This window comes from Cedecea davisae DSM 4568 (assembly GCF_000412335.2).
In the GTDB taxonomy this organism is placed as follows: domain Bacteria; phylum Pseudomonadota; class Gammaproteobacteria; order Enterobacterales; family Enterobacteriaceae; genus Cedecea; species Cedecea davisae.
The window spans coordinates 3,577,363-3,632,915 of sequence record NZ_KE161030.1; the positions used below are offsets into that span (position 1 = coordinate 3,577,363).

The window sequence follows — 55,553 nt, forward strand, 5'->3', positions numbered from 1 at the left end:
GTATAAAATACAAAATAATTATCGAACGCTCACTTTCCAGGCAATGAGTATACATCCTGGCCAGGATCGGCCGTTTTACAAACAAAAACGAGCCCGAATGGGCTCGTTTTTTACTTTATGTGACTTACTGCACTGCCACAATGCAGTCGTTTTTCACTTCCAGCTGAATTGTTTTCCCAGGAATCAGCTCCCCGGAGAGGATTTGCTGAGCCAGCGGGTTCTCAATTTGCTGCTGGATAGCTCGTTTCAGCGGACGTGCACCGTATACAGGGTCATAACCGTTCTCGCTAAGCAGCTTCAGCGCTTCATCAGAAATATGCACGCCATAACCACGCTCTTCGAGACGTTTGTACAAACGCTGCAGCTGAATCTGCGCAATAGAAGCTATATGACGCTCACCCAGCGGATGGAACACAACGACTTCATCTATACGGTTAATGAATTCCGGACGGAAGCTTTGGCTTACCACACCGAGAACCAGATCTTTCATATGACCGTAATCCAGATCGCCAAAGCGCTCCTGAATTAAGTCCGAACCAAGGTTCGAGGTCATAATCACCACCGTATTGCGAAAATCGACGGTTCTGCCCTGCCCATCGGTCAGACGACCATCATCCAGCACCTGCAGCAGGATGTTAAATACATCCGGGTGCGCCTTCTCGACTTCATCCAGCAAAATCACCGAATAAGGACGGCGACGCACGGCTTCGGTCAGATAACCGCCTTCTTCATAACCGACATAGCCCGGAGGTGCCCCCACCAGACGGGATACGGAGTGTTTCTCCATAAACTCCGACATATCGATACGCACCATCGCATCGTCGCTGTCGAACATAAAGTTAGCCAGCGCTTTGCACAGTTCTGTTTTCCCTACCCCGGTTGGCCCGAGGAACAGGAACGAACCAATCGGACGGTTCGGATCGGACAGCCCCGCACGGCTACGGCGAATAGCATTTGATACGGCCTCCACGGCTTCGTCCTGACCAATCACTCGCTGATGAAGCTCTTTCTCCATACGCAGCAGTTTGTCACGCTCACCTTCCAGCATTCTCGCTACCGGTATCCCGGTCCAGCGCGCCAGCACTTCGGCAATTTCCGCATCCGTCACCTTATTACGCAGCAGACGCATAGTTTTGCCTTCGCTTTGGGTTGCCGCCGCAAGCTGTTTTTCCAGCTCGGGGATTTTCCCGTACTGCAGCTCGGACATCCGCCCCAGGTCGCCTACCCGGCGGGCCTGCTCGATAGCAATTTTCGCCTGCTCCAGCTCGGCCTTAATAGTTTGAGTCCCGGACAGCGAAGCTTTCTCTGCTTTCCACTCTTCTTCCAGCACTGAATAGTCGCGCTCTTTCTGCTCCAGCTCTTCGTTGAGCATGCTGAGGCGTTTTTGGCTGGCTTCATCCGACTCTTTCTTCAGCGCCTGCTGCTCCAGCTTCAGCTGGATGATGCGGCGGTCAAGGCGGTCAAGCTCTTCCGGCTTGGAGTCAATCTGCATACGGATACTGGATGCAGCTTCATCAATAAGGTCGATGGCTTTATCCGGCAGTTGACGGTCCGCAATATAGCGATGAGAAAGCGTAGCCGCCGCAACGATCGCCGGGTCAGTGATTTGCACATGGTGGTGCAGCTCATAGCGCTCTTTCAGCCCGCGCAGAATCGCAATGGTGTCTTCAACAGAAGGCTCGGCGACGAACACTTTCTGGAAACGGCGCTCCAGCGCGGCATCCTTCTCTATATATTGACGGTATTCGTCAAGCGTAGTCGCCCCTACGCAGTGCAGCTCGCCGCGGGCAAGTGCCGGTTTAAGCATGTTACCGGCGTCCATCGCGCCGTCTGCTTTACCTGCGCCAACCATAGTATGCAGCTCATCAATAAACAGGATGACGTTGCCTTCCTGTTTTGAGAGATCGTTCAACACCCCTTTCAGGCGTTCTTCGAACTCACCGCGATATTTCGCACCGGCCACCAGCGCCCCCATATCAAGGGCCAGCACCCGGCGACCTTTTAGTCCCTCCGGCACTTCACCATTGATAATGCGCTGAGCCAGTCCTTCAACAATGGCTGTTTTACCGACGCCGGGCTCACCGATAAGCACCGGGTTGTTTTTGGTACGACGTTGCAATACCTGAATAGTACGGCGAATTTCTTCGTCGCGGCCGATAACCGGGTCCAGTTTGCCCTGTTCGGCACGCTCGGTTAAATCGACGGTATATTTCTTCAATGCCTGACGTTGGTCTTCGGCACCCTGGTCATTCACGCTCTCACCTCCACGCATCTGCTCAATAGCGGCGGTAATATTTGCTGTCGTTGCGCCCGCCGATTTCAGCAAGTCCGTCAGCGTACCGCGCGACTCAAGCACGGCCAGAACAAAGAGTTCTGACGAGATAAAGTTATCGTTTCTTTTTTGTGCGAGCTTGTCACACAGGTTCAGCACGCGCACCAAATCCTGAGAAGGCTGGACGTCGCCGCCGGTACCTTCTACCTGCGGCAGGCGGCTGAGTGCCTGTTCGATTGCGGTACGCAGCTGGCCCGCATTAACCCCGGCAGAGGTCAGCAGCGGGCGCACGGAGCCACCTTCCTGATTGAGCAAGGCGCTCATCAGGTGAAGGGGTTCGATGAATTGATTGTCGTGCCCAAGTGCAAGAGATTGGGCATCGGCGAGAGCAAGCTGGAATTTATTGGTAAGACGATCCAGACGCATAACTCCTCCCATAAACAGGTCAAATTTGCTACTGGAGATTAAATGAGGTCATCCCTCAATTATTCAAGGTTAATGACCTGAAATATATGAAGCGTGAGCTACCCGCACTGGATCGTCTTGATTCAAGAGGTTATATCAGCCAAATGAAACTTGCCATACGCCCCGTGGTTCTGTCGCGACGATATGAGAAGAAATCGCCACTTTCGGTCCAGGTACAGCGATCGCCGCCATACACCTGCGTGACGCCCACATTGGCCAGCCGCTGGCGTGCCAGCAGGTAGATATCAGCATAATACTTTTCTCCGGCAGCGCGAAAAGCGGAGGCCGCTTTTTCGTCCTTTGCCATAAAGGCTTCGCGCACTTCCGGCCCGACTTCAAAGGCTTGTGGGCCGATAGCGGGCCCCAACCAGGCACGGATATTTTCCGGGTTATCCTGAAAACAGGCGACCGTCTCTTCAAGTACGCCGTCACACAGCCCACGCCAGCCAGCATGAGCTGCCGCCACTTCTGTCCCGGCAGCATTACAGAACAATACCGGCAGGCAATCCGCCGTCATCACCGCACAAACCGTTCCGGGCGTATTGCTATAAGAAGCATCCGCTCGTTTTGAGGCATACGGTTCGCCCGCCAGCTTCAATACCGCTTTGCCGTGTACCTGTTCAAGCCAGACCGGCTTCGACGGCAGACCGGCAGCGGCATAAAACAGCCGGCGATTCTCTTCAACGTGCTCTGGGTTATCACCGCAGTGGGCGCCCAGGTTGAGTGAATCATACGGCGCTACGCTTACGCCGCCGATGCGGGTTGAGCTGCAGGAAGCAACCCCCTGAGGCAGGGGCCACTGCGGGACAATCGTTTTGCTCATAGCCAGTCCATTTGATCCTTGTGGAGTTCGGTATCGGCACGCAGGGCTTCGATAAGGTCAACCATATCTTGCGGGATCGGCGCGCTCCACTCCATCAGAATCCCGCTGATTGGATGGTAAAGGCGCAGCATGGTGGCGTGCAGCGCCTGGCGATCGAACTTGCGCAGAATGCTGACAAACTCATCCGACGCGCCTTTTGGCGGACGCGGACGGCCACCGTACAGCTGATCGCCCACCAGCGGGTGGGTGATGTGCGCCATATGCACACGAATCTGGTGAGTACGGCCGGTTTCCAGACGCAGACGCAGACGGGTGTGTACACGGAAGTGTTCCATAATGCGGTAATGAGTCACCGCCGGTTTGCCCATCGGATGTACCGACATATGGGTACGCTTCGTCGGGTGACGGCTAATCGGCTCTTCCACCGTGCCGCCGCCGGTCATATGACCAATGGCAACAGCCTCATACTCACGGGTAATTTCACGCAGCTGCAGCGCTTCTACCAGGCGAGTTTGCGCCGGAACGGTTTTCGCCACCACCATCAGGCCAGTCGTGTCTTTATCGAGACGGTGAACGATCCCCGCACGCGGCACGTCAGCAATTGGCGGATAATAATGTAGTAATGCGTTAAGCACCGTGCCATCAGGATTACCTGCGCCCGGGTGAACCACCAGGTCGCGAGGCTTGTTGATAACCAGAATATCTTCATCTTCATAAACGATATTCAGCGGGATGTCCTGAGGCTCCCAGCGAACTTCTTCTTCGATTTCAGCATTGATAGCCACGCTTTCGCCGCCCAACACTTTTTCTTTCGGCTTGTCCCAGACAACGCCGTTGACCGTGACCCGCTGGTCAAGAATCCATTCTTTTATGCGCGAACGCGAATAATCCGGGAACAATTCGGCCAATGCCTGATCTAAGCGTTGACCCAGTTGTGAATCGGACACCGTTTCGGTGAGTTGTACTAGTTGTGCCATAGACAGCTTCTTTCGTTAACGTTGGGTTTTACGGCAATGCCGTTTAATATAATGTGCTATTGTAGCTGGTCTTTATCGGGAGCCGGAACACCGAACTCTCCCGGAAATAACATTACTTAGGAAAGTCAAACGTCATGACGCGCATGAAATATCTGGTGGCAGCAGCCACGTTGAGCCTGGCTTTGGCTGGTTGCTCCAGTTCCAAGGATGAGGTTCCTGATAATCCGCCTTCTGAGATCTATGCGACTGCCCAGCAAAAGCTGCAGGACGGTAACTTTAAAGCGGCGATAACGCAACTGGAAGCGCTGGATAACCGTTATCCGTTCGGCCCGTACTCTCAGCAAGTGCAGTTGGATCTGATTTACGCTTACTACAAGAATGCGGACTTACCGCTGGCTCAGGCGGCGATCGATCGCTTCATGCGTCTTAACCCGACTCATCCAAATATCGACTACGTGCTCTACATGCGCGGCCTGACCGACATGGCGCTGGACGATAGCGCACTGCAGGGCTTCTTCGGCGTCGATCGCTCCGACCGCGATCCGCAGCACGCGCGCGATGCATTCAACGACTTCTCGAAGCTGGTGCGCGGCTATCCAAACAGCCAGTACGTTACGGATGCGACCAAACGCCTGGTGTTCCTGAAGGATCGTCTGGCGAAGTATGAGCTTTCCGTGGCGCAATATTACACGAAACGCGGCGCATGGGTGGCAGTAGTTAATCGCGTTGAAGGTATGCTGCGCGATTACCCTGATACTCAGGCAACTCGCGACGGGCTGAAACTGATGGAAAAAGCCTACCGCGAAATGCAGATGCCGGGCCAAGCTGAGAAGGTAGCGAAGATTATCGCCGCCAACAGCAGCAACACCTGACAGGTCAAACGGTAAGAAAAACGGCAGCTTCGGCTGCCGTTTTTTTATCTGCCGACGCAAAAACTGAAACGGTTTAGCGTCAGGTCATCCTATCAAATATGGACGTGATTCCCGATTACTACAAGCGTTAAGAGCCGATATCCTGTCTTGCCTCACAAAAAGTCTTCGTTGACAAAAAGTGACAAAATAACGTGATCTTAATCACACATTTTGACATTAAGAACGGTATGCTGGAGTTACCAAGACGGCAAAGACAAGAGGTAAATTTATGACAATGAACATTACCAGCAAGCAAATGGAAATCACCCCAGCTATTCGCCAGCATGTCGCCGACCGTCTCAGCAAACTGGACAAGTGGCAAACTCATCTAATTAATCCACATATCATTTTGTCCAAAGAGCCTCAGGGTTTTGTGGCTGACGCCACGATTAACACACCGAATGGGCACCTTGTAGCCAGTGCCAGACATGAAGATATGTATACGGCTATCAACGAATTAATCAGCAAACTGGAGCGACAATTAAACAAAGTGCAGCACAAAGGTGAAGCACGTCGCACAACAGGTTCAGTGAAAGACGTGTCCTTCGCAGAAGCAGAAGCCGACGAAGAGTAGTCCGTTACTCTCCTTCCACTTACCCTAACGCGCCTCCGGGCGCGTTTTTTATTGATGTAGTACTATGAAATAAAAGGATTTTTTTCATACGACGTCCACAAATCGACCATATCAACCAAATAGCCTAATTATTCGAGGCTATTTTTTTTGCCTAAAAAGATGACCACAAGCCTCTCTCACAAATTATCGGATGGTATAATCGCCAGTGTATTCAAATTATTACCTATCGAATGCGCCCCACTGTTAATTATTATATAGATACTTGTTATCAAAATTAACACAACTAATCTGGCAAGGTTTAAGTACTATGAAAAAAATTATCAAATGGATTTTTTATATATTTATAGCTCTGATGGTTATTGGTTTCATTGTAGGAAAAGATAAAAAACAGACTGCCGCAGAAACAACAACTGAGCAGTCAGCTTCCTCTGTAGTAAAAGATAAACCTGTGCCAGCGGCGCCACAGCAGATGGTTCTCAGTACTACAGCAACCAAGCTATTCAATGCATATGAAGAAAACGAAGTGGCTGCAGATGAACAAATGAAAGGAAATCTAATTGAAGTTTCTGGAGTGGTTCAATCTATTGAAAAAGACTTTACTGATTCAATCATTATTCAGTTAAAAACTTCTAATGAATTTATGCCGGCAAGCATGACAATGGAAGATAGCGAAAAAAGTACAGCATTAACTTTGAGAAAAGGAAAAAAAGTAACAATCACATGTGAGAAAATGGCCAGGGTAATGGGTTCTCCATTTGGTCGCAGTTGTGTTTTCAATAAATAGTTATTTCTCATATTAAAATGGGCCTCGCTTTTGGCGGGGCTTTTTCATACCGATCAACCCTATTTCCCCCTCATCTATCAACCGTGATATCAAATGGTAACAAACATGATGCTCACCCTACCCCTTTTTTGAGTCGGTCATCGGAAAACCATCACAACCGTCACACTTCCTCAAAACACCCCATAACCACATGAAATAATTAACGAAAAGTTGTGACGGTAAAACCATCACAAACCGCAACAGAAACCGTCACAGAAAAAATAATTCTTAAAATTCATATAATTAAAAAATGCATATGTGATCATTATAAACCGTCACACCGTGATGGTTTTGTGATGCTTTTGTGATGGTTTTCATTTCTTAATTTATTTATATATATCATATAGATAATAATACTTTTTAAACCTTGTGACGTTTGTGACGGTTTTCCGATGCCCCCCCTCAAATTTTGAAAATTTCGCTTTTGGCTAGGTTTCACCCTGAATTGTTGGTTGTTTTGTATGTGTAGGTGTTGTGGGTTAGTTATGGTGATATCGGTGTGTGATGTACATGTGCAGCGCAAGGCTGACAGTGCAAGTCATTGCAATGGCGTAAAAGCTACCAAAAAGACGCAAACCCGCACCAGATAAGGCTTTGCCAAACTAAACCATGAGCGATCGCCAATAATATCCGGATGTCAGAAACTCACGAAAACCTCATAACTCATTGTTATTCTTTGTGTTGATTTTCATCCCCGCAATTTGGCCTGCCCGCTCAACTGAAATCCACTGAAATTCATTACATTCTGTGCAATTACCATTTCTCACGTAATCCCCAGCACTGGCGCGGTCTGCAGGGGTCAATTGCAAGAATCCCCAACTGAAAAAACTTTATGACGCAAAGAGCGCAGGCGGGTGCGGTGTAGCGCGGTTTCCGTGATGCGATTCGCTCCGTGGGTGGCTGCGGCTGCGTTTCTGCGGGCCGCTGCTGTGACGATCCTTTCGTGTCTATGCGTTGACGTGGTGGCGCTTTTGCGTGGCCTGTGGTGCGTTCTGGGGGCTGTATTTGAGGTACAAAAAAGCCCGCGCGCGGCGGGCTATCTCATGGTGCTGGCAGGTCAGGCAATGAAGCCTTTGTATTTATTCTTTGTTGCTGTTGCAGCCGTGGCCGCTGTCGTGAAGTCGGCGGCATTCGTCGGTGCGCCAGTGTTCTGATGCGTATGCGCAGCACAGAGCGTAGCCACCTGCTGCATCAGATCGATAGTTTCCAGCATCATCTGCAGGGTGTTCACTGATTCACTGCCTATATGAACCGTTGGCCCCATCACCTGCTGCCCGCCGGCGGCAACACTCTTACGCAATCCCGCTATCTTCTCAGTCAGCGCCGCACATTCTGTGGTGATGCTGCCGGTGACTTTGGCTGACTGATTGCCGCCGACTTCTGTCGTGGCGTTCTGCGCCACATGTGCGACGTAGTTTGCCTGGGTGCCGATGGCGTAATCACCGGTGCTGGCCTGTTGAATCGCACCGGCCATTAACCTTGCTGGCCCCATCACTTTGGTTGTATCACCGGCGTGGATAGTCGTATCACGCTGCGTGATGGTGCGGCTTTCCGTGTCGGCTTTAACCTCACGGTGCATGGATGATTCCGCAATCGTCTGGTCAGTGGTGCGCTGCATATGCCCTTCAACGGTGACGCGCGTTGCCACGCCTTCACGTTGCTGCTGCAGCTGCTCGCCGGGCTTCACATTCGGCAGGCTGGTGCCGTCCGGTAACGTCTGGCGAATAAAGGGCTTATCCGGGCGACCATCCATAAATGCCACTTCAACCAGTGTCCCGACCGGCGGGAACTGGAACATGCCGCTGTCATGGCCAGCCATCGGCACCGGCACCTGGACCGCTTTATAAACCGGTGTATCTGTTACCGGGTTGCCGTCTGCGTCCTGCAGCTGCAGATCCACGGCATAGCGTGGCCGAAACTCGTTAGCAATGTTGCCGCTGCTAACCGGCTCTGAATGCGCAATCACCCGCGCAACACGGGGAACATGCAGCCCGCCAGCAATCTCCGGACACACGGCCTCCAACTGGCGACGTATCAGGGGTTTGGTTAACGGGTTGCCGGCGGCATCAAGCGGCGTCCATGTCAGCATCATGTCATCGTTCATCAGCCCGACTTTCGTTACCCGCTGGCCATTCACCATCGCACCCGGGCGCAGTGTCGGCACCATCGGGATGGTCATCGTATCGCCGGCGGCTGATGCCTGGCTGAACTCATGCGGAATATCGACCGGCTTATTTGCCAGTAAGCTGTGCGCATAGCTGCCGGTGAACATGTCGCCATCAGGCAGCTGATACCAGACATAATCAGGAATACTGAAGGATTTTCCCAGAATGGCCAGCAGCTGCCAGCCAGTGCCGGCGTGGGTGAAATGGGCTATTGGTCTGTCGGTGTAGTCGGCGTTAGCGGGAAGCGTGAACGCCAAACCAGTATGGTTTCCCAGCCATTCGGTAACGATGCGTAAAGTAGGGTGCTGGAATGAGCAGGGAATTGGCTTATCAAGTTTACCCGCCAGCTCCCGCACAAACAGTTTTGCGCAGCCGTTCTCTGCCGGCTGCGACCGCTCAACATACCCGGTAAACCAGCGATACATCATATCCGGGTATCCAATATCAAGGCGCACCAGTTTGCCGGTGTAATCATCACTGGTCACGGCGGTAATAAAACCCCTACCACCGGATGACATTTCCAGTACCAGATTGACATCAGACAGGGGAATTTCGTCACCAGAAAGATAAAGACGTTTAATTGGACGCATTAATCCACCACCTTACCAAGCGCATTATTGACGGGGTTCAATACCTTGCTTTCAAACCACGTCAGCTTCTGATCGCTTTCTTTCGCGGCGCTGCTGCTTGCGTCATCGCCGCCAGCTGATTGTTTTGCCGCTGCAGTACCATTTCGGGAATCGTTTCGAGCCTGACGTTTTTCCGGCACGCTGTGTTTTTCACGCAGCGTAAACTGCACACCCCAGGCCATTTTTCCATCCTGTTCCTGCGCCTCCAGCTTGCCCGCAAAATTGACCTGGCGAATGCCTACCGTGTTTGCTGTCAGGTTAGCCACACGGTAAAGCGCCAGCTCTCCACCGGCTGTCGTCGCGCTGGCCAGTGCAAAAAGACGCTTCAACGTTTTTTCTTCAGAGAATGGGATCACTCCACTTACCTGCAGCTCCTTAGCTTTAATACCCTGCTCTGCTCGGGCCGTGCTCGATGTCTGCCCGGACTGGTCTTTATCCTGATACTGCATCCCAAGCGTGACGCGCAGATTTTTCATAATGATGGCCTCGCCATCGAGAGCCAGAATGATGTTAGCCAATCATTGCCTCCAGTGCGCTCAAATCACTTCCTGTGAAAAGAATGGCTGCAGTGTGTACCGCATCCGGATGGGGCAGGTTTTTTACCAGTTCCACCGCTGTTGTCAGCGCCGGCCCCTTCATATTGAAAAACCACGCTTTCGCCGTTTTCCCCTGCAGTTCCGTCATTGCGCTTGCGATGTCTGCCAGTGCTGCGGTGCGCTCCTGAAGAAAACCCGCCAGCCCCGTGGTTATCGAACTCACACTGGCATCTGCGGCCGCTTCCAGTTTTGCGGCCTCAATGCGTGCGGCATTCAGTGCCTGCCGTGTCGTTTCAGTTGCGACGGTAACAGGAGCCGGTAACACGGAAAGCACATCAGGTAACTGCATTTTCACCTGTTCAAGCTCACCAAATGACTGCGCCAGCCGGCGCACCTGTTTCAGCTCCGGCATGGGCAGCACTGAAGCGACAGAATCAAGGGATGAAAGCAAATCGCTGTGCGTGTTTTCACACAGCATCATGATGATGTTGTGTGAGCCGGCCCCCTTCTCCAGCAGACGTTTACCCAGATAAGAGACAGCATTTAGCGGGCTGAGATATCCCCCTGACTGGGTATGCTGCCCCAGCTCAGGTACCCAGGGGTGCGCAGGAATAACACTGCAGGATAAAGCGGATAACTGAGAGGGAATGCGCAACGTAGCCTGTGACCATGACATTACGGGCGCTCCGGCCAGGCAACATCTGGTGCGTGAGTGACATCAAGCTGGCGCAAATTACTGCGGTATTCTCTCAGTTTTGCCAATTGAATTTCTTCATCTGGTGTAATGTCACCATCCTGCTGAGAATCCACCAAAGCATTTATACCTGATGATGCCCATGCCATTTCACTGTCACGTTGAGCACTGGCAAGTGAGACATAATCTATTGCTTTTCGGGTCACTGAACCGTTACTGAATATCCAATTGCCATCAGCTTTGATTTCAGATGAAAAGCTTTCTTTGTCAATTTCGATGACAGAACAATTTAAGGGAAATAATTTGCTGACATCACTATCCATAGCAACAATGACACCTTCATTATCATACTGAATTTTCACTGTTTCAGTGTTAAATGAAAGCTGCCTTATATACCAGTCAACACCATTTTCATCATGCAAGAACAGGATATTATGAAGCCTTGAAAGCTCGTCTTGCTCAGGCGTGAGAGATAAAGTTAATTCAAAGCCTTTAAAGTGTTCCATTGTTATGCCCCTACGACCATCCATGAACCATTTATATTGATTTGCAGTGTCCGGCGATATGCGGTATCGACAGATTCATTTCCATCATTTTCAACGCCCGTAATGACATAACCCACCTGATCGCGATAACCAGTGCCCCTCCAGATCGGAGCCGACTCTACGGCACCAAACCTTACGCCCTGGACAAAGTAGCTGCTAACCCATGCCGATGTAGCATAAGAGCTTAAATCCTGCCTCGGTGGAGGATTGTTGGAAGAATAAACGCGAACCTGCCCGCCTGACTCAAACACTCCGTTTGTCGCCACCACATTACCAGTTGCGGCTATATTCCCTGATGGATCAATGCTCATGATAGTGCGCCCATTCAGCGCAACGATAAATCCAGCCGCCCCGTAACCTGCATCACGTGCAATGCCGAGATTAATTTGGTTTCCATACCAGTGAAATTCCGCACCTGAAACAATAGAGCCGGCGGCACCCTGAGCGCCGTAAAGTGCAGCCATATTGGATTCAAGGGGAATTATTTCAACACGGCCAAATTTGTACGTTTTATTATAATCCCCGCCCTGTATAGATACCGCCCCTACATCAGCGGGTGCAATCACAATATCTGCTGTGCCATCAAACAAATGGCCAGCAATCTTTCTTGCCTGGCTGAGTTTTGTGGCAGATACAGCGTTACCCTTTTCAGGTAATGCACCGACTTCCTCCGGTTTGGGTTTATGTGCGGTATTATATGTCGTCACCCACTCCCCCCAGCCCCCCACCCAGCGCTGCCTCGTTGCCATCTCTCCTCTGTGCGTTAAATAGATTTGTGTCAGAGCAAGCGTATCGACAAAAACGAGAAGACAACCATATGAGTACAAAGGAGTGCCGTCAGGGTAAGTCGGATAATTAGTAAATCCAGATGCATCCGCAGCAGCAATGTCATAAAACCCAGTCCTGTTTATGGTGTTTAAATCAGTGCCGGCGGGAACATTCATCACGGCTGTGGATAACATCACATTTTCAGACAGTGGAATGGCTCCTGAAGCAATCCCCACATCACGTAAAGCCGCACTTTTTAATTCCAGATTTTGACGGGCTTCAGCCACGTTCACCACATCTGATAAATTATTTTCCTGTTTCAGAAATGCGATATTTTTTCGCAGATCCGTAACAGAACCATCAGCATTAATCTGAGCAATGGCGAACACGTAATGTTTTACGTCATCTTTCACATAATCAGCCAGAGCATCTACCACTGAAAATGCAGTGGTCACCTGCCAGACACTGGTCAACGTACCTTTCCAGCACACATCTACCCAGACTTTTACCGGTTTTGTCGCCACGGTCAGCGCCTGATCGGCTAGCAATTCACTGCGCAAGCCACCGACATATCCGACGCCTGCCGAAACGCTGTAATTATTCCCGCTACGCTTAACCAGAAAGCCATCACGGATAAATGCCCCCAGCCCGTATATATCAACATTCTCAATTCGCTGACGCTCATCCATCCCGGCAAGGCGAGCAGTAAAATCAATCTGCCAGGTTCCTGCCGGCGTGGTGATTTCAGTTTGTTTTTTGGCCCCGTCATATTCCATCAAAAACGAGCGCGTCAGCACGTTCCCCTGTGTACCAGCGGCGTTTTTAACTTTCTGCTGCACGGGGGCATGCACAATCATGGCCAGCGTATTGCTGGTTTTATCTCTAAGTCCTACCCAGTTAAAATCAAAATCACCGACATCCGCGCCCAGCGTGACGGAATACACCACGCCATTAGCATTCACTACTCCCGTTTTCGACACAGCAGTACGATGCACAATCTGCGCCGTTGTGGGCATTGCTTCAGCCGGATCGATAGGGTCTGTAATGTTCAGATTAGGGACATTGGCAAACACAAATTCATCCAGTACCACAGGGGTATTGGCAGCGGCCTGCTGCGCTTTCAGCGCTTCAAATGCCGTGGTGATAACGGTCTGTGACATATTTTCTTCCCTGAAGTCTTATTTTGATGCGGTATAAACCACGTAATCACCGGTGAACCATCCGGCACGAACATCCAGTTCGTTAATGGTGATCACCTCATATTCATAGCGACGACACGTGCGGCCATATTGCCGGATAATTTCCATCAGCAACGCACCATTAGCCGCAATCTGGCCATCGCTGACCCGGATGGTGATAACGTCCCATTCCTTATCTGCCTGGCGTTCCTGCAGTTCCACATAGCCGATACCCAGCCGATGGAAAATTTCGATGAACCCCTCAACGCTGCCAGCATCACGCGCATTTATCCAGGCATAAGCCACGCGCTTCCGGAACAAATCCAGCGGCTCACCACTGAAACGGGTGATGTCACGTTCCCATGCCAGCAGATTCAAAATGGCTTCCGGACATGTCAGGGGATCAAATTGTTTTGATGGCCATGACAGCCAGTCATACAACCATTGCCAGAATTTTTTGCAGGCGGCCAGCAACTTTGCCAGCTCGCCTTTGTCCATCCAGAACGGTAATTTCAGCTTAGAAAAATCAGGCATCTTTGAGTTCCACCGTTAGCGTCGTGAGGCGTGGCACTTCCAGCTGGCTGGTGATGTCCTTTATCGAAAACTCCACTGAATCAATACCTGTAAGCAGTTCGTGTAACTCACTCCCCAGCTGCGAGAATGAAAAACGGGAATACGGCCATGTTTTCACAACATCCCAGGCGGTATTTTCCCGAAACGCGCAGCGGATGAGGCTTTCAACGTCGCTTTTCAGCTGCACCTGTCCTTCGGTACCAAGATTTGTCAGATTCACGACATACACCGTTGCCGTCAGATCACGATGAGTTTCTGGCATGGCCATACACTGCATATCATCACCGTGACCGTGATGGCCCTGCGTATTGATAAAGTCATTAACAGCGTCAATAAAAGGCTGCGAGGCCTGACCGCTGTCGAGCAGCAAATACGCGTTTGCCGTTCCTGGCCCACGCGGTGCGTCATGTTTAAAGAAAATGCGATCCACAGACAAACCGGCCTTCGCCGCAATCATGCTGCGGTAAATGGCATCAGTATGGTAATTCCCTACCAGATTGAACTGATTGCGGCAGCGCTCGCGCAGCTCGTCATCTGATTCATCATTGCCGCCAGGCTGCGTTAACCAGTCATCCTCTGTCACCGCACTGGCGATACCTGACACGGCCACCGGCAAAATACGGAAATAACCCGGTGCAAGATTCCATGCAGCACCCGCGCCGGTCGCCTGAACGGGTATCAGTGCTGAAGTCACATTTGCCGGAATGACAGTATTGGTCATCACCGCCAGCTGATAGATAACGCCATTGATGCGCTCAGTCTGGACAATGGTACCGGCGGGAACCGTAACGGCCTGACCTGCTGTTGACTTAGTAAAGCGCACGACACCCTGAGTTGCACTGGCAGGTTTTGGCGTGACATTCAGCCCCCACGCCAGCAGTCGCAAAAGCGAGCCGCTCGCAGTGGCCACAAACATATTGGCCATCACAATATTAATCAGCGCACTGATGATCCACATCACCGGCGTAGTGATTAATGCCGTGACCAGACGCCAGAAAGGTGACATACGGGAGGTATTTGTCACAAACCCCTCGGCTTTCACCAGGCGGTTAAATTCCGCTTTTACTGCTTCTTCAGTGACCGGCATTCCTGCATCCTGCAGGACTTTTTCAAAATCAGCCTTCGGCTTTTCCATAATCCACTCCCTCGGATAGCGGCCCAAAATCATAGGTGTCACCGGTGATAAGCAGCCTGATCAGGCTTTCTTCTTCCACCTCGACTGTTCCCGGAACAATCCGTTCATCACCTTCAACCAGCAGGATTATCTGGGTGAAAATGTCGCTGCGCAGTGTCGGGCTGCGCTCTGCAATTAACGCTGTGGCCAGACCGCTTTCCATCACGGAATGCACCAGGTCCTGCCCGATGCTGTAGCGGTTATTGCAGGTCATTGGCTCGTTGCCGGCATTCAGCACGATATCGCCGCCGGTGATGAGTAAATCTATAAATAAATCACTCATCCCTGCGTTTCCTGCCATTCACGCAGTTGCGTTGGGGTTGGCATCTGCTGCACCTGAATCGTCGTTGAACCAAAGGTTTTACGTTGGTCAATCGTGGTCTGGCCACCGGTTACCGCACCGCCCTGCAGGACACCTTTACTACCCACCCCAGGTACATTCCCGCCAGTGAGCAAATCCGGCGAAAATGACGCCGGAGACGTGGCTGCGCCTGGTGCAAATCCCGGCCCGACCCCCGAGCTACCGAGGCTTTGTGTCTCAATATTTATACCCGGCAACATATTCAGCTTGTCGACTATCCACGACCAGGTATCCGAAAACATTGATTTCACGGCATCCCATAAACCCGCAAACATATTTCCGATACCCGTCACAGCGCCCTGCATAGCGCCCAGCGGTGAAATACTGGTGAACTGCTGACATAACCACTGCCAGCCGGCCACGATGATTTCCCATCCGGACTGGAATGCCGCCTTAACCGCATCAAAATGGGTGATCAACATGTACGCCCCGACCGCGAGTGCGGCAACAACCGCAATGACGGCTAGGATGGGCCAGAGCAGCGCATTTGTGGCAATTGCTGCGCCGCCGGTGGCGATGCTATAAGCCAGCATCGCACCGCGCACAAACATCATCGTGGCCTGATACGCCAGCATGGCTTTGTTGCACAACCAGACACCTGCGGTATAGATGAGCATCGGGAACGTGATAACAGCCCATGCTGCCCGCATGCTCAACATCACCAGTTTGCTGATACCCATTACCAGATTCAGTGCAGCCCCTGCCGCTGCCGCACCCAGAATCGCCATGACCAGTATGCCAATGGATTTGGTGATGTGCGGAAAGATGGCCTGCCAGCGCATAAACTGTTTGCCCGTATCTGCCACACCATTGAGCAGCGGATAAATTGTAGGCAACAAAGTATTGCCAATGACAATACGAATAGCATCCATGTATGCCGTCAGGCGTTCCCACGGATCAATCATGTTTTTGGCCATGTTGACGGCGTAGTCCAGGCCTTTCGTGTTGCCGATGGCGCTGATGTTTCCCTTCAGCGTATCGGTGTTATTAATAAGCAGCTTAATCATGGCCACCGCTTCATCAGAGCCGAATGCCTTTTTGATGAGATCGGAATCAGCCACTTTGCTGAGGTCGCCATATTTACCCCGGATCAAGTCCAGGATCTCAGGCGTACTTTTCATTTTCCCGCTGGCATCAGTAAAGGCCAGCCCCAGCGCTTTTTGAGCACCGCCAACACCGGCGAGGAAGGATTTGTATTTGGTGCCGGCTTCAGAGCCTGACATGGTGGACTGCAGCTGGCCCAGAATGGCGAACTGTTCAGATACACCCGCACCTGAAGATGTCGCAGAGGCTCCAAGCGCTGTGAATGCGCCGGCCATTTCATTACCGGATGTTTTGAACATTTTCACCGCAATGGCGGTTTTGCCTGCGATATCTTCCACCCATTTGGCATTGCCCATCGCTGCGGCATCTTTGGTAAAGATGCCATACATGGTGCCCATATAACTGGTGATGGTGCCGGCATCTGCTTTGGTCGCTTTGGCCAGCACGTTGGATGCATTGGTGAATGCCGCAAGGTCATCACCGGCAAGGCCGGAAATAGCAGACTGGATATCGTAGGAGGATTTCACAAAATCGGTGGCGCTGCCGCCGTAGGCAATCGAAAAACTCATGGCGGCATCGCGCAGGGAATTAAGCGCGTTTTCAGCTGTGCCCAGGCTGCGCACTTCGCCCAGCGCCATATTCATTTCATGCGCCGGCTGTAGCACCGCTTTAATGCCCATGCCGACACCAAACAGACCCGCACCGCCCACGGCAATGTTGCTGAATGCCTGAGTAGATTTACTGGCAAAGCCTTTAACCCCGGCCTCTGCCTGCTTGAGAGGTCGGGTGATTTTATCAATCAGTGCAAGGGTAAAGTCGAGTTGTGCGCTCATTTGTCACCGTTTAATGCCAGCGCAATTCCACCTGCAGTGGCCTTGCGCAAATACTCCCAGTGACGATTATCCAGCCAGATAGCCGCAGCGATGCTGTCTGGATCGTCGCCTTCCCCTGGCAACCAGTACCGGCGCATTATCAGATACTGCTCCAGCCCGTTCTGCTCAATAGCGCGAACCCGCGCCGTTAGTTTTTTACTTCGATTTCCAGCTCAGGCACAAACTGGTCATTAACCTTTGCAGCCAGCTGCAGTGCAGCGCCCGGTTTCGTCAGTAATGCGTTCAGCGCCTCTTTTGATTCTTTATCAACGATGCGGCGCAGGTAGTTATGAGCCGGCGCAATCTTGTTGTCTGGCATCATTTCGTTTACGAATTTGTTGTAATCCTGCATGGTCGGTTTAAACGTCAGGTCAGTACCAGCTACGCCCAGGACGATAATTTGTTCTTTACTCATTGTTCGCTTTCCTTCGCAAATAAATTTCATTAATAAGAGTGTTATGCCTGGCTGCACACACAGGGTAAATATCCTGATAAAGCAATAAAGCAGCAGATAAATCAGTGCCGGCTTTCCCCAGCAGGCGAGGCAGTTTTTCCGGACACTTTGTCAGCAGATTTTCCTGATAGTGCACGTTCTGCAGCACTGGCTGCATCGTTGTACATCCGGACAAAATCATCAGAGACGCAAACGTTAGTGAAAACCGGCTTATAAATTTCACGGCGTATTTCATTTGGCTGCGCATTCTTCAGCCCTTCAATTTTTGTTTCCAGCTGGCGTGCTGAATCCGCTGCAATCACAACCAGTTCATCACGCAGTTGCTCACCTGTTTTTTGTGCTGTGGTATTGATGGCCAGCTGCACAGAATCCCGCTCCCATCCCCGGCAAAACCAGCCGGCGGCCAGACCAATGATGAGCGCCCAGAGTGTTGCGCGGCTCATTAACGCAGCTCGAAATGCGGACAATCCCAGTTGTCATTGCCCACTTCATGGCCGTCACCGTTGAAATCACCACCCCAGCGAATACGAATGCCCAGCTCGTCTGCTGCCTGCTGCATGGCATGGTGCACCGGGATAAATTCAGAAGCTTTCCAGGTGCCGCCGACCGGGAATAAATCCACCGCCAGCCCGTCCTGATGTTTGCTGTGGGTGACTTTGGTTTTGCGCTCTGCATACAACTGGCGCTGGCGTTCTGCCGTGCGCAGTCCTTCGATAATGGTAAAATCTACCGTCGTAAGCTGCAGCGCACGACGTACCACCGCAACCAGCGATGGGTTTACACCGCGCAGGTTGTCTTCGCTACGCTTGCCAAATACAAATCCATTGCTCATTCGCTATCCTTATTTTTACGACGAAACCAGATTTCCACAGCCTGATGCCCACCAATCCCCAGGGCAGCGCCCAGACCGATAATGAGTAGCGGGCTTGCGCCAGGAACCTGCAGTAAAACGGCACCTGCAGCCACAGATGTCAGACTGCCGATAATCACCCTTGAAAAAAACAGGCGCGGGGTAATCGGATCACTGCCATCAAGCATCTTTCCCAGCGAGGCCAGAAAGCCAATGGCCATCAGGGTATAAAGCGTTTTTTCATGTTCCTGCATGGCTCACCCAATCAGATTGCGTACATCGTCGGCAGATAACACTGGAACGCCGTTGATTTTCACAAACTCCGGGTCGGTCACGATGAATTTTGCTTTATGTGACATGGTGGAGCCGCCCTTTGGATCGACATCCAGAATGGAAGTGATCAGCAATTTGCAGCCAAACGCCTCCACTTTCAGTTCTTCGTCACCGGCTTTTGCATACCACATCACGTCAAACGTCGGGATGCCACGCCATGAACCTGCACGAGCAGCAATAGGTGTCAGCTGGTCTTTCAGTACGCGAGAAGAAAACTCCACCTCGCCATCTGCGGCCACATCACCCGACACATAGCCATCAGGCACACCGCGCGTCTGTGCGGCGGCTGTGTTGTCTGTTAAATCGAGTGAAATTTTATCGAAATGGATCAGTTCACCGTCAAAACTACAGTCAACGGACTGACCAGAAATGCGCTGACTCATCAGGCATTACCTCCCTGTAAACTCAAATCGAGCATCACTGACGCTTTAATACCTTTCGGGCATTCGTAGGTGCGCACGATGATGTAAATTTCCACCTGCGTTTTGCTGCGCCACAGGATCTGGACATCGCCATCTTGTGGCGGCACAACTTCACCAGGGAATGTGACACCCTGAATCCGCATCGTGCGGGACATTTCACGCATTGGGCCGGCGAAATACTGCTGATGTGATGCAATGCTGGTCGGCGTCGAGTTCAGCGAACGGTCGGCAATTTTCGCAATGGCCAGCAGGCGTACGCGACGACAAACCTTGTCAACGACACGTTTGTTTTCAATGGCCTGATAATCACCACCCTCGGCATCCAGCGTGATGCCATCAGACCAGTAATAACCGTCATAATCCGGATACCACATCGGTACACTGAATCGCGCCTTACTGAGCGCCTGCAGCGTATCCAGCCGCATCTCGTTACCGTCTTTATCAACGGGTTTATTACCGGTACTGTTCAGGCCAACGACAGGCCCGGTTTTCACCCGTGCAGGACTGTCTGCGATGGTCACTGCGCGATTACACAAACGACCGACATAAACGCCAGGCTCTGCGCCAAACAGTCGCGGGATGAGAGTGACGCCCCCATCAGCAATACCTTGCTGATATGCTGTGACACGGGCAAGATAATCCGCCCAGGATTCGGTCTTCTGAACCCCCTGCACTGACAGATAGACATGAATCCATCGCTGGTAGATGGCCAGCACATCCGCAATCAGCGTCCCCGCCAGGGCGATAGCATCTTTAGCTGCAATATCATCGCAGACCACGACACCTTCGACCGAGCAGACAGCCTGTGCAGCCCTCACCGCATCCGCGAATGATACCGATGGATCAGAGTCATCCAGTACCCAGACATACGCAAACCAGTTCTGGCCAGCATTACGCATCGCAGCCTGCAGGTCATTTTTTAGTGCGCTGTCGGCATCACCCAGCAGTTTGTCAAAATCGGTCTGGCTATTAACCGGCAACACTTTGCCAGCATTTGGCACAGACGCCCCCGCATGACCAGGCGTGACTGAGGCACCAGCAGCCGTAGTCAGTTTTAATAAGGTGCTCAGGTCAGTCCCGGAAGCGCCAGCTGTCGCAACCGTCAGCGTTGCGGCCGCACCCGTATTCAGCGTGGTCACCACAAAACGACTGTCTGAGTCACTCCATGTCACTGTTGCCAGCGCGCTGAGTTTTGCCGATACAGCCGTGGCCACTTCAGCAAGCGTTGTCACTGCTGATAAATCAACAGCACTGACGTTTTTTACCGTGCCGTTAATGGTCAGCTTGAATGCGCCATCAGTAACAGCAGTGAATTTGGTAATGGTTTTATCGCCAGTTGCCAGCACCCCGCCACTCAGCACGGCAGCAGTAGCAGCACCGCCGGTGGCTTTGAGCGAACCGACAAACAACATGACGCGCTCAATTTCGTTCGTTTCGCCCTGCAGCTGATTAAGCTGATTGACGTCTACAGTTGGCCAGGTCATCCCTTCCCCTTACGTATCCTGTGCATTTACGTCCCAGCCAAAGCCTATTGCCTGCAGCTGTCGCACCAGTGCTTTCATAAAATCATCCTCGCCAATCCCCAGAAACTCACGGGCAGGCAGGGTGACAGTCCATGTCTTTTTCGCTGGCGTCCCCTCCAGCTTTCGTATCAGCAACCCCGCCTGAGCAGCGCTGACCTTCTCCTGAATCTCTTTAAATCCTGGTGTTTTCCACCGTTTACCGCTGCGCACCTTAAACCCGGCTTTACGCAGCCGCTTTGCCTGCCGCAATGTTGCCGGGCCGGTCTGCCCTGATGAAGATGCAGACTGACGGGCATTAATGGTGGCGGTCATGCCATTTTGTTGCGCGTAACCCACCGTGCCGGCTGGCACTTCGCGCTGGCCGTTGCGGTAGCTGCCACCGTTCAGATACAACCTGACTGCATCAATTTCCGGCATCTCACGCACCCGGATGAGTTTTGGCATATTGCGCAGCATCTTGCCTTTGCGCTTTGTTTTGCGCTTTTGCCACGCTACGCCATCCGGTGTTTGCTGGTTTCGCACGTTGCGTTTTGCTGCCGCAACCAGCCCATACTTCGCCAGGCGCCACAGCAGCCGGCGGCGTTTTGCCGGTGTCAGCTCCAGCGATTTCAGCGCATCCTTCAGCACCTTCAGCTGAGAGGGGTTTAACTCACCTCTGATTGCACCGGCCATGTACCGTCACCGCTTCCAAAAAATAACGTCGCATGCTCTGCAACCCAGACTGACGATTTAGCCAGCCGCCAGCGCCGGCCATCGAGAGGAATTTGCCCCTGTGGGTCTTCCGTCAAATCCAGTGGCTCCGCAAGTGAACCGGTCACCAGTACGATGGCGGTTTCCTCATCGAGCTTTTCCACATCAATTTCCGGCAGTTCGTAATCAGTATTAATACTGCCCATTGCCGGTGCGGCTTCGCTCATATACCAGGCCAGCAATAACGCCATGACCAGCTGCGGGTCACAGACACGATACGGAAACCGCGCCCATTCCAGCGTCACTGTGTAATGCATGATGGCCAGTCGATACTGTCCCGCACCCAAATCACGCGCAGCCGGCACGAAACGCACCTCATCCATGAGGCTGTCAAATCCTTCCATGGCACGTTCCGGCATATTGCTCCGTACAAACACGGTCAGCGAATCAAGCAGGCTCATATAATGGACACTCCCACCCGGGCCAAACATTTCAGGCTACGCAGCGCAAAATTGGCTTCAGCCAGTAATGAATCCTGCGTGTCTTCGTTCGATGCCTGCGCATCATCTTTCACGCGCACAACGCTTTTCCACTCGCCCATCAGGTCAGCTTTTGCCCTGGCAAATACCGCCTTTCGGTACTGCGCAACAACGTGATTGGTGCCCTGATACGACGGACCAGGCACATCAGCTGCGCGGTTAAATCCATCGTCGATATGCCGCTGGCGCTGGATAACCAGGCTTTTATTGGCCTGAGCCATTGCGCTGACCAGTGCATCAGATACCGTTGATTCCTTGATATCAGCAGGAATACTGCGGCTTTCCTGAAAATCCTTTACGTTCAGGTCTGGCCAGAAACCATCGTTTGTGACCGGCACATCCTGATAATCAATCGGGTTACCACTGAACATAATTCATCCCTGAAATGACGGCTCAGACCAGGCTCCACGGCAATAAAGACAAATGTCTGTTGCCTCCCCTGCGAGCCGTCGGCGCTTCGGTGCTCGTTACTCCGTTTGCGCCAGCTTGCGTAATCGCTGGGCAATTTTATTGCGGAGTGTTGTAACCTGAATGCGCGGGTTAACTTCCGTCGCCTTAGCCAGCAGTGCATCAGCATCTTTCAGTTTTTCAACATCAGAAATTGCGGTGACGGATGGCATACCATCTTCATCACGCAGCAGCTGCAGTCCGGCAAAGCGCAGATATTTAGCCCGTACAAATTCGTTAACTTTCCAGTGCTCAAGAACACTTTCAGAAACTGCGCTGAAATATGGCTCAACAGAACGACCGTTATCGGCTTCGGTTTCAGCCCATTCCAGCATGTTGTCAGCCACAAAATGCGCAAAGTCGCTGCGAATGTTCTCCGGCGTTTCCTGCCCTTGTTCGATGGCAATTGCGGCCCAGCTCAGTGCCTGTCCCAGCTCGCCGGTATCAAACAACCAGATAACGCAGTAACTGAACACCGGGTTATTAAACACATCACCCGATTCCAGATATTGCTCGGCCCATGGCATCCACTTTGGCAGCAGCTCGTCACGCTTCATGGCGATACGGTCAGCCCGTTGTGGCAGGCTGCGCAGACGTTCCACATCGATATTCAGCGCAGCAATCTGCACATGCAGGCTGTTTGGGGAGGCCACAACGGCCTCCACATTTCCCGCTTTCAGCTCCTGCGCCGCTTCAACTCGGCGCTGATGGTCACGCATGAAACTCATGACTAATCCTTATGCTGTTGGTGCACCGACATCACCAGGCAACACAACGTTTGCCGGTTCGATGCCGACGAACAAGGTTTCGTCTTCCACCACATACGCTTCGTTGCGGTAGTAGGAGTCAACCAGCCCTTTATGTTCATCGTCGTCTTTAAACGCACGACGCATAGAACCCTCCTGGGTATAAATAGAAAGGTTGTCATAAGTCGTGATGACACAACCACGCGCCGGGAAGTTTGGTGGAATGGTGGCTGGCAGACCGCCGAATGACCCCATCAAATCCATTTGTTTCATGGCAGCACGCTCAGTCGGTGTGCGACCATGCATTTTCCCTGCTGCATCCGCTTCTTTAGCGATGATGTCGGCACCAACCATCAACACCAAATCGGTGCGCTGGCGATGAACCGGATCAAGCCCTTGACGCAGGTCATAAGCCAGATGATCGAGGTTGGTGTAATCCGCGTCTTTGTCGGTCGCGAGATTGATTTTGTTTGCTGTTTTGCCGCCGGTTAGGATGTTCTTCGTCAGGTTGTCGCGCATCCATTGCATCCAGCCTTTGTTCACATCCTGAAGCAGTTTTTGCACCGTCGGATCAGAACTATCAGCAACGGATACCCCGTTCCAGCCAATCATCATCTGGTCGAGTGCAATCTGACGCTGAACAAACTGAGCATACAGGGACATAAACTGGTCGCCCATACGTGCCCAGGTGTCAGCCAGATGCCAGGGGATAATCACGCCACTGTCTGTTTCAACACAGGTGTACTTGCCACCGGTCGGGTCAATATTACGACGATAACGACCATCTTTTTTTCGGCCAGTAATCGTCTGCTGAGTCCCGGCAAACACTTTTTCACCCGCAATATCGGTCACAAGCGGCATGTTAATCAGTTGCTGGAATTCAGTGCTTTGCTGCACAGCACCTAATAGTTTTTCTTCCTGCGGCCCGGTAATGGCAAATGACTTACCCAGCAAAATCAGGTTCGAATCAGCATGGTATTGCTTCGCAAGAATCTCGCGTACCTGCTGAACTCGTTTTTCGGTATTCGGTTTCATCCCTGTTCCTTAAAGCCAGACTTTGTTTTCTTCACCCGGATTCTCATCCGGCTGTTTAGTGGTACTGGTGCCAGCCATCGCATCAAACTTCTGGGTAATTGAATCCAGCTTACCTTCCAGCTGCGTGAACTGCTCAACCGTAATACCCGTTACCACCGGTTTTTCTTCCGGTTTAACTTCCGGCTTTGCTGGCTCTGTAACTGGCTTGTCACCGGCACTGAACGCTTTCACCTGTTCCTGAATGCCGGCGATAGCCGTATCTTGTTTTTCCATGCGCCCCATCAGCGCATCAAACTGTTCCTTGGTCATTTCGTCTTCTTCCGTGTTATGGGTTTGGGTTTCTTTGAAGCGGCTGAAAAAACGCTCAATGAATGTTTTTTCGCGGGTGCGGTCTTCTTCATTGGCGTTCTTTAACTTACCGAGAGAGAACGTTTCTGCACCTCCCTGTGAAAGTGCAGACTGATGATTACCCATGCTGAACATCAGACGATCCGTGCCCAGTGATGCCGGAATGTCAGTAACCGCCAGCGCAAACAGATAAAACTTCCCGGTGCCTGCAAAGTTCTCCGCAACTTCAATAGAAGTGAAAAGCTTCTGCCCGGATTCGTTGGTCGCAATCAGCCAGTCGTTTGGCATGAGCTGGGCAAACAGCTTGAGAACGCCATCTACACGATCTGTTTTCAGCGCACTAACTTCACCGTAGTTATAGCTATATGCCCGAGCCTCAAGCGTGTCGTGGCGAGGCCAGATAAGCGCGGTGTAAGTCTGAGGGTTATATGTTTCTGCTGCCTCCAGCAGCCATTCTTCCTTGATTTCCCGCCCGTCAGCCGTATTTCCGGCAGTAGCGACACAAATCCAGTCTGTGCGTAAACGTGGCATAACGTCCCTGTCCCATTGCTTTCCTGACCACAAGTAAAACGGAACTGGCCGTGAAATTCACGCGCATCAATTTTGTTGCGTTCCGCTGCAGGCTGTTATCGGAACGCATCAGAATCAGGCGAAATGCAACACGTTGCCATCTGGTCACAATAGGTACTCAAAGGGACAACACGGGCAATCATCAGGACGATGGCACAAAAATATTCGGACGAAATCAGGGCAGTGGCGCGGCAGCTGTACCTGAAACGATGGACACCGCAGGAAATCAAAGAGGAATTAAAACTCCCTTCAGTACGCATCGTTTACTACTGGGCTGAAAAATTCAGCTGGCGGGACATGCTCAGTGAAGAAGGAGTAGAAGCAGCTCTGTCACGCCGCATTCAGTTACTGACAGACCGGGATAAAAAGACAGATACCGATCTGCGAGAACTGGATCAGCTAGTTGGCCATCACGTCAAAATCATGGCACAGCGGGCAAAACGAGAAGAAAAGCTGCAGCAGCTGCAGAACGGCAACGTGACCACAAATACCGGTGTCACCCTCACTGATGAAGGTAACAAGCAAGAGCGCAAAGGCCGCAAAAAGAAAAATGACATCAGCCATCTGACGGCAGAATCTTTTGCAGAATGGGTTTCTGTGCTGTTTGGCTACCAGCTGACATTGCGTGAGAACCTGCATCAGAAAATCCGTAACATCCTTAAAGCTCGACAGTTAGGTGCAACCTGGTATTTTGCCGGTGAAGCACTGGAAGATGCCGTATTAAACGGCAAACCGCAGGTGTTTTTGTCAGCGTCAAAGCGCCAGGCTGAGGTGTTCCGCTCTTACATAGTCAACATTGCCCAGCAATTTCTGGGCGTCGAACTGACAGGAAACCCCATCCGACTAAGCAACGGTGCAGAGCTGAGTTTTCTCGGTACCAACAGCAACACGGCCCAGTCCAACAGCGCCAATGTCTATATAGACGAGTATTTCTGGATACCGAAATTCCGCAAACTCAATGACGTGGCCAGTGCGATGGCCACGCACGACAAATGGCGGTTGACCTACTTTTCCACACCCAGCTCAAAAGCTCATGAAGCCTACCCGTTCTGGACTGGCGATGAATGGCGTCGCGGTCGGGCCGAACGAAAGGACGCTGTATTCCCGAAAGAAGCAGAGCTGCGTGATGGCGGTCGTCTGTGTCCGGATAAACACTGGCGTTTCATCGTCACTATTGAAGATGCCGTAAAAGCAGGATTTAACCTGGCGAACGTGGATGACCTGCGCGACCGCTACAGTGGCCCAGCGTTCGACATGCTGTTTATGTGCGTGTTTGTCGATGATAAAGACGCCGTTTTTGCCTTCGACCAGTTAATGAAGTGCGGCACTGAGCCAGCGTTATGGCAGGACTTTAAACAGGATGAGGCAAGGCCATTTGGCAACCGGGAGGTCTGGGGAGGCTATGACCCCAGTCGCACGACGGACAGGGCCATTTTTGTGATTGTTGCACCACCTATTCACGCAGTTGAAAAATTCCGCTTGCTGAAGAAATGGGCCTGGACCGGTCTGTCTTTCAAGTACCAGGCAGAACAAATCAAAAAAATCAAAGAGCAATACAACCTGACTTATATCGGTATTGATGTGACAGGCATTGGTGCCGGCGTGTTCGACATTGTCAGTGCATTCGCCCCACGTGAAACAGTTCCCATTCATTACAGCGTGGAAAGCAAGAACCGCCTGGTACTGAAAATGATTGATACCGTTGTCGGCAACCGTATCGAGTGGGACAGGGAAGATAAGGACATTGCCGCCAGCTTTATGGCCATCAAGCGCACCACAACCAGCAGCGGCAATGCCATGACCTTTGTCGCCACACGATCAGTTGAAACTGGTCACGCAGACGATTTCTGGGCCATATCTCATGCAATGATTAATGAGCCGCTGAATACCGAACATAAACGAAAATCAAGATGGATTTTGTGATGAGCAGAAAGAATAAAAAGCAGCCTATTACCGCCGAAAACACCGCGCCGGTGCAGCAAAAAATGTCGATGATCTCTTTTGGCAATCCGGAGCGGGCTATCCTGAATCCGCTCGAGTACGAGCCGGTCTATTTTGACAGTTCCAGCATGTACTACACGCCGCCGGTCAACCGACTGGCACTTGCAGAGCTGCCCGATATTAACGGCCAGCATGGCGGTATATTGCGAGCCAGAACCAACATGATCACCGCCGATTTAATCAGTGGTGGCGGTATGCTTCAGGATGATATTCAGGCCACAGTGTTAAACCTGCTGACTTTTGGGGATGTGGGGTTGCTCAAATTGCGTAACGCATTCGGTAAAGTCATTGGCCTGCTGCCCCTGCCCTCGCTCTATACCCGCCGCGGTAAAAATGGAAAGTTTTATGTACTTCAGAAAAGTGGCCATCTGGAATATGCCAGCGCAGACATTATCTTTGTGAAGCTGTATGACACACGCCAGCAGGTCTACGGTAAACCGGATTATCTCGGCGGCATTCACTCTGCCATGCTCAATAATGAGGCCACTATTTTCCGTCGTCGCTATTACAAGAACGGCGCTCATCTTGGGTACATCCTTTACACCACTGACCCGAACATGACAGATGAAATGGAAGATGAGATGAAGGAACAAATTGCCGCAGGTAAAGGTGTCGGTAACTTTAAATCAATGCTGATCAACATCCCGAACGGAAAGGAAAAAGGAGTGCAGCTGCTCCCGGTCAGCGATATGGGGGCCAAAGATGAGTTTGTTAACATCAAAAATATCAGCATGCAGGATATTTTGAACGCTCACCGCTTCCCGCCGGGCCTCGCCGGTATGATGCCGAACAATAACAGCTCATTCCCCGACATCACGAAAACCCGCGACGCATACCAGCGTGATGAAGTGATCCCGGTGCAAAAACTCATTAGCGATGCTGTGAACACGGATAAGGAAATACCCGCAAACTTGCGCATTAATTTTGCACAATCGAAGCCGAACGAGGCATAATAGCGTGAAAATTAATCATAAGAAGTATTGCCGGATACCGGCAAACGCAAGGAGCAGAGGTATGCGCATTAAATGTCCTGAGTGTGGATCAAGAGCGATTATTAAAACAACAAATCCAATCCACCCTCAGCTTTCCGAACTCTACTGCGCCTGTGGCGATGTGAATTGTGGCCATACATATGTTTTGCAGGTGTCGTTTAAACATACGTTAAGCCCGAGCAGAAAATCACTGGATGATTTACTGGTGGGTTTGATTGGTTCGCTCGGCCAGAAACAAAAGGCCGAGCTAATCAGCCGGCTGAGTCACTCAGCCGCAGCATAGATATAACTTACCGCCCCTTCCTATTTATCCCGACTGAACACCCAGCAGCGGAATGTTTCCGGCATTCGCTGCATTTCCCCTTTGCCCTTGTTCGCCCGTTCGCTAACCGCACTACGTTTCGTCGTTTGGCCTATGAAGCGGCGCTCACTACTGCTTTTCAGGAGTTTTTTGATTTCCGTTAAGGTGAAATTCATACGCTGCCGGTGAGCTGCGGCGACTTCCTCCATGTGATTAAAGTTAACGGCTATTTCACTGTCATCTGTTGAATGATTTATACCGAACGGCGCAAGTTCATCCAGATAATCAAACAGCTCCCAGAACTCTTGAACAAGTGGATGATCCTTTTTGAGTGCATGGCAGCGCTCGATGGCCAGTGCGGTGATGGCATCACGTGTTTTATGAATACGGTCAACAGAAAGAGGCACAACAAGAGCCAGCGCTTCGAGCAATCCAGCTAACTGAGCATGGTTTTTCGCTACACGGATATGACGAATATCAGGGTGTGTTTCCAGTTCATTACGGGCGCGTTCATAACCGCGACCATAAGCTTCCAGTACTTCCTGTTCCCGCATAATGGACCGCAGAGTAAAACCCGAAACCTGGCTAACCGGTATTTGCTCAAGGCGTTCAGCGGCGTGGCGGGTATGAACAGACTGGCCACGTTTATCGGTATAGATATGAATGATACGTTCCAGAAATGCCTTACTGCCGTCTGTATCCGCATTCTGTGCAATCACGATAGCGCCCCGGAATGGCGGCTCGTATGTCTCGTTATTGTTAGATTTGATACCCACGGCGCGAGATGCGCGACCGTTATACAGGGATTTCAGCTCATCCCAGTCAAAAGCCCGCTGTTTAGCATTATCCGTGGTGCGATCACCTTCTATCAGCACTACAGGCAAATTCCCTACCTGGGCAAAGTTACGGCCACGCGCTGCAGGCGTGGATTTTGACGGGTCAAAACCTTCATATTCTTCACGGCCAGCGAGCTTCCAGAGAAATTCAATCAGGGTAGATTTACCCGTACCGGGTTCTCCGACAATTTCCAGAAACGGGAAAGATTTATCACGCTCGCGTATCTGTTCAGCAAATAGCGAACCCAGCCAGAACGCCAGCGCCACATACCCTTTTTCACCAAATGCTGTCCAGATATCATCTACCCAACCCGTCGTGAACTCATTCAGTTTTGGGTTTAGATCCAGTGATGGTGTAAGGCTCAGACTTTTAACGCTGGCACTGTTGATTTCAAAATAATCCTCATCGTTCATTTCATACAATTTGCCACCACTTACGGCCACACGGTTAAACAACCAGGCTGAATAATCTTTGTTGTAGCCGATAAAGTTCTGTGTTTTTACCTCTTTGACTTCGGGCAAACGTAACTGAATGAACTTATCCAGCTGTTTGGTGCTGCCGGTATAAACAGCGCCTTTGGCGATATGCAAAAGACGCTTTTTAAATTCTGCTGAGCTGGTCAACTGGTTTGCGGTGAAAGTGTCCTTAATCGCGGGGTGATTGGGCATATTTACCTTCACGTAATACCAGGATTCATCTGTCGGCTCTGAGCGCTGGTAATACAGTGGTGTCAGCCAGCAGTTGGCGATTTCAGTCACGCCGCCCGATTCTTTAACCGCACGTTCTTTGACTTCCCATTCCTGCAATACTTCCTGGCCAGTATTGGAAATACGGTCAAAAGCTCGCATGTAGCGATCGAGATCCAGCTCGAACCAGTACATGCGTGAGGCATGTTCAAAATAGAAGGAGTGCCATTCATTGTGTTGCTGCATCAGCAACGCTTTTTCTGTCGGGCTTTTGGCCAGCAGAAGATCGCCATAATAGCGATAGTTTTTGATGTCCGATTTGCTGAATCTGTCGCGGATTAACAGGTCATTCCAGTCAAGTTCAACTGCTGTTTTGAGCGGCTGCGCCGCTCTGATTTTCCAGCCCGCATCACTACTACGTTTAGCAAATGCGAGAGTATGCTTAATACCCGCATTATCACCATCAAATGCCCATACCAGACGTGGTCGGGGCTTTTCACCCAGTTCTTTAGCCAGGGCATCAAGCGAGGCCAGAGGATAGTTATTGCTACTTAGCGTAGCCACTGCGGGTAGACCTGCCTGGCACAAACTAAGCGCATTGAATATGCCCTCAGTTATCCAGATTTCTTTCTGTTCTTGCAGGTTGATGAACGGAGGTACCCACCAGTGGCCACCGTAATTTCCTGAGAAATGCGCTTTCTGTTTGAAACGGTCTGGCTGGTCAATGATGCGCTCCCACGTAGCGCCATTGGCCAGCTTAAATTTAACCGTGGCACTGCCCAGCCCGTGACGTACAAATGCGCCCTGTGTAAAACAACCTTTGAGGACTTCAGTATCAAGGCCACGCGCTTCACGTAAATAAGCTTCTGCCGCTGCAGCTGGTGATTCGACTGTCGTTACATACCGCTTCGACCAGTCCTCAAAAATATCGGAATACAGTTCTTTGACTGCGACCTCTGTACCACATTTATTTTCACGGCCACATTTAAGGAGCCAGGGCTTTTCCGCACTGGTAAATAGTTCGCGTTTATGGCAAGCAGGGCAAACACCCTGCTGTAAATATTTATCTTTCTCTTTAAATTCAAAATCATTAATGAGACGGCGAACAACTTCCTGTTGTATGGATACGTTCATATTTAATCCAGATGAAAATAGTTCAACGAAAAGGCAAAAATCAGAATTTTATCTGTTTGTTATATCTTTCATGCGTCATTAATACCCAGCGATGACCTTTATCTTTACTGAGTAAACGCCAGCGTAAAGAAACATGAATAGATAAGTAATGTTTTGGTTTAATCACCTGATAAACTTTTTTGCCATCGTAGTATTCACTAAGCATTGAAAATGACCTGTTAATGACATTTTCATTTGCATGAGAAGTCACAATTAACATAGTTATCTCACACTGTTTTTTATGCCAAGGAACATCCATACATAGGAAACAAGTTTGATATTATGAAGAGCATGGGCCAGTGAATTACGCAGGAAGTCATATTTAATAATGCTCTTCATATTCAGCCCAAGTTCTTCTGCTATCGTCACCATCGTAATTACACTTTGCTCATTACCTATAAGAAAACATTGACCGGCGAATTTATCCAGATAGTGACGAATAACTGCGCTATGCCGGGAGGGGCAACCAAACCAGGTCTTAATATAGTTAGGGTCTGTATTATCAAAAACAAACTCGTACAGGTCACGGATAGCCAGTTCAACACCCTGACTATCATCATCCAGTATCTGACTGCGAACCTCTGAAGGCTGACGTAACCACCACTGTATAGCGTGGGCACTTACCGTACCGCCATTACTCATGCAGTCATCGAGGCTGATACGTCTGTAGAATTGTTTGCCAACTTCTCCAGTAGTAGGGTCAAAGAAAACTGCGCTTAAACCAGTAATAGCTGCGGTGTGCTTTTCGTCCATCAGTTCTACATCAATCATTAAATGTTGCATGTGGATATCCTTATCAGGAAACGTGGCGAGAATTGGAGGAAGTATTACGCTTACGCGCAACACTATTAGCAGCCAGAGATATAAGGCCAGGAACGCTGCTTTCTTCAGGAACCTGACCACTGAACACCATTAATGTGATGGTGTGCAATTCTTCATAGTCTGTTATGTCATTATTAAAATGCGCAGATGACGAAATACCCTCTAGGCATTTTGCCAGTTTGATATTCAACTCCATCAACTGCAAAGCATCGCTATGAATAGCTGACTGGTCAGTATTGATGCTTTCAATTTGTTGATGATAATTCTGCAACAAACTACGAATTATCGTGGCGTATTTTGCTTTCATAATTAACCCAAAGAATAAATTATTTAATATCACGAACGCTTTTAGAATTACTCATTCGTAAGAACACGAGCAATTTTTATTATTTCGCATTCTGCTGTTTCATTTTTTCAGTCGTGAATAGTCGGTTTTTCCAGTCATGCCACTCAGGTGGCGCGTTCTGCGCCAGGTGGGCCGCATATGCATCCCATTCGCCTCTATGAATATAAATCTCGCCACCTTTTTTCGACGGATTCAAAGGGTCTTTCATTCGGATCACCGGCAATTTACCAGCTGTCGCCATTTTTCGAATTGCTGCCGGAGTTTTACCCACATATGCAGCAAAAAGTTCTGGCGTCACAAGGTCTGAAAGCGCGTTTTCGGCTAGCTCTTTCATCTGTGGTATCCTCCGTTGGTTTAGGGTTCCTAGGGCGCTTTAGGGGGCTTTAGGGTTTATTTAGGTCTTCACAAGAAGACTTAACGCAAAGATAGTCTACAGATGAATACCATGTCAAGAATTCATGCACAGAAATTGAGGCAAATAAGGAAAGCTGAAGGGCTAACACAACCCGCCTTCGCTGAGATGATTGGTGTAGCGCTAAGCACTGTAAAAAATTATGAAAGTGGTCAAAGAGAGGCAGGATTGTTAATTATTGACGCTGTTCTGAAACAGCCATGTTTTGAAAAATACACACTCTGGTTAATGACAGGAAAAACAGCCCCTGCAGCGGGTCAAGTTTCTCCGCCTCTCTCCCCTGATGGGCAAGACAAAATAAAATCGCGCCCCTCAGACCAGAAAACTGGCTAATTATCTGGTTTTTCTATTCTTTATCACAAAAATTACACAATGATTTTAACATCGGAGGGCTTCGCTATGTCGATTAAGAAGCTTGATGATGGTCGTTTTGAAGTGGATGTAAGACCGCGTGGGACTTCAGGAAGAAGAATCCGGCGCAAATTTGACAGAAAGGCAGAAGCACAGACATTTGAGCGGTACGTACTAACAAACTTTCATGATAAAGAATGGCAGGACAAACCGGCAGATCAAAGGCTCGTATCTGAATTGATTACTTTATGGTGGAGTTATCACGGGAAAAATCACAACTATGGTGATTCTTACCGAAAGCGTCTGGAGAAGATCCACCGCGAAATGGGCGAACCCAGAATCTACATGCTGACCCGTAACTTTTTGATGAAATATCGCGCTAACAGGTTGCAAAGCGGTGTATCAGCAGGAACGGTAAACAGAGATTTCAGTGCTATGTCCAGTATGTTTAGCCTGCTGATCGACATGGAAGAATTCCACCATGAAAATCCCTTCCATAGCGTGCGTAAGCTGAAACTAGAAAACACAGAAATGTCGTTCCTGTCAGAGGACGAAGCTCGGGAATTGCTGAATGCTTTGACTGATGATGACCGCAGAGTTGTAGTCCTCAGCCTGAATACAGGTGCAAGGTGGGGGGAAGCTAGCAATCTCAAGGCTGAACATGTTATCAGCAATAAGGTAACTTTTGTGAAGACCAAAACAGGCCCAGCGCGTACCGTTCCGGTTTCGCAGGAGGTTGCTGATTATGTCCTTACCCGGAAATCAGGAAAGCTTTTTAAAACTGACTACCGGCGCGTTCGTGAGGTACTTCGTAAGATAAAGCCCGATTTACCGAAAGGTCAGGCACTGCATGTTTTGCGGCACACCTTCGCAACTCATTTCATGATCAATGGCGGGAATATTATTACCCTTCAGAGAATACTGGGGCATACAACAATTGAGCAAACCATGACTTACGCTCACTTTGCTCCGGACTATCTGGCTGATGCGATCAGGTTTAACCCCATGAAAGGGAGTGTCCATATAACGTCCACTGACTAGGTCATTTTAGGGCGTATTTGGGTCTAAACGGCACTCTTAACTTATTGATATATTTAAGAGTGCTTTATGCAGCAAGTATAAAAAAAGCACCTCCGGGCGCGTTTTTTATTGACAGAACGAAAACAGAGCGGGTACTTTAGCTCTCAGACTTCTCAGGAATCAGACATGAAACTCACCCCGTTTTTCTTCGCATTCTTTTTTACCTTCCCCTGATTGGGAGGCAATTCGTCGTGTGATAAAGAATGCGAAGACGAACAAACAAGCCTCCCAAACGGGAGGCTTTTTTTATGGACATCGAAAAGGTAGCGTTATGACCGAAATTAACCCGTTGCTGGCCCTGCGCGATAAAATCAGCGCGCTGGATGAAAAGCTGTTGGCCCTGCTGGCAGAACGCCGCCTGTTGGCGGTTGAGGTGGGTAAAGCTAAGCTGGCTTCGCATCGCCCGGTACGCGATATCGATCGTGAAAGAGATTTACTGGAGCGCCTGATTGCCCTCGGCAAAGACCACCATCTCGATGCCCATTACATTACCCGCCTGTTCCAGCTGATTATTGAAGACTCGGTTCTTACTCAACAAAGCCTGCTGCAACAGCATCTGAATAAAACCAATCCGCACTCGGCGCGCATAGCTTTCCTTGGCCCTAAAGGATCTTATTCCCATCTTGCCGCCCGCCAGTATGCCGCCCGCCATTTCGAGCAATTTATAGAAAGCGGATGCGCTAAATTCCACGATATCTTCAACCAGGTGGAAACCGGCCAGGCCGATTACGCGGTAGTGCCTATCGAAAACACCAGCTCCGGTGCCATTAACGACGTTTACGATCTGCTACAGCACACCAGTCTTTCCATCGTGGCGGAGATGACGGTGCCTATCGACCATTGCGTGCTGGTTTCCGGCTCCACGGATCTCGACAGTATTCAGACGGTTTACAGCCATCCTCAACCGTTCCAGCAGTGCAGCCAGTTCATCAACCGCTACCCGCACTGGAAAATTGAATACACAGAAAGCACCTCTGCGGCGATGGAAAAGGTCGCTCAGGCTAACTCTCCTCATGTCGCAGCCCTGGGAAGCGAAGCGGGAGGGGCGCTATACGACCTTCAGGTACTGGAACGTAATCTGGCCAACCAGACGCAGAACATTACCCGCTTTGTAGTTCTGGCCCGTAAGGCGGTTGAAGTTTCGGACCAGGTACCGGCCAAAACGACTCTGCTGATGGCTACCGGCCAGCAGGCTGGCGCACTGGTTGAGGCTCTTCTGGTGCTGCGCAATCACAATCTGATTATGACCAAACTGGAATCACGCCCGATTTACGGTAACCCGTGGGAAGAGATGTTCTATCTTGATATTCAGGCCAACCTGAAGGATGAAGAGATGGGCAAAGCCCTGCGCGAGCTGGGCGAAATTACCCGCTCGCTCAAAGTGCTCGGCAGTTACCCGAGCGAGAACGTCGTTCCCGTTAATCCTGCCTGATGAGATACAGGCCAGCCCGGCACGGGCTGGCCTCTCAGCGTTCACGAAACTTCAGCTTCTCCATCCCCGCTACGGCAACCCGCAATGAGAAAATCGCGCCGGAAAGCGGTAACCTTGCGACTTCCTCATCGTCCATGTTTTCCCGCGTGGTGGTGATAAACAGGGTTTTCATGTCGTCCCCCCCAAAACAGATCATCGTCGGGCAGCGCACCGGCAGGCGGTGCTCTTCAACAATGTCACCCTGCGGGGAAATACGCGCTATTCGATAGCCGTCAAATAACGCCGTCCAGTAGCAGCCGTCATTGTCTATTGCCGCGCCATCCGGCATGCCCTCGCCTTTAGCAAAGCGTTTAAACACTTCACGCCGCCCCGGCTCGCCTTGCTCATCCAGTGGGGTGCGGTAAATCACGGCATTTGGCGTATCAGAGGTATACATCCATTTGCCGTCGGCGCTAAAAGCCAGGCCGTTGGCGCCGCGGATGTCATGCTGAATAACGTGCGGAGTCAGGTCGTTATCCACACGGCATAGCAGCGCACCGTTGTAATCCCCCGGCCCCCAGAAAGTGCCCGCGTAAAAACGACCAAAGCGATCGGTGCCGCCGTCGTTAAACCTTGCCAGAGCTGGGTTGCTCGGGTTATCGCAAACTTTGCCGATAATCAGCCCGGTTTTATTGGTTAGCCAAATTCCGCTGCGCATCGCAACAATGAAGCCGCCGGGCTCCCGCAACGCAAAGCAGCCCACTTCTTCGGAAAACTGAATAACATCATGCTTGCCGCTGGCAAGATGGTAACGGTGGATCTCATTCTCAAGAATATCCGTCCAGTAGAGGCTACCTTCTTCTGCGCTCCACGTAGGGCATTCGGGCAAGTGACCGGTATAGTCGAACAGCAGCTGCGGCTCAGCCATTTCAGGTATCCTTTTGGCAAACAAAAAAGCCAGCGGGGGCTCCCACTGGCTTTTGATTATAAAACCTTTTGGCCATTACTGGCGGTTGTCATTTGCCTGGCGTAACAGGACGCGGCTCTCATTCTGGAAACGCTGCGCGTAATCCCCAAACCAGTGCTCGACCTTGCGGAAGCTGTCGATGAACGCCTGCTTATCGCCGTGCTCCAGTAAATCAATCGCCTCGCCAAAGCGTTTGTAGTAGCGCTTAATCAGCGCCAGGTTGCTTTCTGAAGACATAATAATGTCCGCATAAAGCTGAGGATCCTGGGCGAACAGCCGGCCAACCATCGCCAGCTCCAGCCGGTAGATGGGCGACGACAGCGCCAGCAGCTGCTCCAACTGCACATTTTCTTCCGCCAGATGCAGGCCATAGGCGAAAGTAGCGAAGTGGCGCAGCGCCTGGATAAACGCCATATTCTGGTCATGCTCAACGGCGCTGGAGCGGTGCAAACGAGCGCCCCACACCTGAATTTGCTCCAGCAGCCACTGGTAAGCTTCCGGCTGGCGACCGTCGCAGTAAACCACGACCTGTTTCGCCAGGCTGCCGCTGTCCGGCCCGAACATCGGGTGTAAGCCCAGCACCGGGCCAGAGTGGACGGCAAGCATCGCCTGCAGCGGGCCATTCTTTACCGAAGCCAAATCAACCAGAATGCAGTCCGCCGGGAGCGGAGGCAGTTTGGCAATGACCTGCTCGGTAATGTGAATCGGCACGCTGACAATAACCATGCCCGCGTCGGCCAGCAGCTCGGGCGCGTTATCCCAGTCCTGTTTTTCTAGAATGCGCACCTGGTAGCCGGAAAGCGTCAGCATTTTTTCAAACAGACGCCCCATCTGGCCGCCACCGCCCACGATAACCACAGGGCGCAGCTCCGGGCGCAGCGTTTTAAAGCCTTTATCATTCTCGCTGGAGTAAGACTCGCGCATTACCCGGCGCAAAACATCCTCAATCAAATCGGGCGGGACACCAAGCGCCTCGGCCTCTTTACGGCGTGAAGCCAGCATCGACGTTTCGCGCTCCGGCACGTAAATCGGCAAGCCGTAGCGGCTTTTCACTTCACCCACTTCCGCTACCAGCTCCAGCCGCTTTGCCAGCAAATCCAGCAGGGCCTTATCCACTTCATCGATTTGATCGCGCAGCGCGGTCAATTCAGCAACCATAGTAAACCTCTTAAGCCTGACGAGCCGCCAGCGCAGCGCTCAGATCCTGATGGATCTCGCGCAGCAGACTGTCCGTGGTTTCCCAGTCGATGCAGGCATCGGTCACGGACACGCCGTATTTCATTTCGCTGCGCGGCTGCTCTGAAGATTGATTCCCTTCGTGAATATTACTTTCAATCATCAGGCCAATAATAGAGCGGTTACCGTCTTTAATTTGGGCGATGGCGGATTCGGCCACGCCAGGCTGGCGACGGAAGTCTTTATTTGAGTTGCCGTGGCTGCAATCGATCATCAGCGCCGGGCGCAAACCTGCTTTTTCCATTTCGGCTTCGCACTGGGCGACATCTGCCGGGCTGTAGTTTGGCGCCTTGCCGCCGCGCAGAATAACGTGCCCGTCCGGATTGCCCTGAGTTTGCAGCAGGCAAACCTGACCGGCCTGGTTAATTCCCACAAAACGGTGCGGCATGGCGGCAGCTCGCATAGCGTTGATTGCGGTGCCGAGGCTTCCGTCGGTGCCATTTTTAAAACCAACCGGCATAGAAAGGCCGGAGGCCATTTCGCGGTGAGTCTGGGACTCGGTAGTACGTGCGCCGATCGCAGACCAGCTAAACAGGTCGCCAAGGTATTGTGGGCTGTTCGGATCCAGCGCTTCGGTTGCCAGCGGCAGCCCGAGGCTGACCAGTTCAACCAGCAGGCGACGCGCAATCTTCAGACCAGCTTCCACATCAAACGAGCCATCCATATGCGGGTCGTTGATAAGCCCTTTCCAACCGACGGTGGTACGAGGCTTTTCAAAATAGACGCGCATAACGAGGTACAGACTATCGCTAACTTGTTCAGACAGAGCTTTAAAACGACGAGCGTATTCAATCGCAGCTTCCGGATCGTGGATCGAGCAAGGTCCACAAACCACCAGCAGGCGCGGATCGCGACCGGCGATGATATTAGAAATCGTCTGACGGGACTGCTCGATTTGCGCTTCCTGAGCCGCAGTGAGTGGGAATTCCGCTTTCAGTTGATCCGGAGTGATGAGTATCTGTTCGTCAGAGATATGAACGTTGTTAAGCGCGTCTTTTTGCATGATGGCTGTCCTGTAATAAGCTCGTTTGCGATAGTCGTTTCCTCATGGAGGAGCGCTTACTTTACCCGCCACAAGTAAAGAATGCAATCCATCATCCGTAAATTTATCGTTACACAAGCGAATTAATCGCGCTTTCAAAGCAAATTACGTAAACATTAAATTACACAAGCCATAAAAATGCGTTTTTTTTGGGCAAAAATGCAGTAATCCCTGAAACGGCGAGTAAAAATTCATTCTGCTTCTATGCTGATAATATTCGCCCATGATGTTGGCATTACCCGGGGTCAATAGAAGACGATTTGCGCCCTCATTTCAGGGTTATTCTCGTTATTATTTTTAATTATCAAGAATATCATCACAGACGGGAATTAATGACGAGGTAAAGCGGGAGTGATATGCTCGATGGCACAATCATAAATAATGATGGCTGGTTTCACGAGCCTCAACGTTTTTCGGCTGGTGGGGCTTGAATGCCATGTTTATTTCACGCAGGTTAACCTTATCCGCGTTTTTTTTCGCCTGCCTGGTATTTACCACCCGAACGCCGGCGGTATCACAGGCAGACCCTGCGCTTTCCGGCCAGGTACGCACCATTGTTGCCGGTATTGTGAGCTATACGCGCTGGCCCCAGCTTCAGGGCCTGCCAAAGCTGTGCATCTTCTCAACAGCCGCCTATGCCGCCGCGCTCGGTGATAAAAATAGCGATATATCTTTTCAGCCGCAGATCGTTAAATCCGCCGATGAGGCATTAAATTCGCAGTGCGACGGTCTTTATTTTGGTAATGAATCACCGCAACAGCAGCTGCAATTAATAGAGCGTTATCAAACTCATCCTTTATTGTTAATTGCTGAGCAGAATCCGCAATGCATAATTGGCAGTGCTTTCTGCCTGAATATTCATAATGACGCAGTCTCTTTCTCGGTGAACCTTGACGCATTAGCCCGTAGCGGCGTCAGGGTAAGCCCCGATGTATTACTGCTGGCTCGGCCAGGGAATAGAATTCATGAATAAGGATTTGACCACGTCGTCACGTCCAACGTTTAAAGGCACGTTGCGCAGAATCAGCGTAATTAGCGTGGTCATCGCCATGTTAATCGTCTGGCTGCTGCTTTCCGTCGCCTCAATGCTGACGCTCAGGCAATATGCCCAAAAGAATCTTGAGCTACTGGCCGTTACCGTTAGCCATAGCCTGGAAGCTGCCGTTGTTTTCCGGGACGGCGCGGCCGCCAATGAAACCCTCACCGTATTAGGCAAACAGGGGCAGTTTACCGCGGCAAAAGTAGTAGATGCCGAAGGTAAAGAACTCACCCACTGGCAGATGGAAAAATCTACCCAGCGCGATATGGTTGGTGGCCTGGTCACCCGCTGGCTCTACCCTCATCCGATAAAGCAGCCGATCCTTCATAACGGGAAAATCATCGGAGAAATGCGCCTGATTGGGGCGGATGCCACCGTTACGCTGTTTGTCTGGCTCTCTTTAGCCGTTTTAACGGCCTGTACCTTGCTGGCTTCGGCTATTGCGCTTGGTATCTCGCGCCACCTGCACCGTGATATTGACGTTGCGCTGCAAAATATTACCGACGTAGTCCACGACGTTCGCAGCAACCGCAATTTTTCCCGCCGCGTCCCGCCGGAACGAATCGAAGAGTTTCATCTTTTTGCCCAGGACTTCAACAGCCTGCTGGATGAAATGGAAGAGTGGCAGCGCCAGCTTCAGCTGAAAAACGCGTCGTTGCAAAAAACCGCCCTTCAGGACCCGCTTACCGGGCTGGCAAACCGCGCGGCATTTCGCAACGCTTTGGACAAGCTGATTGAAGATGCGGACTCGCTGCACAACACCGCCCTGCTATTTATGGACGGCGACAACTTCAAGTTCATCAACGATACGTGGGGTCACGCCGCGGGCGATGCGGTGCTTATCGAAGTGGCTAAACGCCTGCTGACGTTTGCCAGTACCCGGCATCTGGCATTCCGGCTGGGCGGAGATGAATTTGCCATGCTGCTCCACGCCGTGAACAGCGACGCTCAGGCCTCAACGGTACTCAACCAGCTAAAAGAAGTCGTTGAGCAGCCCATTCTTCTGCCGGGGGATCACTGGATAACCATGACGCTGAGCGTAGGCGTGGCGCTGGCAAAAAACATCCATTCGGCGGAAAACCTGATGGAAACCGCCGACCGCAATATGTATATACAAAAACACAAGCAGCGACAGCTGCTTAATAAACAGCTTCACAAGGATTGATTATGAACGCTTCTCGCTTATTGGCACCGGCAATACTCTTTTCCCTGCTGCTTACAGGCTGCCAGTCACCGCAGTCCACGTTCTCTCCGGAGCAGAAGGCCGCCATGCGCTCTTACGGTTTCTCCGAGTCAAACGACGTCTGGTCGCTGGGCCTGTCGGACAAGATCCTGTTCGGTAAAAATCAGTACAAATTGCAGCCTGAAAGCTACCAGAACATCCAGTCCATGGCCGAAAAGCTCTCCGCCACCGGCCTGAAGCACGCCCGACTGGACGGCCACACCGATAACTACGGGGAAGATGGCTATAACGAGCAGCTCTCCCTGAAGCGCGCTAATATCGTGGCGGACGCCTGGGCTGAAGGGGCTAAAATCCCGCGCAGCAATCTAACCACCCAGGGTCTGGGCAAGAAATATCCGGTTGCCAGCAACAGCACCGGCGAAGGCCGGGCCGAAAATCGCCGCGTCGCGGTCGTTATCACCACGCCATAATCCAGCAGCGAATTTAGCGCATAAAAAAAGGGCTGCCAGATGGCAGCCCTTTTATATGGATGTCGCCTAAGCGAATCTTAGTTAAGACGCTCTTTGATACGAGCAGACTTACCGGTACGCTCACGCAGGTAGTACAGTTTAGCTTTACGAACGGCACCACGACGTTTAACGGTAATGCTGTCGATTACCGGGGAGTGAGTCTGGAATACACGCTCAACACCTTCGCCGTTGGAAATTTTACGAACAGTGAATGCAGAGTGCAGACCGCGGTTACGGATAGCGATAACCACGCCCTCAAATGCCTGAAGACGTTTTTTAGAACCTTCAACGACCCATACTTTCACTTCCACGGAGTCGCCCGGACGGAAGGAAGGTACATCCTGTTTCATCTGTTCTTGTTCAAGTTGCTTAATAATGTTGCTCATAATTTAATCTCTTATCCTGGGTAAACTGATATTCGGGGGCTTACGCCTTCCCATCATGTTTATGTTGCTGCTGTTTATGTTCCCGCTGGAACTCAGCCAGCAACCTTACTTGCTCTTCAGTCAGAGCCAGGTTTTCCAGAAGTTCAGGTCTTCTAAGCCAGGTACGGCCCAGCGACTGTTTCAGGCGCCAACGGCGAATCTCCGCATGGTTCCCCGACAGCAATACCGCCGGTACTTCCATGCCGTCCAACACTTCAGGACGGGTGTAGTGAGGGCAGTCCAGCAACCCTTCGGCAAACGAATCTTCGGTTGCCGATGCTTCATGCCCCAGCACGCCCGGAATAAACCGGGATACCGAGTCAATCAGCGTCATCGCTGGTAGCTCACCGCCGCTGAGAACGTAATCGCCGATTGACCATTCTTCGTCAATTTCGGTTTGGATAACGCGCTCATCGATCCCTTCGTAACGGCCGCAAACCAGAATTAGCTTCTCGTTTGTTGCCAGTTCACTGACGCCCGCTTGATCAAGCTTGCGCCCCTGAGGTGAAAGATAGATAACCTTAGCACCTTCCCCTGCCGCCGCTTTCGCTGCGTGGATGGCTTCCCGCAAAGGATTCACCATCATGAGCATTCCCGGTCCGCCGCCGTAAGGACGGTCGTCCACGGTACGGTGTCGGTCATAAGTGAAGTCACGAGGACTCCAGCTCTGAATGCTCAGCAGGCCATTTTTTACTGCCCGGCCAGTTACCCCGTAATCGGTAATTGCGCGGAACATCTCAGGAAACAGGCTAACTACACCAATAAACACAAGCCAATCCCCATTACGCTAGCTATTACCGTATGATTCCGGAGGTTTAAAAACCAGGATCCCAATCTACTTCAATGGTTTGAGTAGCGAGATCGACTTTCTTGATAACCTGCCCATCGAGGAACGGAACCAGCCGCTCCTTGATGCCAAATGCATCCTTCAGGTTTGCCTTGATGACGAGAACGTCATTAGAGCCGGTTTCCATCATGTCGATGACTTTACCGAGCTGATACCCCTGAGTCGTCACTACCTGGCAGCCCATCAGGTCTTTCCAGTAGTAGTCACCCGCTTCAAGAGCCGGCAGTTGCGTTGAATCCACGACAATTTCGCAATTGGTCAGCAGGTTCGCGGCATCCCGATCGTCAACGCCTTGCAGCTTGATGATCAGATCCTGATTGTGGTGCTTCCAGCCTTCCAGCTGTACTTGCTGCCACTGACCGCCGCGCTGGATAAACCAGGGCTGGTAGTCAAAAATGCTTTCGGCGTCTTCGGTGGAGGAAAACACTCTGAGCCAACCACGAATACCGTAGGAGGAGCCCATCTTGCCCAATACGATTGGGTTAACAGGTGCCTGTGCGGCGAGTTGCTTGCTCATCATGACCACCGTGACAGATTAAGCTGCTTTCTTTGCTTCTTTGATCAGCGTAGCTACGCGATCAGAAACGGTTGCGCCCAGGCCAACCCAATGTGCTACGCGATCCAGATCCAGGCGAACGCCTTCTTCTTTCTCGTTAGCGATAGGGTTGAAGAAACCAACGCGCTCAATGAAGCGACCGTTACGTGCATTACGGCTATCAGTAACGACAACCTGGTAGAACGGACGCTTTTTAGCGCCGTGACGTGCTAAACGAATAGTTACCATAACATCCTCTTTAGTGAATAAAACACCCGGCCCCATCGAGGGACGGAGCCAGGTGTCATATTAAAAGCCCGAAAATTTTACTCATTTCGGCGTAAAAAGCAATCGAAATAGCTTATCGCCCTGGGAAACCTGGCGGCATCATGCCTTTCATGCCACGCATCATTTTCGCCATGCCGCCTTTCTTCATTTTCTTCATCATGCGCTGCATGTCGTCGAACTGCTTCAGCAGGCGGTTAACGTCCTGCACCTGCATGCCGGAACCCTGCGCGATACGGCGCTTGCGGGAACCTTTAATTATTTCCGGCTGGGCGCGTTCTTTCAGAGTCATGGAGTTAATAATGGCCTCCATACGCACCAGCACTTTGTCATCCATCTGGGACTTCACGTTATCCGGCAGCTGGCCCATGCCCGGAAGCTTGCTCATCATGCTCGCCATGCCGCCCATGTTTTTCATCTGCTTGAGCTGCTCGAGGAAGTCGTTCAGATCGAAACCGTCGCCCTTCTTCAGCTTGCTGGCGAGTTTCTCCGCCTGCGCGCGGTCAACCTTGCTTTCGATATCTTCGATAAGCGACAGCACGTCGCCCATGCCCAGAATACGGGAGGCAATACGGTCCGGGTGGAACGGCTCAAGCGCCTCGGTTTTTTCACCCACGCCGAGGAATTTAATTGGCTTACCGGTGATATGGCGAATCGACAGAGCCGCACCGCCGCGGGCGTCGCCGTCCACTTTGGTCAGCACCACGCCGGTCAGCGGCAGCGCTTCGTTGAACGCCTTCGCGGTATTCGCCGCATCCTGGCCGGTCATGGCATCGACAACAAACAGCGTCTCTACCGGCTTAATCGCGGCGTGAACCTGTTTGATTTCGTCCATCATCGCTTCGTCTACGTGCAGACGACCGGCGGTATCCACCAGCAGCACGTCATAGAACTTCAGCTTCGCCTCTTTCAGCGCCGCGTTAACGATATCGAGAGGTTTTTGCTGAGCGTCGGACGGGAAGAAGTCTACTTCAACCTGCTGCGCCAGCGTTTCCAGCTGTTTAATCGCCGCCGGGCGATAAACGTCGGCGGAAACCACCAGCACTTTTTTCTTCTGCTTCTCGCGCAGGAACTTACCCAGCTTAGCGACGCTGGTAGTTTTACCAGCCCCCTGCAGGCCCGCCATCAGCACTACGGCCGGAGGCTGTGCCGCAAGGTTCAGGGCGCTGTTTTCTTCGCCCATCGCCGCAACCAGCTCGGCGCGAACGATTTTGACGAATTCCTGGCCCGGGGTCAGACTTTTGTTGACCTCATGACCTACCGCTTTCTCTTTCACGCGGTTGATAAAATCGCGCACGACCGGCAGCGCAACGTCCGCCTCCAGCAGCGCCATGCGCACTTCGCGCAGCGTTTCTTTAACGTTTTCTTCGGTTAGCCGCCCACGGCCGCTAATATTGCGCAGGGTACGCGACAGACGGTCTGTTAAATTATCAAACATGGTATTTTGCCTAACGTGGTAACTGGGGCCGCAGCTTGCGACACAAAACTGAATTTGGCGGATTATATCATGAAGCCGCCTCGGGTGTGATCCAACGGTTGGAGCAGGCGGCAGGTAACGTTATACTGATTTTTTTCTTCCCTGGCCAATTTGACCGACACCTTAAATATGCCCGTTTTCGCCATTCTTGCGCTTGTTGCTTACTCCGTCAGCCTGGGGCTGATCATTCCCGGTCTTCTGCGGAAGAACAGCGGGTGGCGTCGTTTTGCCATTTTATCAGCGGCGATTGCGCTTATCTGCCACGCGCTGGCGCTGGAAGCTCGCTTCTTCTCCGTCGACGGCGGGCAAAACCTCAGCCTGCTTAACGTCGGCTCGCTGGTCAGCCTGATGATTTGTACCGTGATGACCATCGTTGCGTCCCGCAACCGCGGCTGGCTACTGTTACCTATTGTTTACGCCTTTGCCCTGATAAATCTGGCGCTGGCCACCTTTATGCCGAACGAATTCATCACCCACCTGGAAGCGACGCCGGGCATGATGGTGCATATCGGCCTGTCGCTATTCTCCTACGCTACGCTAATTATTGCGGCGCTTTACGCCCTGCAGCTGGCCTGGATTGATTACCAGTTAAAAAACAAAAAGCTGGCCTTCAGCGCCGAAATGCCGCCGCTGATGGTTATCGAACGTAAGATGTTCCACATCACCCAGGTCGGCGTTGTGCTGCTGACCCTGACGCTGTGTACCGGCCTGTTTTACATGAAAAACCTGTTCAGCATGGAGAACGTCGACAAGGCGGTATTGTCTATCCTCGCCTGGTTCGTCTACGTCATTCTGCTGTGGGGGCACTATCATGAAGGGTGGCGCGGCCGTCGCGTTGTATGGTTCAACGTTGCCGGGGCGGGTATTTTAACCCTCGCCTATTTTGGCAGCCGCGTGCTGCAACAGTTCGTTAGCTAATTTATTCTTTTTAAAGGAAACCACTTTTGGAACACATTTCAACCACCACGCTGATCGTGACGCTGATCATCATGGTGGTGGTGTCCGCGTACTTCTCCGGCTCTGAAACCGGCATGATGACGTTAAACCGCTATCGCCTGCGCCATCTGGCCAAGCAGGGAAACCGTGCGGCAAGGCGCGTCGAAAAACTGCTGCGTAAGCCGGACCGACTGATAAGCCTGGTGTTGATTGGCAACAACCTGGTCAATATTCTTGCTTCCGCCCTCGCCACTATCGTCGGCATTCGCCTTTACGGAAATGCGGGCGTCGCCATTGCCACCGGCGTACTGACCTTTGTTGTGCTGGTCTTTGCCGAAGTGCTGCCGAAAACCATCGCCGCGCTCTATCCGGAAAAGGTCGCTTATCCCAGCAGCCTGCTGCTCGGCCCGCTGCAAATCCTGATGATGCCGCTGGTGTGGCTGCTGAACACCATTACCCGCCTGCTGATGCGCATGGTCGGCATCAAAGTCGACCATATTATCAGCACCGCGCTGAGCAAAGACGAGCTGCGCACCATCGTGCATGAATCCCGCTCGCAAATGTCCCGGCGTAATCAGGACATGCTGCTCTCGGTGCTTGATCTCGAAAAAGTCAGCGTCGACGACATCATGGTGCCGCGTAACGAAATCGTCGGGATCAATATTAACGACGACTGGAAAGCTATCGTTCGCCAGCTTACCCACTCCCCGCACGGGCGCATTGTGCTCTACCGCGACACGCTGGACGACGCCATCGGCATGCTGCGCCTGCGCGAAGCTTACCGCCTGATGACCGAGAAAAAAGAGTTCACCAAAGAGGTGATGCTGCGCGCCGCCGATGAAATTTACTTTGTTCCGGAAGGCACGCCGCTCAACATTCAGCTGGTGAAGTTCCAGAGGAATAAGAAGAAAGTGGGCCTGGTGGTGGATGAATATGGCGATATTCAGGGTCTGGTGACGGTCGAAGATATTCTTGAAGAAATTGTGGGCGACTTCACAACGTCAATGTCGCCGACGCTGGCCGAAGAGGTCACACCGCAAAACGATGGCTCGGTGATTATCGAGGGCAGCGCCAACGTGCGTGAGCTCAATAAAGCGTTCAACTGGACGCTGCCGGAAGACGATGCGCGCACGGTCAACGGCATGCTGCTGGAAGAGATTCAGGAGATCCCGGCTATCGGAACCCGTATACGCCTCGGGCAATACGACATCGACATTCTCGACGTGCAGGACAATATGATTAAGCAGGTCCGCGTGACGCCCGTTAAGCCGCTGCGCCAGAGCGTGGAGCAGTAGAGACAAAAAAGCCAGCCGCAGGGCTGGCTTTTGTTATTTGCGTGGCTATCAGGCTTTTGCTACTGAAACCATCGCGGCGCGGATAGTACGGCCATTCAGGGTGTAACCCTTCTGCATCACCATCAGCACATGATTCGGCGCCACGTCAGCAGACTCGACCATGGCGATAGCCTGGTGAACGTCCGGGTTAAACGGCACGTTAGTCTCGCCAACCACTTCAACACCAAACTTACGCACCACGTCGAGCATAGATTTCTGGGTCAGTTCGATGCCTTCAATCATCGGCGCTAAATCCGGATTAGCTTTATCGGCAACTTCCAGAGCGCGGTCCAGGCTGTCGATAACCGGCAGCAGTTCGTTCACGAATTTCTCCAGTGCGAACTTGTGTGCCTTCTCAACATCCTGCTCGGTACGGCGACGCAGGTTTGCCAGTTCCGCCTGATGGCGCGGCTCAGCTTCACGTTCGCGCTGTTTTAATTCGGCCAGTTGAGCCTGCAAATTAGCAATCTGTTCGTCGCGCGGATCCACGACATCGGCACCTTCTACGGCCTCGACTTCATCGTGCTGGTCCATTGCAATATCTTCCGGGGCTTGCTCGCCAGGTGTTTTCTGTTCTTTACTACTCATGAAATTCTCCGCGTTTTTAGCATTCATCTCGCTGGTTCGCTTATTATGGGGATCAGTTTCAGGGTTTCAAGGGAACCTGTCATATTGTCACAGGAACGTCTGCGAATAAGGACCACCAGGATAATGAACAAACATTTCAACTGCATCGGTATTGTCGGGCACCCGCGTCACCCCACCGCCCTGACCACGCATGAAATGCTGTATCGCTGGCTGTGCGCCAAAGGCTATGAAGTGATGGTGGAACAGCAAATTGCGCAGGAACTTAACCTCAAGCAGGTGAAAACCGGCACGCTGGCGGAGATTGGCCAGCAGGCGGATTTAGCCGTGGTTGTGGGCGGGGATGGCAATATGCTGGGCGCGGCTCGCGTTCTGGCGCGCTACGACATAAAAGTTATCGGCATTAACCGTGGCAACTTAGGTTTCCTCACCGATCTCGACCCGGACAATGCTCAGCAGCAGCTGGCCGACGTGCTTGAAGGCCATTACATTACGGAGCGCCGTTTTCTGCTGGAGGCTCAGGTATGCCAGCACGATACGCCGACGCGCCTCAGCACCGCCATTAACGAAGTGGTGCTGCACCCCGGTAAAGTCGCGCATATGATTGAGTTTGAAGTGTATATCGACGAAATCTTTGCCTTCTCCCAGCGATCGGACGGGCTGATTATCTCCACGCCTACCGGCTCAACCGCCTACTCGCTTTCTGCCGGAGGCCCGATTCTGACGCCTTCCCTGGATGCGATAACCCTGGTGCCAATGTTCCCGCACACCCTTTCGGCACGCCCGCTGGTGATCAACAGCAGCAGCACCATCCGCCTGCGCTTTTCCCATATGCGTAGCGACCTTGAAATCAGCTGCGACAGCCAGATTGCGCTGCCTATTCAGGAAGGGGAAGACGTGCTTATCCGCCGGTGCGACTACCACCTCAACCTGATACACCCGAAAGATTACAGCTATTTCAATACATTAAGCTCAAAACTCGGCTGGTCAAAAAAATTATTCTAAAAAGGCCCCAGGCCACTTTACTGTATATAAAACCAGTTTATACTGTATGAAAACACAGTAACTAAATCGGACTCTAAATAATTCAGGTTGCAGCTAATACCTCTGCAACCTGGAGTATGCCGGGTACATACAGGAAGGTGGCTATGCTTGCCCAACTCACCATCAGTAACTTCGCTATCGTTCGTGAACTCGAAATCGACTTTCATCACGGTATGACGGCCATCACCGGGGAAACCGGTGCCGGTAAATCTATTGCTATAGATGCCCTGGGGCTGTGCCTCGGCGGCCGCGCGGAAGCCGATATGGTGCGTCAGGGAGCAAATCGCGCGGATCTCTGCGCCCGCTTTTCCCTGAAAGACACGCCGGCCGCCCTGCGCTGGCTGGAAGAAAACCAGCTTGAAGACGGCCGAGAGTGCCTGCTGCGCCGCGTCATCAGCAGCGATGGCCGCTCCCGCGGCTTTATCAACGGCACGGCGGTTCCGCTTTCTCAGCTGCGCGATCTCGGCCAGTTACTTATCCAGATCCACGGCCAGCACGCCCACCAGCTGTTGCTCAAGCCCGAACACCAAAAAACCCTGCTTGATGGCTATGCGGGTGAGCACTCGCTGGCTCAGCAGATGGCGGAGCGCTACCGTGAATGGCACCAGAGCTGCCGGTCTCTGGCTCAGCATCAGCAGCTTGCCCAGGAGCGCTCGGCAAAAGCCGAGCTGCTGCAATATCAGTTGAAAGAGCTTAACGAATTTGCGCCGGTAGCCGGTGAGTTTGAATTAATCGACGAAGAGTACAAGCGGCTAGCCAACAGCGGCCAGCTGCTTTCCACCAGCCAGCAGGCGCTGGACGTCCTTGCCGATGGCGAAGAGTGCAATCTGCAAAGCCAGCTGCATACCGTGCGCCATTTAATGGGGGAGCTGGTGGGAATGGACGATAAGCTATCCGGCGTGCTGGGGATGCTGGAAGAAGCGGCGATTCAACTTTCCGAGGCCAGCGATGAACTGCGCCACTACTGCGACCGGCTGGATCTTGACCCCAACCGCCTGCATGAGCTTGAGCAGCGCATTTCCCGGCAAATCTCCCTGGCGCGCAAGCACCACATTTCCCCGGAAGAGCTGCCGACGTTTCACCAGAAACTGCTGGACGAACAGCAGCTGCTGGATGAGCAAACCGGCTCGCTGGAGGAAATGTTGCAGGCCGTCGCCCGGCATCATCAGCAGGCACTGACCGTCGCCACGGCGCTGCACCAGAGCCGGGTAAAACATGCCGCAGAGCTGTGTCAGCTGATTACCGAAAGTATGCACTCTCTGTCTATGCCGCACGGCAAACTTGCCATCGAAGTCGAATTTAACGAAAACCACCTGACCGCTGAAGGCGCAGACCGCATTGATTTTCGCGTCAGCACTAACCCTGGCCAGCCGCTGCAGCCGCTGGCAAAAGTGGCCTCTGGAGGCGAGCTGTCGCGTATTGCGCTGGCCATTCAGGTCATTACGGCACGTAAAATGGAAACGCCGGCCCTGATTTTTGATGAAGTAGACGTCGGTATCAGCGGCCCAACCGCTGCGGTGGTGGGCAAACTACTGCGTCAACTGGGTGAGTCTACTCAGGTGATGTGCGTAACCCACTTGCCTCAGGTTGCAGGCTGCGGCCATCATCACTTCTTCGTCAGCAAAGAGACCGACGGTGAAATGACGGAAACCCATATGCAGCCGCTGGACAAACGCGCCCGCCTGCAAGAACTGGCGCGCCTGCTGGGCGGCAGTGAAGTCACCCGCAATACGCTGGCAAACGCCAAAGAGCTGCTGGCGGCCTAATGCCTTCGCGGTGCACGGATTTTTTTCACGCCGTGCATCGCATAAAAAACAGTCACTCATCGGCTAATTGGCCATTCTGTTATATTTTCAGCCAACTTTTTTACGCTCCCACGGTCTGAGTTGAGCGCCTTAAGGTTTTAAACTGCTTAAAGGTCTATTATCATCGGCATTATACGAATAAGCCACGCACTACTCGGGCCCGAAAAGGAATCAAATCACTATGCGTTGTAAAATGCTGACTGCTGCCGCAGCGGTTCTTCTGATGTTGACCGCAGGCTGTTCCACTCTGGAGCGAGTGGTTTACCGCCCTGACATCAACCAGGGTAACTACCTGGCACCGAATGACATCTCCAAACTCCGCGTCGGTATGACACAACAGCAGGTTGCCTACACTCTCGGCACCCCGATGATGAGCGATCCGTTTGGCACCAACACCTGGTTCTACGTCTTCCGCCAGCAGCCGGGCCACGAAAACGTGACTCAACAAACGCTGACCCTGACGTTTAACAGCAGCGGCGTACTGACCAATATCGACAACAAGCCTGCCCTGACCAAAGGGGAATAAGGCTGTCGGGATGGACAAAAAGAAAGGTGCTTTTCAGCACCTTTCTTTTTTTGTGTTATTTCTGCGCCGAACGCTCGGCACGCTGCCGCCTCAGCTCTTTAGGGTCAGCAATTAAAGGGCGATAAATTTCCACTCTGTCACCGTCCTGCACGGCGTCACCGAGCTTTACGGGACGGCTGTAGATGCCCACTTTATTCTGCCGCAGGTCGATATCATCCCGCAGCTCCAGCAGACCGGAAGCGACGATCGCCTGTTCAACGGTGCTGCCTTCCTCGAGCTTTACCTTGCGCAAGTATTGCTTCTGGGGCAAAGCGTAAATCACCTCGACCTGAATCTCACGCGACACGATAGACCTCTTTGGCGCGGGTCGTAAATGCCTGAACCATGCTCCCGGCCAGCTCTTTAAAGATGCGGCCGAAGGCCAGCTCAATCAGCTTATTGGTAAACTCAAAATCGAGCTGGAACTCAATGCGGCAGGCATCTTCGCTAAGCGGAGTAAACTTCCAGCCGCCCATCAGAGATTTAAACGGGCCGTCCACCAGTTGCATCAAAATGCTCTGGTTATCGGTGAGAATATTACGGGTGGTGAAGGTTTTGCTGATCCCGGCTTTTGAAACATCTACCGCCGCCGTCATCTGATTGGCCGAAGCATCAATCACCCGGCTGCCGGTGCAGCCCGGTAAAAATTCCGGATAGGACTTTACGTCATTCACTAACTGATACATCTGCTCGGCGCTGTAAGGCACCAGGGCAGTACGGCTGATCTGCGGCATAGCAATTCCTGGGAGTCATAAAACGGACAAATAATAACATTTATCACCGCGCAAAGAAAAACTCTCTACCGCTCATGCTAAGATAAGCGCTTCTCCCTCGCGTAGGATGCGGGGTGTCTTTGAACTCCTGGAATAAGTATACTGAGCAGCACTATGACTAAGAAAAAAGCACACAAACCAGGCTCAGCCACCATTGCGCTAAACAAGCGCGCCCGCCATGAATACTTTATCGAAGATGAGATTGAAGCGGGTCTTGCGCTACAGGGCTGGGAAGTAAAATCACTGCGCGCCGGGAAAGCAAACATTGGCGATAGCTATGTCATTTTTAAAGATGGTGAAGCCTACTTGTTCGGCGCCAACTTTACCCCGCTGGCCGTGGCCTCCAGCCACGTCGTTTGCGACCCAACCCGTACCCGTAAACTGCTGCTGAACCAGCGCGAGCTGGATAACCTCTACGGCAGCGTTAGCCGCGACGGTTACACCATTGTGGCTTTATCGCTGTACTGGAAGAACGCCTGGTGCAAGGTAAAAATTGGCCTTGCCAAAGGTAAGAAGCAGCACGACAAGCGTACCGACGTGAAGGATCGCGAGTGGGCGCTGGATAAGGCACGAATTATGAAACACGCGGGCCGTTAAGCGCCAAACAATAATTTATCCGCCTGTGGCTCTTCTTCGGGAGAGCCATCATAAAAAAACATCCACGCTTTTTTATTTATCAGCTAATATGGTGTTCCGCCAAAAGTCACTTCAGCCTTAATTAAGCAGCACTAAAGGATATATGTTAATTTCTCCACATTCATTACGCGAAAAGATAAAAACCGCCCTCATCTGATATATAATATTTCTTTATTATTCCAGCCGATTATTCCTGCCGCTCTCACAAAATCAAAAATACATTCTGTTAATTTTTCACTACGCACAGAGATCCTGCCAGCCTTAACGCCTCATAAACCCTTCTCCACACAGGGTTTTAGCCACTATTCACCTCTGCAAAAAACAGCCAACCGCTTCGACAGCATCAATAAAAACACATTAAAATCAAATGCATTAACAAACCGTCAACTTCCAGGAAGACAAAGGGTTTACCTGTATTGTCCGGGTGAGTCATAAAATTTCACTGGTACTTAAGAACTACTTACATTGGGTTAAATATGGCTTAAGTTGCGCATTCATTTTTTCCTGTCTATATCATCAATAGCCCCTTATCAATAAACGACGAGTATACGAGCCTGAGAATTAACTAATTTTCGATTCCGCAACGGAAACACCGTTACTTATTAATAATCACTGCCATCAATTTTTGATGAAAGGCTCCCTTTCGCCTGCTTTCAGCGCGAAGGAACCCGCTTACTTAAATTTTTGCTTTCGGTAATTAATTATACCGGGCATCAGACTACCACCACGTTCATCGCGAATGGAGTGATAAAAATGCGTGCAATGACAATTATTTCTAAATTAACCGGCGTAAAAAACAACGTCGAAGCCTCTGAAATCACTTTAAAAGGTCCATCAATTGTCGAGCTAAAAATCGAGCGCGATGAGATTGCCAATTTCACGCGCTCCGGACAGGACCTGGTCATCAAGCTCAATTCCGGCGAAACCATTACCGTTAAAAATTACTATGCCTTCGCCGATCAGGGCGGAAACCAGCTGGTGCTGGAGGGCAAAGACGGCGTGCTGTGGTGGGTGCAGGATCCAGAAACCGCTCTCCACTACGAGCAAATTGCCAATATTGATGAGGTGATGGCCGCTACCGGCGCACATTCCGAGGGCGGAGCCGCGTGGCCGTGGGTGTTAGGTGGGCTGGCAGTTGCCGCGGGAGGCGCGATTGCCGCAGCGTCCAGCGGGGGCGGTGGGGGTAGCTCAGACAACGGTAGTAACCCGGGCAATCCCGGCAGACCAGATGTTACTCCACCTGCAGCGCCAACGGGCCTTACCGTATCGGCTGACGGAAAAACCATTAGCGGCAACGCCGAAGCAGGCAGTACGGTAACCATCAAAGACGCAAACGGGAATGTGATTGGCTCAGGCACCGCCGGCAGCGACGGCAGCTTCACTATCCCCCTGAACACTCCGCAGCTCGGCGGTGAAACGCTGATCGCGACCGCGACCGATCCGTCCGGCAATACCGGGCCAGGCACTACGGTTACCGCCCCTAATATTCCGCTGCCGGGTGAGCCAAGCATTACCGGCGTTACCAATGACAATGGCAATACCACGAACGGCGGGAACGTAAATAATAACCAGGCCACCAATGACAATACCCCAACCTTGCAGGGTAAAGGTCAGGCCGGGACAACCGTGCATATCTATGATAATGGCGTGCAAATTGGCACCGTCGTTGTCGGCTCTAACGGTACATGGAGCTTTACGCCTGGCAGCGCTCTGCCGGACGGCTCTCATGCCTTCACCGTCATCGCGACCAATGAAAGAGGCGAAAGCGCCACTTCCCCGGCGTACACCGTCACCATTGATACCGTTCCACCAGCCGCCGCAACAGGCCTGGTTGTGAGCCCTGATGGGGAAACCGTCACTGCCCACGCAGAAGCAGGCACCACGGTAACCATTAAAGATCCGGGTGGTGTGACCATCGGTAGCGGTACAGCCGATAACAACGGTAACGTCACCATCACGCTGAACCCGGCCCAGGTAGATGGCGAAACCTTGACCGCTGTGGTCACCGATCCGGCGGGCAACATCAGTCCTCCAGAAACCGTCACCGCCCCCAACGTTCTGCCGCCAGTAGAGCCAGTCATTACCGCAATCATTGACGATGTAGCCCCAAACACCGGGAACATCGGGAATAACCACACCACCAATGACAGCACCCCAACGCTGCAGGGGACAGGCCAGCCCGGCGACACCATCCATATTCTCTCTAACGGAGGGGAAATTGGTACCGTGAAGGTGGATGTCAACGGAACGTGGAGCTTTACCCCAGCCACCCCGCTGGGTGAAGGTACATACACCTTTACCGCTTCAGCCTCCAACGTCAGGGGCGATAGCAGCGTTTCCGGTAGCTATACCGTTACCGTCGATACCACGGGGCCTGATGCCCCAAATGGTTTGCTGGTTTCTCCTGACGGTACAACCTTAACCGGTACAGCGGAAGCGGGCAGCACCGTCACCATCAAAGACGCTAATGGCAACGTTATTGGTACAGCTACCGCCGACCCAACTACCGGTGCATTCACCGTTACCCTGACCACGCCGCAGCTGGACGGCTCCAACCTTAGCGCCGTTGCCAGCGAC

At 51.8% G+C, this 55,553-nt stretch carries 61 protein-coding genes and 1 other annotated feature (1 of these 62 running past the window's edge); of the genes, 20 read left to right on the forward strand and 41 right to left on the reverse strand.

What is annotated here, in order from left to right; translation table 11 throughout:
• Positions 1-124: 124 nt before the first annotated feature.
• The 3 genes from clpB to rluD all read right to left on the reverse strand — a co-directional run bounded on the left by clpB (position 125) and on the right by rluD (position 4,537).
• Positions 125-2,698, reverse strand: a complete 2,574-nt coding sequence (gene clpB / locus HMPREF0201_RS16205; RefSeq protein WP_039898672.1) for an ATP-dependent chaperone ClpB — start codon at positions 2,696-2,698, stop codon at positions 125-127.
• Positions 2,699-2,828: 130 nt separating this feature from the next.
• The gene (gene yfiH / locus HMPREF0201_RS16210) at positions 2,829-3,560 is read right to left on the reverse strand and encodes a purine nucleoside phosphorylase YfiH (protein ID WP_016537839.1); all 732 of its coding nucleotides are present in this window, start codon (positions 3,558-3,560) and stop codon (positions 2,829-2,831) included.
• Positions 3,557-4,537 carry a 23S rRNA pseudouridine(1911/1915/1917) synthase RluD gene (gene rluD / locus HMPREF0201_RS16215; protein WP_016537840.1) on the reverse strand — a complete coding sequence of 327 codons (981 nt, stop codon included), beginning with the start codon at positions 4,535-4,537 and terminating at the stop codon, positions 3,557-3,559. The genes yfiH and rluD overlap by 4 nt, the downstream gene beginning before the upstream one ends.
• 134 nt (positions 4,538-4,671) lie before the next feature.
• Here rluD and bamD point away from each other — a divergent pair, with 134 nt between their 5' ends.
• The 3 genes from bamD to HMPREF0201_RS16230 all read left to right on the forward strand — a co-directional run bounded on the left by bamD (position 4,672) and on the right by HMPREF0201_RS16230 (position 6,806).
• Positions 4,672-5,409, forward strand: a complete 738-nt coding sequence (gene bamD, locus HMPREF0201_RS16220; RefSeq protein ID WP_016537841.1) for an outer membrane protein assembly factor BamD — start codon at positions 4,672-4,674, stop codon at positions 5,407-5,409.
• 268 nt (positions 5,410-5,677) lie between these two features.
• Positions 5,678-6,022, forward strand: a complete 345-nt coding sequence (raiA, locus tag HMPREF0201_RS16225) for a ribosome-associated translation inhibitor RaiA (protein ID WP_016537842.1) — start codon at positions 5,678-5,680, stop codon at positions 6,020-6,022.
• Between the two features lie 307 nt (positions 6,023-6,329).
• Positions 6,330-6,806, forward strand: coding sequence for an OB-fold protein (locus HMPREF0201_RS16230; protein ID WP_016537843.1), 477 nt, complete (start codon positions 6,330-6,332; stop codon positions 6,804-6,806).
• A 1,096-nt stretch (positions 6,807-7,902) separates the two neighbouring features.
• Here HMPREF0201_RS16230 and HMPREF0201_RS16235 read toward each other — a convergent pair.
• The 22 genes from HMPREF0201_RS16235 to HMPREF0201_RS16335 all read right to left on the reverse strand — a co-directional run bounded on the left by HMPREF0201_RS16235 (position 7,903) and on the right by HMPREF0201_RS16335 (position 25,302).
• Positions 7,903-9,600 carry a phage baseplate assembly protein V gene (locus HMPREF0201_RS16235; protein WP_016537845.1) on the reverse strand — a complete coding sequence of 566 codons (1,698 nt, stop codon included), beginning with the start codon at positions 9,598-9,600 and terminating at the stop codon, positions 7,903-7,905.
• The gene (locus tag HMPREF0201_RS16240) at positions 9,600-10,157 is read right to left on the reverse strand and encodes a baseplate complex protein (protein ID WP_016537846.1); all 558 of its coding nucleotides are present in this window, start codon (positions 10,155-10,157) and stop codon (positions 9,600-9,602) included. The genes HMPREF0201_RS16235 and HMPREF0201_RS16240 overlap by 1 nt, the downstream gene beginning before the upstream one ends.
• Complete coding sequence (locus HMPREF0201_RS16245; RefSeq protein ID WP_016537847.1) at positions 10,150-10,851, reverse strand: hypothetical protein; 702 nt, start codon at positions 10,849-10,851, stop codon at positions 10,150-10,152. The genes HMPREF0201_RS16240 and HMPREF0201_RS16245 overlap by 8 nt, the downstream gene beginning before the upstream one ends.
• Positions 10,851-11,375: a tail fiber assembly protein gene (locus HMPREF0201_RS16250; RefSeq protein WP_039898675.1), complete on the reverse strand. Its 525-nt coding sequence runs from the start codon at positions 11,373-11,375 to the stop codon at positions 10,851-10,853. Before HMPREF0201_RS16250 ends, HMPREF0201_RS16245 begins: the two co-directional genes overlap by 1 nt.
• 2 nt (positions 11,376-11,377) lie before the next feature.
• A complete protein-coding gene (locus tag HMPREF0201_RS16255; RefSeq protein ID WP_016537849.1) occupies positions 11,378-13,342 on the reverse strand; it encodes a phage tail-collar fiber domain-containing protein in 1,965 nt (654 codons plus the stop codon).
• An 18-nt stretch (positions 13,343-13,360) separates the two neighbouring features.
• Positions 13,361-13,894: a phage tail protein gene (locus HMPREF0201_RS16260; protein ID WP_016537850.1), complete on the reverse strand. Its 534-nt coding sequence runs from the start codon at positions 13,892-13,894 to the stop codon at positions 13,361-13,363.
• Positions 13,887-15,071, reverse strand: a complete 1,185-nt coding sequence (locus HMPREF0201_RS16265) for a baseplate J/gp47 family protein (RefSeq protein WP_039899400.1) — start codon at positions 15,069-15,071, stop codon at positions 13,887-13,889. Before HMPREF0201_RS16265 ends, HMPREF0201_RS16260 begins: the two co-directional genes overlap by 8 nt.
• Positions 15,049-15,390, reverse strand: a complete 342-nt coding sequence (locus tag HMPREF0201_RS16270; RefSeq protein ID WP_016537852.1) for a DUF2590 family protein — start codon at positions 15,388-15,390, stop codon at positions 15,049-15,051. The genes HMPREF0201_RS16265 and HMPREF0201_RS16270 overlap by 23 nt, the downstream gene beginning before the upstream one ends.
• The gene (locus HMPREF0201_RS16275) at positions 15,387-17,345 is read right to left on the reverse strand and encodes a phage tail tape measure protein (protein ID WP_016537853.1); all 1,959 of its coding nucleotides are present in this window, start codon (positions 17,343-17,345) and stop codon (positions 15,387-15,389) included. The genes HMPREF0201_RS16270 and HMPREF0201_RS16275 overlap by 4 nt, the downstream gene beginning before the upstream one ends.
• Positions 17,342-17,482, reverse strand: coding sequence for a DUF6890 family protein (locus tag HMPREF0201_RS23210; RefSeq protein WP_016537854.1), 141 nt, complete (start codon positions 17,480-17,482; stop codon positions 17,342-17,344). Before HMPREF0201_RS23210 ends, HMPREF0201_RS16275 begins: the two co-directional genes overlap by 4 nt.
• A gap of 50 nt (positions 17,483-17,532) precedes the next feature.
• Positions 17,533-17,799, reverse strand: a complete 267-nt coding sequence (locus tag HMPREF0201_RS16280; RefSeq protein WP_039898678.1) for a putative phage tail assembly chaperone — start codon at positions 17,797-17,799, stop codon at positions 17,533-17,535.
• A 101-nt stretch (positions 17,800-17,900) separates the two neighbouring features.
• Positions 17,901-18,281 (reverse strand): hypothetical protein, encoded by a 381-nt coding sequence (locus tag HMPREF0201_RS16285; protein WP_016537856.1) that lies wholly within the window; start codon positions 18,279-18,281, stop codon positions 17,901-17,903.
• Positions 18,281-18,670: a M15 family metallopeptidase gene (locus HMPREF0201_RS16290; RefSeq protein ID WP_016537857.1), complete on the reverse strand. Its 390-nt coding sequence runs from the start codon at positions 18,668-18,670 to the stop codon at positions 18,281-18,283. The genes HMPREF0201_RS16285 and HMPREF0201_RS16290 overlap by 1 nt, the downstream gene beginning before the upstream one ends.
• Positions 18,667-18,942: a phage holin family protein gene (locus tag HMPREF0201_RS16295; protein WP_016537858.1), complete on the reverse strand. Its 276-nt coding sequence runs from the start codon at positions 18,940-18,942 to the stop codon at positions 18,667-18,669. The genes HMPREF0201_RS16290 and HMPREF0201_RS16295 overlap by 4 nt, the downstream gene beginning before the upstream one ends.
• Positions 18,943-18,945: 3 nt before the next feature.
• Positions 18,946-19,404: a phage protein gene (locus tag HMPREF0201_RS16300; protein WP_001549518.1), complete on the reverse strand. Its 459-nt coding sequence runs from the start codon at positions 19,402-19,404 to the stop codon at positions 18,946-18,948.
• Positions 19,404-20,927: a DUF2586 family protein gene (locus HMPREF0201_RS16305; protein ID WP_016537859.1), complete on the reverse strand. Its 1,524-nt coding sequence runs from the start codon at positions 20,925-20,927 to the stop codon at positions 19,404-19,406. The genes HMPREF0201_RS16300 and HMPREF0201_RS16305 overlap by 1 nt, the downstream gene beginning before the upstream one ends.
• 9 nt (positions 20,928-20,936) lie before the next feature.
• A complete protein-coding gene (locus HMPREF0201_RS16310) occupies positions 20,937-21,638 on the reverse strand; it encodes a phage virion morphogenesis family protein (protein WP_016537860.1) in 702 nt (233 codons plus the stop codon).
• Positions 21,611-22,117 (reverse strand): phage tail protein, encoded by a 507-nt coding sequence (locus HMPREF0201_RS16315; RefSeq protein ID WP_016537861.1) that lies wholly within the window; start codon positions 22,115-22,117, stop codon positions 21,611-21,613. The genes HMPREF0201_RS16310 and HMPREF0201_RS16315 overlap by 28 nt, the downstream gene beginning before the upstream one ends.
• The gene (locus HMPREF0201_RS16320) at positions 22,114-22,566 is read right to left on the reverse strand and encodes a head completion/stabilization protein (protein ID WP_016537862.1); all 453 of its coding nucleotides are present in this window, start codon (positions 22,564-22,566) and stop codon (positions 22,114-22,116) included. The genes HMPREF0201_RS16315 and HMPREF0201_RS16320 overlap by 4 nt, the downstream gene beginning before the upstream one ends.
• A gap of 96 nt (positions 22,567-22,662) precedes the next feature.
• Positions 22,663-23,370: a phage terminase small subunit gene (gene gpM / locus HMPREF0201_RS16325; RefSeq protein ID WP_016537863.1), complete on the reverse strand. Its 708-nt coding sequence runs from the start codon at positions 23,368-23,370 to the stop codon at positions 22,663-22,665.
• A gap of 9 nt (positions 23,371-23,379) precedes the next feature.
• Entirely contained in the window at positions 23,380-24,423 is a 1,044-nt protein-coding gene (locus HMPREF0201_RS16330; protein ID WP_016537864.1) for a phage major capsid protein, P2 family, read from the reverse strand.
• 9 nt (positions 24,424-24,432) lie between these two features.
• Positions 24,433-25,302, reverse strand: coding sequence for a GPO family capsid scaffolding protein (locus tag HMPREF0201_RS16335; protein WP_016537865.1), 870 nt, complete (start codon positions 25,300-25,302; stop codon positions 24,433-24,435).
• Positions 25,303-25,491: 189 nt separating this feature from the next.
• Here HMPREF0201_RS16335 and HMPREF0201_RS16340 point away from each other — a divergent pair, with 189 nt between their 5' ends.
• From HMPREF0201_RS16340 to HMPREF0201_RS22665, 3 genes are all read left to right on the forward strand, one after another.
• Positions 25,492-27,264 carry a terminase large subunit domain-containing protein gene (locus HMPREF0201_RS16340; protein ID WP_016537866.1) on the forward strand — a complete coding sequence of 591 codons (1,773 nt, stop codon included), beginning with the start codon at positions 25,492-25,494 and terminating at the stop codon, positions 27,262-27,264.
• Positions 27,252-28,295, forward strand: coding sequence for a phage portal protein (locus HMPREF0201_RS16345; protein ID WP_016537867.1), 1,044 nt, complete (start codon positions 27,252-27,254; stop codon positions 28,293-28,295). The genes HMPREF0201_RS16340 and HMPREF0201_RS16345 overlap by 13 nt, the downstream gene beginning before the upstream one ends.
• A gap of 61 nt (positions 28,296-28,356) precedes the next feature.
• Complete coding sequence (locus tag HMPREF0201_RS22665) at positions 28,357-28,617, forward strand: Ogr/Delta-like zinc finger protein (protein ID WP_001549531.1); 261 nt, start codon at positions 28,357-28,359, stop codon at positions 28,615-28,617.
• A 20-nt stretch (positions 28,618-28,637) separates the two neighbouring features.
• On the opposite strand, the gene HMPREF0201_RS16350 is transcribed toward HMPREF0201_RS22665, so the two are convergent.
• The 5 genes from HMPREF0201_RS16350 to HMPREF0201_RS16365 form a co-directional block, all read right to left on the reverse strand.
• Positions 28,638-31,292: a toprim domain-containing protein gene (locus tag HMPREF0201_RS16350; RefSeq protein ID WP_016537868.1), complete on the reverse strand. Its 2,655-nt coding sequence runs from the start codon at positions 31,290-31,292 to the stop codon at positions 28,638-28,640.
• 40 nt (positions 31,293-31,332) lie between these two features.
• Positions 31,333-31,590, reverse strand: coding sequence for a ParE family toxin-like protein (locus tag HMPREF0201_RS23550; protein ID WP_425304639.1), 258 nt, complete (start codon positions 31,588-31,590; stop codon positions 31,333-31,335).
• A complete protein-coding gene (locus tag HMPREF0201_RS16360) occupies positions 31,554-32,114 on the reverse strand; it encodes a 3'-5' exonuclease (protein ID WP_039899402.1) in 561 nt (186 codons plus the stop codon). Before HMPREF0201_RS16360 ends, HMPREF0201_RS23550 begins: the two co-directional genes overlap by 37 nt.
• Positions 32,115-32,127: 13 nt before the next feature.
• On the reverse strand, positions 32,128-32,460 hold the full coding sequence (locus HMPREF0201_RS22670) for a hypothetical protein (protein WP_071704110.1): 333 nt from the start codon (positions 32,458-32,460) through the stop codon (positions 32,128-32,130).
• Between the two features lie 79 nt (positions 32,461-32,539).
• A complete protein-coding gene (locus tag HMPREF0201_RS16365) occupies positions 32,540-32,833 on the reverse strand; it encodes a Cox family DNA-binding protein (protein WP_016537872.1) in 294 nt (97 codons plus the stop codon).
• A 111-nt stretch (positions 32,834-32,944) separates the two neighbouring features.
• Between HMPREF0201_RS16365 and HMPREF0201_RS16370 the strand changes: the two genes are divergently transcribed.
• From HMPREF0201_RS16370 to pheA, 4 genes are all read left to right on the forward strand, one after another.
• Positions 32,945-33,244 carry a helix-turn-helix domain-containing protein gene (locus tag HMPREF0201_RS16370; RefSeq protein ID WP_039899403.1) on the forward strand — a complete coding sequence of 100 codons (300 nt, stop codon included), beginning with the start codon at positions 32,945-32,947 and terminating at the stop codon, positions 33,242-33,244.
• A gap of 66 nt (positions 33,245-33,310) precedes the next feature.
• Positions 33,311-34,303: a phage integrase gene (locus HMPREF0201_RS16375; RefSeq protein WP_039898686.1), complete on the forward strand. Its 993-nt coding sequence runs from the start codon at positions 33,311-33,313 to the stop codon at positions 34,301-34,303.
• 164 nt (positions 34,304-34,467) lie between these two features.
• Positions 34,468-34,592 (forward strand) — a sequence feature (Phe leader region).
• A complete protein-coding gene (gene pheL, locus HMPREF0201_RS23110) occupies positions 34,469-34,516 on the forward strand; it encodes a pheA operon leader peptide PheL (RefSeq protein WP_100249759.1) in 48 nt (15 codons plus the stop codon). Its footprint overlaps the feature before it by 48 nt.
• A gap of 21 nt (positions 34,593-34,613) precedes the next feature.
• On the forward strand, positions 34,614-35,774 hold the full coding sequence (pheA, locus tag HMPREF0201_RS16380; RefSeq protein ID WP_039898688.1) for a bifunctional chorismate mutase/prephenate dehydratase: 1,161 nt from the start codon (positions 34,614-34,616) through the stop codon (positions 35,772-35,774).
• 34 nt (positions 35,775-35,808) lie between these two features.
• On the opposite strand, the gene HMPREF0201_RS16385 is transcribed toward pheA, so the two are convergent.
• The 3 genes from HMPREF0201_RS16385 to aroF all read right to left on the reverse strand — a co-directional run bounded on the left by HMPREF0201_RS16385 (position 35,809) and on the right by aroF (position 38,959).
• Positions 35,809-36,681 (reverse strand): SMP-30/gluconolactonase/LRE family protein, encoded by an 873-nt coding sequence (locus tag HMPREF0201_RS16385; RefSeq protein ID WP_016537877.1) that lies wholly within the window; start codon positions 36,679-36,681, stop codon positions 35,809-35,811.
• 75 nt (positions 36,682-36,756) lie between these two features.
• Positions 36,757-37,878 carry a bifunctional chorismate mutase/prephenate dehydrogenase gene (tyrA, locus tag HMPREF0201_RS16390; protein WP_016537878.1) on the reverse strand — a complete coding sequence of 374 codons (1,122 nt, stop codon included), beginning with the start codon at positions 37,876-37,878 and terminating at the stop codon, positions 36,757-36,759.
• A 10-nt stretch (positions 37,879-37,888) separates the two neighbouring features.
• On the reverse strand, positions 37,889-38,959 hold the full coding sequence (gene aroF, locus HMPREF0201_RS16395; protein WP_016537879.1) for a 3-deoxy-7-phosphoheptulonate synthase AroF: 1,071 nt from the start codon (positions 38,957-38,959) through the stop codon (positions 37,889-37,891).
• Between the two features lie 475 nt (positions 38,960-39,434).
• On the opposite strand from aroF, the gene yfiR reads away from it, so the two are divergent.
• The 3 genes from yfiR to HMPREF0201_RS16410 are packed head-to-tail and all read left to right on the forward strand — an operon-like array spanning position 39,435 to position 41,690.
• Entirely contained in the window at positions 39,435-39,971 is a 537-nt protein-coding gene (yfiR, locus tag HMPREF0201_RS16400; protein ID WP_016537881.1) for a regulatory sequestration protein YfiR, read from the forward strand.
• Entirely contained in the window at positions 39,964-41,202 is a 1,239-nt protein-coding gene (dgcN, locus tag HMPREF0201_RS16405) for a diguanylate cyclase DgcN/YfiN (RefSeq protein ID WP_016537882.1), read from the forward strand. The genes yfiR and dgcN overlap by 8 nt, the downstream gene beginning before the upstream one ends.
• 2 nt (positions 41,203-41,204) lie before the next feature.
• On the forward strand, positions 41,205-41,690 hold the full coding sequence (locus HMPREF0201_RS16410; protein ID WP_016537883.1) for an OmpA family protein: 486 nt from the start codon (positions 41,205-41,207) through the stop codon (positions 41,688-41,690).
• 77 nt (positions 41,691-41,767) lie between these two features.
• On the opposite strand, the gene rplS is transcribed toward HMPREF0201_RS16410, so the two are convergent.
• From rplS to ffh, 5 genes are all read right to left on the reverse strand, one after another.
• A complete protein-coding gene (gene rplS / locus HMPREF0201_RS16415) occupies positions 41,768-42,115 on the reverse strand; it encodes a 50S ribosomal protein L19 (RefSeq protein WP_008458168.1) in 348 nt (115 codons plus the stop codon).
• A 40-nt stretch (positions 42,116-42,155) separates the two neighbouring features.
• Positions 42,156-42,923, reverse strand: coding sequence for a tRNA (guanosine(37)-N1)-methyltransferase TrmD (gene trmD / locus HMPREF0201_RS16420; RefSeq protein ID WP_039898690.1), 768 nt, complete (start codon positions 42,921-42,923; stop codon positions 42,156-42,158).
• A gap of 46 nt (positions 42,924-42,969) precedes the next feature.
• On the reverse strand, positions 42,970-43,518 hold the full coding sequence (gene rimM / locus HMPREF0201_RS16425) for a ribosome maturation factor RimM (RefSeq protein ID WP_039898692.1): 549 nt from the start codon (positions 43,516-43,518) through the stop codon (positions 42,970-42,972).
• A gap of 18 nt (positions 43,519-43,536) precedes the next feature.
• Complete coding sequence (gene rpsP / locus HMPREF0201_RS16430; protein WP_039899404.1) at positions 43,537-43,785, reverse strand: 30S ribosomal protein S16; 249 nt, start codon at positions 43,783-43,785, stop codon at positions 43,537-43,539.
• A 112-nt stretch (positions 43,786-43,897) separates the two neighbouring features.
• A complete protein-coding gene (gene ffh, locus HMPREF0201_RS16435) occupies positions 43,898-45,259 on the reverse strand; it encodes a signal recognition particle protein (protein WP_016537887.1) in 1,362 nt (453 codons plus the stop codon).
• 168 nt (positions 45,260-45,427) lie between these two features.
• Here ffh and HMPREF0201_RS16440 point away from each other — a divergent pair, with 168 nt between their 5' ends.
• Together HMPREF0201_RS16440 and HMPREF0201_RS16445 are read left to right on the forward strand one after the other, a co-directional pair.
• A complete protein-coding gene (locus tag HMPREF0201_RS16440; RefSeq protein WP_016537888.1) occupies positions 45,428-46,216 on the forward strand; it encodes a cytochrome C assembly family protein in 789 nt (262 codons plus the stop codon).
• A gap of 26 nt (positions 46,217-46,242) precedes the next feature.
• On the forward strand, positions 46,243-47,529 hold the full coding sequence (locus HMPREF0201_RS16445; RefSeq protein WP_016537889.1) for an HlyC/CorC family transporter: 1,287 nt from the start codon (positions 46,243-46,245) through the stop codon (positions 47,527-47,529).
• A 48-nt stretch (positions 47,530-47,577) separates the two neighbouring features.
• On the opposite strand, the gene grpE is transcribed toward HMPREF0201_RS16445, so the two are convergent.
• Entirely contained in the window at positions 47,578-48,156 is a 579-nt protein-coding gene (gene grpE / locus HMPREF0201_RS16450; RefSeq protein ID WP_039898695.1) for a nucleotide exchange factor GrpE, read from the reverse strand.
• A 123-nt stretch (positions 48,157-48,279) separates the two neighbouring features.
• Between grpE and nadK the strand changes: the two genes are divergently transcribed.
• From nadK to bamE, 3 genes are all read left to right on the forward strand, one after another.
• On the forward strand, positions 48,280-49,158 hold the full coding sequence (gene nadK, locus HMPREF0201_RS16455) for an NAD(+) kinase (protein WP_008458177.1): 879 nt from the start codon (positions 48,280-48,282) through the stop codon (positions 49,156-49,158).
• 143 nt (positions 49,159-49,301) lie between these two features.
• On the forward strand, positions 49,302-50,963 hold the full coding sequence (recN, locus tag HMPREF0201_RS16460; RefSeq protein WP_039898697.1) for a DNA repair protein RecN: 1,662 nt from the start codon (positions 49,302-49,304) through the stop codon (positions 50,961-50,963).
• Positions 50,964-51,183: 220 nt separating this feature from the next.
• Positions 51,184-51,528, forward strand: a complete 345-nt coding sequence (gene bamE / locus HMPREF0201_RS16465; protein WP_039898700.1) for an outer membrane protein assembly factor BamE — start codon at positions 51,184-51,186, stop codon at positions 51,526-51,528.
• A gap of 55 nt (positions 51,529-51,583) precedes the next feature.
• On the opposite strand, the gene HMPREF0201_RS16470 is transcribed toward bamE, so the two are convergent.
• Entirely contained in the window at positions 51,584-51,874 is a 291-nt protein-coding gene (locus HMPREF0201_RS16470; protein ID WP_016537894.1) for an RnfH family protein, read from the reverse strand.
• On the reverse strand, positions 51,864-52,301 hold the full coding sequence (locus HMPREF0201_RS16475; RefSeq protein WP_016537895.1) for a type II toxin-antitoxin system RatA family toxin: 438 nt from the start codon (positions 52,299-52,301) through the stop codon (positions 51,864-51,866). Before HMPREF0201_RS16475 ends, HMPREF0201_RS16470 begins: the two co-directional genes overlap by 11 nt.
• A gap of 153 nt (positions 52,302-52,454) precedes the next feature.
• On the opposite strand from HMPREF0201_RS16475, the gene smpB reads away from it, so the two are divergent.
• Positions 52,455-52,937: an SsrA-binding protein SmpB gene (smpB, locus tag HMPREF0201_RS16480; RefSeq protein ID WP_016537896.1), complete on the forward strand. Its 483-nt coding sequence runs from the start codon at positions 52,455-52,457 to the stop codon at positions 52,935-52,937.
• Positions 52,938-53,729: 792 nt separating this feature from the next.
• Positions 53,730-55,553: the 5' end (the start) of an Ig-like domain-containing protein gene (locus HMPREF0201_RS16485; protein ID WP_055696373.1), read on the forward strand. 5,661 nt of this gene lie beyond the right edge of the window; 1,824 of the gene's 7,485 nt are visible here — the first part of the coding sequence; it begins with the start codon at positions 53,730-53,732; the stop codon falls past the right edge of the window.

Bases quoted from the DNA above. Each gene is read 5' to 3' on its own strand.
- HMPREF0201_RS16335 (WP_016537865.1), bottom strand. From the start codon at position 25,302: ATGCCACGTTTACGCACAGACTGGATTTGTGTCGCTACTGCCGGAAAT.
- HMPREF0201_RS16410 (WP_016537883.1), top strand. From the start codon at position 41,205: ATGAACGCTTCTCGCTTATTGGCACCGGCAATACTCTTTTCCCTGCTG.
- yfiR (WP_016537881.1), top strand. From the start codon at position 39,435: ATGTTTATTTCACGCAGGTTAACCTTATCCGCGTTTTTTTTCGCCTGC.
- HMPREF0201_RS16285 (WP_016537856.1), bottom strand. From the start codon at position 18,281: ATGAGCCGCGCAACACTCTGGGCGCTCATCATTGGTCTGGCCGCCGGC.
- rluD (WP_016537840.1), bottom strand. From the start codon at position 4,537: ATGGCACAACTAGTACAACTCACCGAAACGGTGTCCGATTCACAACTG.
- HMPREF0201_RS16230 (WP_016537843.1), top strand. From the start codon at position 6,330: ATGAAAAAAATTATCAAATGGATTTTTTATATATTTATAGCTCTGATG.
- HMPREF0201_RS16475 (WP_016537895.1), bottom strand. From the start codon at position 52,301: ATGCCGCAGATCAGCCGTACTGCCCTGGTGCCTTACAGCGCCGAGCAG.
- HMPREF0201_RS16440 (WP_016537888.1), top strand. From the start codon at position 45,428: ATGCCCGTTTTCGCCATTCTTGCGCTTGTTGCTTACTCCGTCAGCCTG.
- bamD (WP_016537841.1), top strand. From the start codon at position 4,672: ATGACGCGCATGAAATATCTGGTGGCAGCAGCCACGTTGAGCCTGGCT.
- clpB (WP_039898672.1), bottom strand. From the start codon at position 2,698: ATGCGTCTGGATCGTCTTACCAATAAATTCCAGCTTGCTCTCGCCGAT.
- HMPREF0201_RS16385 (WP_016537877.1), bottom strand. From the start codon at position 36,681: ATGGCTGAGCCGCAGCTGCTGTTCGACTATACCGGTCACTTGCCCGAA.
- bamE (WP_039898700.1), top strand. From the start codon at position 51,184: ATGCGTTGTAAAATGCTGACTGCTGCCGCAGCGGTTCTTCTGATGTTG.
- HMPREF0201_RS16250 (WP_039898675.1), bottom strand. From the start codon at position 11,375: ATGGAACACTTTAAAGGCTTTGAATTAACTTTATCTCTCACGCCTGAG.
- HMPREF0201_RS16270 (WP_016537852.1), bottom strand. From the start codon at position 15,390: ATGAGTGATTTATTTATAGATTTACTCATCACCGGCGGCGATATCGTG.
- tyrA (WP_016537878.1), bottom strand. From the start codon at position 37,878: ATGGTTGCTGAATTGACCGCGCTGCGCGATCAAATCGATGAAGTGGAT.
- HMPREF0201_RS16370 (WP_039899403.1), top strand. From the start codon at position 32,945: ATGTCAAGAATTCATGCACAGAAATTGAGGCAAATAAGGAAAGCTGAA.
- raiA (WP_016537842.1), top strand. From the start codon at position 5,678: ATGACAATGAACATTACCAGCAAGCAAATGGAAATCACCCCAGCTATT.
- HMPREF0201_RS23210 (WP_016537854.1), bottom strand. From the start codon at position 17,482: ATGCGCCGGTACTGGTTGCCAGGGGAAGGCGACGATCCAGACAGCATC.
- HMPREF0201_RS22665 (WP_001549531.1), top strand. From the start codon at position 28,357: ATGCGCATTAAATGTCCTGAGTGTGGATCAAGAGCGATTATTAAAACA.
- HMPREF0201_RS16350 (WP_016537868.1), bottom strand. From the start codon at position 31,292: ATGAACGTATCCATACAACAGGAAGTTGTTCGCCGTCTCATTAATGAT.
- HMPREF0201_RS23550 (WP_425304639.1), bottom strand. From the start codon at position 31,590: ATGGATGTTCCTTGGCATAAAAAACAGTGTGAGATAACTATGTTAATT.
- rplS (WP_008458168.1), bottom strand. From the start codon at position 42,115: ATGAGCAACATTATTAAGCAACTTGAACAAGAACAGATGAAACAGGAT.
- HMPREF0201_RS16330 (WP_016537864.1), bottom strand. From the start codon at position 24,423: ATGAAACCGAATACCGAAAAACGAGTTCAGCAGGTACGCGAGATTCTT.
- HMPREF0201_RS16305 (WP_016537859.1), bottom strand. From the start codon at position 20,927: ATGACCTGGCCAACTGTAGACGTCAATCAGCTTAATCAGCTGCAGGGC.
- HMPREF0201_RS16260 (WP_016537850.1), bottom strand. From the start codon at position 13,894: ATGCCTGATTTTTCTAAGCTGAAATTACCGTTCTGGATGGACAAAGGC.
- HMPREF0201_RS16365 (WP_016537872.1), bottom strand. From the start codon at position 32,833: ATGAAAGAGCTAGCCGAAAACGCGCTTTCAGACCTTGTGACGCCAGAA.
- nadK (WP_008458177.1), top strand. From the start codon at position 48,280: ATGAACAAACATTTCAACTGCATCGGTATTGTCGGGCACCCGCGTCAC.
- yfiH (WP_016537839.1), bottom strand. From the start codon at position 3,560: ATGAGCAAAACGATTGTCCCGCAGTGGCCCCTGCCTCAGGGGGTTGCT.
- HMPREF0201_RS16245 (WP_016537847.1), bottom strand. From the start codon at position 10,851: ATGTCATGGTCACAGGCTACGTTGCGCATTCCCTCTCAGTTATCCGCT.
- HMPREF0201_RS16255 (WP_016537849.1), bottom strand. From the start codon at position 13,342: ATGTCACAGACCGTTATCACCACGGCATTTGAAGCGCTGAAAGCGCAG.
- HMPREF0201_RS16360 (WP_039899402.1), bottom strand. From the start codon at position 32,114: ATGCAACATTTAATGATTGATGTAGAACTGATGGACGAAAAGCACACC.
- HMPREF0201_RS16375 (WP_039898686.1), top strand. From the start codon at position 33,311: ATGTCGATTAAGAAGCTTGATGATGGTCGTTTTGAAGTGGATGTAAGA.
- HMPREF0201_RS16315 (WP_016537861.1), bottom strand. From the start codon at position 22,117: ATGAGCCTGCTTGATTCGCTGACCGTGTTTGTACGGAGCAATATGCCG.
- HMPREF0201_RS16235 (WP_016537845.1), bottom strand. From the start codon at position 9,600: ATGCGTCCAATTAAACGTCTTTATCTTTCTGGTGACGAAATTCCCCTG.
- gpM (WP_016537863.1), bottom strand. From the start codon at position 23,370: ATGAGTTTCATGCGTGACCATCAGCGCCGAGTTGAAGCGGCGCAGGAG.
- rimM (WP_039898692.1), bottom strand. From the start codon at position 43,518: ATGAGCAAGCAACTCGCCGCACAGGCACCTGTTAACCCAATCGTATTG.
- aroF (WP_016537879.1), bottom strand. From the start codon at position 38,959: ATGCAAAAAGACGCGCTTAACAACGTTCATATCTCTGACGAACAGATA.
- HMPREF0201_RS16345 (WP_016537867.1), top strand. From the start codon at position 27,252: ATGGATTTTGTGATGAGCAGAAAGAATAAAAAGCAGCCTATTACCGCC.
- recN (WP_039898697.1), top strand. From the start codon at position 49,302: ATGCTTGCCCAACTCACCATCAGTAACTTCGCTATCGTTCGTGAACTC.
- HMPREF0201_RS22670 (WP_071704110.1), bottom strand. From the start codon at position 32,460: ATGAAAGCAAAATACGCCACGATAATTCGTAGTTTGTTGCAGAATTAT.
- dgcN (WP_016537882.1), top strand. From the start codon at position 39,964: ATGAATAAGGATTTGACCACGTCGTCACGTCCAACGTTTAAAGGCACG.
- HMPREF0201_RS16290 (WP_016537857.1), bottom strand. From the start codon at position 18,670: ATGAGCAATGGATTTGTATTTGGCAAGCGTAGCGAAGACAACCTGCGC.
- HMPREF0201_RS16275 (WP_016537853.1), bottom strand. From the start codon at position 17,345: ATGAGCGCACAACTCGACTTTACCCTTGCACTGATTGATAAAATCACC.
- ffh (WP_016537887.1), bottom strand. From the start codon at position 45,259: ATGTTTGATAATTTAACAGACCGTCTGTCGCGTACCCTGCGCAATATT.
- HMPREF0201_RS16280 (WP_039898678.1), bottom strand. From the start codon at position 17,799: ATGAGTAAAGAACAAATTATCGTCCTGGGCGTAGCTGGTACTGACCTG.
- HMPREF0201_RS16320 (WP_016537862.1), bottom strand. From the start codon at position 22,566: ATGTTCAGTGGTAACCCGATTGATTATCAGGATGTGCCGGTCACAAAC.
- HMPREF0201_RS16340 (WP_016537866.1), top strand. From the start codon at position 25,492: ATGGCACAAAAATATTCGGACGAAATCAGGGCAGTGGCGCGGCAGCTG.
- HMPREF0201_RS16300 (WP_001549518.1), bottom strand. From the start codon at position 19,404: ATGAGTCAGCGCATTTCTGGTCAGTCCGTTGACTGTAGTTTTGACGGT.
- smpB (WP_016537896.1), top strand. From the start codon at position 52,455: ATGACTAAGAAAAAAGCACACAAACCAGGCTCAGCCACCATTGCGCTA.
- rpsP (WP_039899404.1), bottom strand. From the start codon at position 43,785: ATGGTAACTATTCGTTTAGCACGTCACGGCGCTAAAAAGCGTCCGTTC.
- pheA (WP_039898688.1), top strand. From the start codon at position 34,614: ATGACCGAAATTAACCCGTTGCTGGCCCTGCGCGATAAAATCAGCGCG.
- HMPREF0201_RS16295 (WP_016537858.1), bottom strand. From the start codon at position 18,942: ATGCAGGAACATGAAAAAACGCTTTATACCCTGATGGCCATTGGCTTT.
- HMPREF0201_RS16310 (WP_016537860.1), bottom strand. From the start codon at position 21,638: ATGGCCGGTGCAATCAGAGGTGAGTTAAACCCCTCTCAGCTGAAGGTG.
- grpE (WP_039898695.1), bottom strand. From the start codon at position 48,156: ATGAGTAGTAAAGAACAGAAAACACCTGGCGAGCAAGCCCCGGAAGAT.